Here is a 57,671-nt window from a genome sequence, read left to right on the forward strand (position 1 = left end):
CTGATTCTTTTCGAAACAATGCCATGCCAATAACTGACCACAAAACGGCTTCAAGCGGTAATCTTCGCTTACGAACGGTTGCAATCCCTGCTTGTTGAAAACCTTGTTCAATGATTTCAGGGTCAAGAATTTCTGATAATTTTTCAAAGGTATGGTATCGGCTGCTTTCTTCAAGTGTTGCTTGCAGTGCTTGTTCTATATTCACAAAAAAATCCGTAGTTAGTTTCCTAACTACGGATTTTGCATGATCGCTTGGATCGGTCAACCGGTCATTTTCTTAACTGATCGGCATTAGCCTTACGGCCCTTTGAGTTAAATAACAAAAGGGAGGTTATTAATTAAAAACGGTATTCTGCACCTACGTAGTAGTAAGCACCGTTAAATCCAAACGGAGCCGAACGACGTGAGTAGTCAAACACACCTGAGCTACTTATTACTGTGTTGCCACTAGCATCCACAATAGTACCTGAGCGAGAGTTACCTATTTCATTTTTATCTGGGTAAACATCGAACAAGTTATTTGCACCAATATTTACTGATAAATCTTCAGTAACGAAGTAGTTAACTTTAACGTCAGTTAAAATTTCTGCGCCATACGTTTGACGACCGCCATCTTCTACTGTGTATTCACCAAAACGATTAAGTGACAAGTTAACAGTCCAATCATCACGTTGATAAAGCGCACTTAAGTTAATACGGTCCTCTGGTTGCCACTCTTCTATAATAGAGATGTCTTCAGCTGAGAATATATCTTCTACTTTTACTGTCTCAAGGCTTGAGCCAGCAGGAGAGAACAACGATACAACATCTGTTTTGGTAAAGTTAGCTGCAAGTGTAAAATCAAGCGTGCCGCCTAAACCTTCGGTGTTCCACGTTGCTACAAAATCAACACCACGAGTTTCTGTATCAGCACCATTTAAGAAAAACTGCCCTACGCCAGCACCAGCACTGTTTAGTGCTGCATCAAGGCTTGTAGATAACCCTTTACCTAAGCGATCACTAATTACAATACGGTCATCAATATCAATCGAGTAGTAATCAACGGTTACATTAATATTATCGGTAACGTTATACACAATACCTAAACTACGGTTTTGTGATTTTTCTTCTTTAAGTTTTGGAATACCTAAACTTTGCGCAAGTGTTGAATCATTTCTAAATGTACCAACTTCTTCTGCAACTAAATTACCATTAGTATCAACAACAAATTGTGTGCTTACGTTATTAAAGTAAAGCTGCTGCATTGAAGGCGCTCTAAATCCTGAGCTTAATGCGCCACGTAATGAAATATCGTCGGTAATAGACCAGTTACCAGCAAGTTTAAAGTTTACTGTATCGCCAAAACCTTTGTAGTTATCGTAGCGAAGTGCACCAGATAAAATCACATCTTCAATTACATAAGATTCTGCATCTACGTAAAATGAAATTACATCACGTGACTCATCCACTGAAGACGCAGGTGATGAACCACCAAAACCTTGTGAACCACCCGATGCATCTTCAGAGCCAACACCGCCACTTAAACCGCTGTAAATACTTACACCATTTAATGTGTCGTAATCGCGGTACGCATATTCATTACCTTCTAAAATACGGTATTCATCAGTACGTATTTCAGCACCCATCGCTAACGAATAATCATCAAAGTTTTGTGTAAAATCAATATTGATTGTTTGCAGTGATAATTCCATGCCGTAAGCGTACGCTTCACGTGGAATAGTTGTACGAATATCAGCTGCACTTAAACCTTGGTCATAACGTAAAAAGTTAGCGTATGAGGCATTGATAGTGTCACTTGTAGTGTAATCAATGCTGTTCTCACCATAGGTGTAAGATAAATCAAGGCTTGCATCGTTATCAAATTCAGTTTTATAACCAAAATTGTACGAGATATCGTCGATAGTTGTGTTGATTTTTGGTAAGAAACCTAGCGGAATCGTCGCATCGTTATCTTGTAGTACTGGGTTACCACCTGCATTTGCATTATGACGGAAAAATGCAGCCGACTCATTTTCACGTGTTGAGTAAGTAATAAAGCCGTAAAGCTCGCCATCACCTAACTCGTAACCGGTATTAATTGTTAAACCAAACTGCTGAGAGTCAGCATCACCAATTCTAAAGGTATCACGATCGGCTGTCAGCTCACGCGGATCACCAGCAAGTAAAGTGCCGTCACTTAGTTCTGTACAACCATAAAACTGACAAGAGCCATGTAAACCGGCACGGTTAGTCGGTGCACGGTCACGGTAATTAATAGTTGTATTTAAATAACCGTCATCACCTAGCGCAAAGCCTTTATTAAAATCAAGGTTAATGGTTTCGCCATCGCCTTCAGAATATTGACCGTAGTTAATAGCCGCTTTGCCACCTTCGCTACCATCTTTAAGTACAATATTAATAACACCAGCAATTGCATCAGAACCATACTGAGCAGCAGCGCCATCACGTAATACTTCAATGCGTTTAATTGCAGAGGCTGGAATTGCATTCATGTCAGTACCTGCGGTACCACGCCCAACAGAGCCATTAATATGAATAATACTTGCTTGATGACGACGTTTGCCGTTAATTAACACCAATGTTTGATCGGGGCCCAAACCGCGAAGTGTCGCAGGTCTTAAAGCATCTGTACCATCACTAATTGCAGAGCTTGAAAAGTTAAATGAAGGGGCGATAGACTGTAGCATACGACCAACTTCTGTTTGGCCCGTATTTTCAAGCGCTTCTGCACTTAGGATATCTACTGGAACGGGTAAATCTTCAACTGAACGTCCTGCTACACGGCTACCGACAATAGCAATTTTTTCAATTTTTTCTTGAGCGACTTCTTCTGCTGCGTTTACACCTTGCGAATTTACTGCAAGTAAAGCTGGTAATACTGCTGCACTGACCGCTGAAAGCTTCATCATGTTGTTATCATTCCTGTTGATTTGTTTGAGTTTTATACTCAGTAAACCATTTTGATCAACAACCGCATCGAGCTCAGTCCCACCTAATAATGCCTCTAGAGCATCTAGCTGAGTGTAAAATCCATAAACTGAATTTGCGTCATACTGCTTTGCCAACTCATAAGAAAACACCACGGTTTGCTCTGTTTGTTTAGCATATTCAATTAAGGCTTTGTCTGCTCGCTGCGCTTTTATATCAAATTGCACCATTTGCCCAGTGGTTTGTGTTGCTGCTTGTACACTTAAACTAAAAATAGCCGGTGCAAGCACACTAAATCCACTCAATAAATGCGTTTGGTTACTGCGCAACTTATATAAACAGCTGACAAACAAAAATCCTCTATGGCTTTGTTTCTTTTTTTTAATGTTTTTTTTACGTTCAATCTTTATTGATGCAACTTTATCTAACATTAGTTTGATTTGCATAACGTCTACTTATGATTCTGTATGGTGTTTTAGCGTTACTACATGCTCACCTAAACGCTCATGATCAATCGAAAAATTAGTTTGTAAACTCTCAAGTAAACCTTCAACGTCACCGGCTTTAAATACTCCAGCCACTTTAATACTGGCAAGCTCAGCTGATGAAAGCTCAAAACGTGTGGCTGTATAGCGGCTTACTTCATTTAAAGCATCGCTTAGCTCTTCTCCATTAAAAATAAGCATCCCGTTTTGCCATGCCAAATCGCGTTGTACGTCGTTCATTGAAAGCTGCGTAATTGGCTTTGTAACACTTTGCTCAATAACTGCTTTTTCGCCTGAGGTAACAATATTGGCATTAATTTGACGAATTTTTTGCGTGCTATTATCTGCAAGTTGATAATCTTTAAAGTCATTTGCATCAACCGCTACACTTGGATCAGTGATCATCACTTTGCCTTCAGTAACCACCAGTTCTAAATCTGATGAAGTATTGCGTTGTACATTAAATACCGTGCCTAACGCGGTAAAACTTTTATCACCTGCCATAACACTAAATGGACGCGTGGCATCTTTTGATACATTAAAGCGCCCTTCCCCACGACTAAGTAATAACTGCCTGCGACCTTTGCTATAAGCAACTTCTAGTAAGCTATTAGTATTAAGCTGCACTATGGTGCCGTCTGGCAACACATACGTTGCTTGCTCGCCTACTTTTGTTTTGTAAATTTTAGTGTAATTAACTTTTGCAAGCTCTTGGTTGTAGCCATTTTCTAAGTTAATTAATAAGTAGCTGCATACCATTAACGCTGCAAACAAACTCGCTGCAATTGAGTAAGAAAACATCCACTTGTTTTTTGATGTTTTAGTATTGTTGCGCTGAGGAAATAAATGACTTAATTCGTTTAATACTGAAAGCTCATCCCAAAGCTGAGCAAGCTCGTATATAGAGTCTTGATGTGCGGTGCTTTGCATCATCCATAATTTAAATTGCTCTTTTTCATCATCAGTTAAACCACGATCAATCGCGCTTATCCAATCACATGACTTTTCTAAGATTAAATCTTTTGAATTAAATTGATGAACATTACTCATTCTGCGACCCTCTTAACTGATATAGGATGTGCCTGAGCTTTAGGGTTCGTTTGAGGGCTTTGCTCATGTTCACGCATGTACAACATGGTTTGTAACAATCCTTTGGCAATGTGTTTTTCAACAGTGCTTTGGCTTAACTGCATTTGGTCTGCTATCTCTTTTTGGCTCATACCGTAAACTTTTTTTAATATAAAGCATTTACGAATCGATGAGCTTAGTTGCTCAGTAGCTCTACAAAAAAGTAAAAAACGCTCTTTAGATGTGTATTCGTCTTCGAGCTTCATTGATTTGAGTAATACGGGTAATTCGTTATCATTTTCTAACGAATCATTAAATTTGTTGTCCCACTTAGCTATATGGTTGAGTGCTAGATGTTTTGCTGTTTTTAGCATATAACTGCGGGTAAACTGGATGTCTTGTTTTAAATCAGCTTCATAGCTTTTTACAAAAGTTTCTTGCACAATATCTTCTACATCGTCGGGTTGAACAATGCGCGATACAAAACGTTTGAGCTGTTTAGAAATATCAACAAATGTTGACGTGAACTTTACTTTTTTCGTCATCCTTAACATCCACCTGTTGTTATTTTTATTATTAGGGCGTGTTGGCCTTTCGTGGTTAAATTTGCAGCAGTACGTTTGGGATTTAGGCAAGGCAGAGCCTATGTAGTGTGGTTATTCCCCATAAATAGGTGATAACGCAGCATAAATGCCAAACATGCGCTGCCCGTTGGGTTCTTTCTAGGGACGATTAACTCTTTGTTGCTCGGTTTTGACTTAGCCCGCTAGGTTACAAACCTCGCGCCGCGATTAAATCGTACCTAGATTGAACAAATTTCAATCCACAAAGGTCAACACGCCCCATTAGATTACGAGTTTTTGACATAAAAACAAGCTCAAATGTTAATTCTGGGTTATTTAAATGCATAGGAAGATAAATGAGTAAATTTTTAGATTATATACGACTTAGTTTCTTTGCATTCGGTTTACTACTTGGAGTGCAAATACCTGCATTTGTAAGTGACTTTGGCCAAGCACTATCAGCCCAGTTAATTGAAGCTAATAATGCCGTTGCGCCTTTTAAAAGCGATGCAGCTAAGTATTTCAATAATGATTTAAATAAGCTAATAAAACACTATCAAAATATTGGTGATGAAATTGTGAACAAAGGGGCAAGTAATATCAGTACTCTTTACGAGCGACAGCAAGATTTACAGATAGCCGTAAATAGGTTTGAGAAATCTCCGTATATATTTACTATGATCAGTGGCATGAGCGATATAAAGCAACAAGTATGGCAACGCTTTGAAGGTCAAATCATTTTGAAAAAAGACTCTATTATAGCCGCCATTGTTGCAGCCATAATTGTTGCCTTGCTTGCAGAGCTTACTGGTTATTTGTTTTTAACTGGAGTAAAACGCTCATTTAAACACTTATTCGCAGCTCAAAAATAGTGATTTCATAAAATCATAAAATACATCAGTTTTGCGGGTTGTTAAACTATTTTGCGGACGTAAAAACCAAACCGGTGCATCATCTTGTGCCATTACCCCTGGCATAACTTCAACCAAAATACCGTTTTTAAGATCTTCATTAATCGCTATTTTTGACTTAATAGCAATACCATGACCTGCAATGGCAGCTTGTGTCATATTATCGGAGTTTGAAATAGTAAAACGAGTTTTAGCATTAAAGGTATGTATTTTTTTGTGTTCGTCAAAAAGCTTTAACTGGCGTTGCCACGGCAGGCAAACCCAATAATGCTCACTCAATTGCGTTAAATTTTCAGGCATGCCGTACTTTTCTATATAGCTAGGGGCTGCACACAGTATGCGACTATTGTTTACGATTTTACGAGAAAGTAATCCTGAGTCATTTAATTTTCCCACCCTAATTGCAACATCTTGCGCGTCATCAACCACATTTACAAAATGATCCGTTATTAAAAAATCAAGCTTTAGTTCAGGGTAAGCTTGCTCAAACTCATTGAGTTTAGGCATTACGTATTTTGAAAAAACCCAAGGCGGCATGGTCACGCGTAGTAAACCACTCACCGATGAGCTACGCGCGCCAATACTATGCTCAGCATCGTGAAGAGCTTCTATTATAGCCCCCACACGCGTATAAAATATTTCACCTGCGGGAGATAACCGTACTCGCCTGCTATCTCTAAAAACAAGTACTGTAGCAAGCTCACGCTCTAGTTTACTTAAGCGATGGCTCACCGTTGCAGGCGATAAACGCTGCTCGCGGGCAGCAGCAAGTACGCCCTTATTTTCAACTACAGCTATAAATGTTTCTAGGTCGCTTAAATTATACATAAAGATGCCATTGTGCACTTTTCAATGTTTAATATTTTCGAATGAAGCTTTCAGTATTGCAATGTTTATTTAAATATATAAAACACTATAATTGCAAATAGTCTAATTATTGAGGTTCAATCATGAGTTTAAAAGCGCAAATAGATGCCTATAACGTACAAAAAGATGCCAAATTGCCGGCTGACGTTTTGGCACTAATGAACACTACAAACGAAGAGCTAATTGCACAGCATATTAAAGACAATGCATTGCAAATTGGTCAAAAAGTAGAAAACTTTAGCTTAGCCAACCATAACGGCGAAAACATTGAGCTTGCAGATTTATTAAAAAAAGGCCCGGTAATCATTAGTTTTTACCGTGGTGGCTGGTGCCCATATTGTAATTTAGAGCTAAAAGCACTTAACGACTACTTACCACAATTTAAAACTCAAAGTGCTCAGTTAGTCGCAATATCACCACAACTACCTGATGAAACTCTCTCAACTGCACAAAAAAACGACCTTGAATTTGACGTGCTTTGCGATGTGAGCAATAAAGTAGCTGAGCAATTTGGTTTATTGTTTACACTTGATGAGCGTATTCAAGCGTTATACACACAATTTGGTATTGATTTTGAACACTACTACGGCGATAAAAGCTTTAAATTACCGCTACCGGCCACCTATGTGATAAACCAAGAAGGTGTAATTACATACGCATTTTTAAGCGAAGATTACACCCTACGCGCAGAACCTATTGATGCTATGACAGCACTTGAATCGGAGAATAATTAATGTCTATTTTAAAATCGTTAAAAACACTTACTCTTTCACTACTTGTGGGCACAAGCCTTGTATCTGGTTATGCAGTCGCTGATGGACCAAAAGAACAAGCAAAACCTAAAGTGCTTATTTTTGATGTAAACGAAACCCTACTTGATTTAACGTCAATGCGTACCTCTATTGGTAAAGCGCTAGGCGGACGTGAAGATTTATTACCACTGTGGTTTTCAACTATGCTGCACCATTCATTAGTAGATACTGTAAGCGGTAGTTATCACGACTTTGGGCAAATCGGTGTGGCGTCACTTCTTATGGTTGCTCAAAACAACAACATTGATATTACAAGTGAACAAGCTAAAACAGCTATTGTTACGCCTCTTTTAACGCTTCCTCCACACAGCGATGTTAAAGAAGGACTGGCAAAACTCAAAGCACAGGGCTATAAGTTAGTAAGCCTTACAAATTCTTCAAACAAAGGTGTAAAGGCACAGTTTGAAAGCGCTGGTTTAATGTCTTACTTTGATGCGCGTTACAGCATTGAAGATATTAAAATTTACAAACCAGACTTACGTGCGTATGAGTGGGTACTTAAAAAGCTAAACGTAGCACCAAATGAAGCAATGATGGTTGCAGCCCATGGCTGGGATGTTGCTGGTGCAAAAGAAGCTGGCTTACAAACCACTTTTATAGCACGCCCAGGTAAAGCACTTTACCCATTAGCTAAAAAACCAGATCATGTTGTGAAAGATTTACATGAATTAGCCGCTCTACTTAAATAAGTACACGCTGATGAATCAATACCCAAGCGGCCAATGTTAGGATGACATTGGCCGCTTTTTTGTAACTCCCCCTAAATATGCCTTAGTGTATTTATTTTCATAATCAGTATGTTAAAAATTGAATGTAAACAAAGCATTTAGCCCGCTACGCGTTATTTTATCTGCTAGCAATTTAGTACTCACAACGCTACTATTAAATAAATACGTGGTGGAGAATATAATGAATAGTGAAAGATTAGGTGAGTTTGAGCAGTACTTTCAAATTAATGAAAGTATAAGAGTAAATTTATTCCCCGTATCAAACGGACAAGTTCCTAAATCGCAGCTTGAGCTTGAAGACGACATTCCCCCACTATTTAGATTAGCAAATGAAGTAAGTGAGCTTGAGCAAAGCTCGTTACGCCCACTGCGTAACTTAGGCGATATAGCACAAGAGCTAGCTACTTTTTTACAAGCGCAGTCACGTAAAATAGATTTAATAATGAGCCATATTTTGGCCTCAGAACAAGCCCAAGATAACGCAATACAATGTGATAGCTACGGCGGTGGCGGTATTCGTTTTACATCACCTGAAGTACACTCAATTGGCCAAGCATTTAGAACCAAACTGTTTTTGCACCACGAGGCCTCTGCGGTTTATTGTTACACCGAAGTTGTGGCAGTAGAAAAACAAGATAGCGAACACTACCAATACACTATGCTCTTTACCGCAATTAGAACTACTGACCAAGAACTTATTGTTAGAGCGAGTTTACATGCTCAAACCCGCCAACTTAAAAAACGTCAAGAACTTGATCAAAACCAAGGCGACCTAAACAGTGATAATTAGCTGACATCTTTATGTAAAATGCTAAACTAGCGCCATCTTAATTAGTATATAAAATTCATGAACTTTAGACTTTTACCAGAATGGGCCGAGCAAGACGCTGTTATGCTTACATGGCCTCACAAAGACACCGATTGGGCCGACAACTTAGCGCGTGTAGAACCTGTATATATAGAACTTGCTAAACATATAACAACGCAGCAACAGCTTGTTATTGTGGCGCATAACAGTGCCTTAAAAGTGCATATTACAGCATTACTAAATAGTGCTAACGTCTCTCTTAATCGTGTTCATTTTGTAGTAACGCCTACTAACGATACATGGGCGCGCGATCATGGTCCGCTTACTTGCGCCGCAATTGATTCACCAGAGCAACTAAAAGTATATGATTTTACTTTTAATGGTTGGGGCAATAAGTTTGAAAGCGCATTAGACAATCAAATTAATCGTACTTTGGTAAAAGAGCTAAGTAGCACAAACAACCAATATCAAGCGCTCGATATGGTACTTGAAGGTGGCGGTATTGAAATAAACGAGCACGGTGTGTTGCTAACAACCAGCGAATGTTTGCTTAATAAAAACCGTAACCCTGATTTAAACCCAAATGATATTGAAGCACTTTTGAAAGAGCACTTAGGCGCGACGAGTTTTTTATGGGTTGAACATGGCTATTTAGCGGGCGATGACACCGACAGCCACATTGATACCTTAGTGCGTTTTGCACCAAATAATACCCTTGTATATGTGCAGTGTGACGATAAAACTGATGAGCACTTTAGCGCACTTGATGCGATGGAAAAACAACTAAAAACCTTTAAAACTGCCGATAACACCCCATATAACTTAATTGAGTTACCGTGGCCAAAAGCCGCTTATGACGATGAGCAAACACGCTTACCGGCTACCTACGCTAACTACTTAATTATTAATAATGCTGTGCTTGTGCCAACGTATAATGATGCCAATGATGAGCGTGCTCTTGCGCAAGTTCAAAAAGCATACCCACAACACACTATTATTGGCGTAAATTGCCAACCAATTATTGAACAATTTGGCAGCCTGCACTGTATTACAATGCAATTACCTCGTGGATTTCTAGCTGGAGCAGCACAATGACAAGCCCTGCAAAATTAACCGTTGCGTTAGTGCAACAAAGCAATACCGATAACGCTCAGGACAATATGGCAAAATCAATAAGTGCCATTCGTGAAGCCGCTCAAAAAGGTGCAAAACTGGTTGTACTCCAAGAGCTACACCGAAGCCTCTACTTTTGCCAAACCGAAAATGTTGACGTATTTGATTTAGCCGAAACCATTCCAGGCCCTAGCAGTAATGCCTTAGGTGAGCTTGCTAAAGAGCTAAGCATTGTTATTGTCGCGTCTTTATTTGAAAAACGCGCTACGGGCCTTTATCACAATACTGCGGTTGTATTAGAGCAAGACGGCAGTATTGCAGGTAAATACCGCAAAATGCATATTCCTGATGATCCAGGTTTTTACGAAAAATTTTACTTTACCCCAGGTGATATCGGTTTTGAGCCTATTCAAACCTCAGTAGGTAAATTAGGCGTGCTAGTATGTTGGGATCAATGGTTTCCTGAAGCTGCACGTTTAATGGCAATGGCTGGCGCTGAGGTATTAATTTACCCAACCGCTATCGGTTGGGATCCTAACGACGACATTGCTGAGCAAACTCGTCAAAAAGATGCGTGGGTTATTAGCCAGCGTGCCCATGCTGTTGCCAATGGCGTGCCGGTAATTAGCTGTAACCGCGTTGGCCATGAAAGTGACCCTAGTGCGCAAAGCGATGGTATTTCGTTTTGGGGCAATTCGTTTATTGCAGGCCCACAAGGTGAACTATTAGCAGAGGCTAATAATACTGATGAGCAAATTTTAGTAGTAGAAATTGATCAAAAACGCTCAGAAAACATAAGACGTATCTGGCCTTTCTTGCGTGATAGACGAATTGATCACTATAAAGACCTAACAAAAATATACCGAGACTAAGTAACCTTAACTCAAGATGGCTCTTACTTGCTAAGAGCCAACTATAAATGGAGTAATAAATGGCGTTTGAGCAATGGGCAGCCTTGCCTTGGGTAAAATCTCATAAAGATAAAATTCAATGGGGCCAGCTAAGCGGAAGTGGTTTAAGTATTGCTATTGCTGAAGGCGTTAAACAACAAGATAACTTAGTCTTAATTGTTACGCCTGATACACCAAGTGCACTGCGCCTTGAAACAGAGTTAGAATATTTATTACCCGATAACCCAGTCATGGTATTTCCTGATTGGGAAACTCTGCCATACGATCATTTTTCTCCCCATCAAGATATTATTTCAGCCCGTTTGGCCACTTTAAACACCTTAAAAAAAGAACAACAAAGTGTGTTAATTGTGCCTGTATCTACTTTAATGTTGCGCACAGCCCCGGCCTCATTTATTTACGGTTCAACAATAAACTTTAAAGTAGGCGACAAACTAGACACTCATAACTTTCGTGACAATTTAGAGCAAGCCGGTTATTTAAATGTTCAACAAGTAATGGAGCACGGCGAATATGCTATACGCGGCTCAATCGTTGACTTATACCCAATGGGTAGCCCACACCCATTTAGACTCGACTTTTTTGATGACGAACTCGATACCATTCGCTTATTTGATGTAGAAACACAGCGCTCTGATGAAAAAGTAGATAAAATTGAGCTACTTCCAGCGCATGAGTTTCCTACTAACGACGCTGATATTGAACGCTTTAGAATAAGCTACCGTGAAAAATTTGGCGCAAGCTCGCAGCAAGACTCTGTATACATGCAAGTAAGCAAAGGTAACTGGCCTGCAGGTATTGAATACTACATGCCATTATTTTTTGAAAAGCTCGCGACTATTTTTGACTACCTGCCAGATACAACAACCGTTATGCAGCTGGGTGATTTAGAGCACGCGGCAGATAACTTTTGGCACGATGTAAATGTACGCTATGAAAACCGCAGAGTTGACCCACTTCGTCCATTACTTGAACCTAATGCGCTTTATCAGCCAATTGAAGAGCTGTTTTCTAATTTAGGCAATTTTGCACGTATTAGATTATCCCTTGCAAAGCTTGGCACTAAAGCAGGTAATAAAAACTTAAGCGTTAGCGAGCTGCCGGCCATTCGTATTGATCATAAACAGCATGAACCTTATGGCGCGTTTATAAATTATGTAGCAGAGCAAAAAAAGAAAAAAGGCCGCATATTACTCAGTGTTGAATCGGACGGTCGTCGCGAATCATTGCTGAGCATTTTAAAACCAAGCGGTTTAAAATTTAAAGAATTTGAAACACTCGAACAATTTATAAAAAGTGCAAGTGATGTAGGCTTAGTAGTAAGCCCGCTCGAGCAAAGTGTAGTACTTGGCACTAAACCAAGCCTTTCTATTATTACCGAGCAAGAACTACTTGGCATAAAAGTATCTCAGCGCAGACGCCGCAAGCACAAGTACGAAGCCAGCCAAGATGCGCTAATTCGTAATTTAGCCGAGCTTAAAGAAGGTCAACCTGTTGTGCATCTTGATCATGGTGTTGGCCGTTACCAAGGTTTGCAAACAATTGATGCTGCAGGTGTAGTTACTGAGTTTGTTACGATTACTTACGCAAGTGAAGCTAAATTGTACGTGCCAGTATCTGCACTGCATATGCTTAGTCGTTACTCTGGTGGTGAAGAAGCCAGCGCCCCACTGCATAAGCTTGGCTCAGATGCATGGGAAAAAGCAAAAAAACGTGCTGCTGAAAAAGTTCGCGATGTCGCCGCTGAATTACTCGACATTTATGCTCAGCGCCAAGCAAAGCCTGGTAATAAATTTACTCTAGATGCCCCCGCATATCGTCAATTTAGCGATAGCTTTCCGTTTGAAGAAACTGACGATCAGCGTAACGCCATAGAAGCCGTATTAGGCGATATGCAATCAAAACAAGCGATGGATCGTTTAGTGTGTGGTGACGTAGGCTTTGGTAAAACAGAAGTGGCCATGCGCGCTGCTTTTGTAGCAGTTAACGATGATAAACAAGTGGCAATTTTAGTGCCTACCACCTTGCTGGCTCAGCAGCACTTTGAAAACTTTAAAGACCGTTTTGCTGACTTTCCTATTGAAGTAGGTGTGCTTTCGCGCTTTAACTCCACTAAAGAGCAAAAAGACACACTTGAAAAAATGGCCAATGGTAAGCTCGATATAGTTATTGGTACGCATAAACTTATTCAACAAGACATTAAATTTAACGATTTAGGCTTGTTAATTGTTGATGAAGAACATCGCTTTGGTGTTCGTCAAAAAGAGAAAATTAAAGCACTGCGCGCCGATGTAGACATACTCACACTGACTGCAACACCAATACCTCGTACACTCAACATGGCCATGAGCGGCATGCGCGATTTATCGATAATCGCAACGCCACCGGCGAAACGTTTAGCGGTAAAAACCTTTGTACGCCAACGCGATGTAGAACTTATACGCGAAGCAGTACTGCGAGAAATTAAACGCGGTGGCCAAGTTTACTTTTTACATAACAACGTAGAAACTATTGAGCGTGTTGCACAAGAAATTAGTGAATGGGTACCTGAAGCCAGTGTGACTACAGCCCATGGCCAAATGCGCGAGCAAGAGCTTGAGCAAATAATGACTGACTTTTACCATCAAAAATACAACGTGCTGGTATGTACCACGATTATCGAAACCGGTATTGATGTGCCTACGGCTAATACCATTATCATGGACAGAGCAGATAAACTCGGCCTTGCCCAGTTACACCAATTACGTGGACGAGTTGGGCGAAGCCACCATCAAGCGTATGCCTACTTACTAACAGGTGATCCTAAAGCGCTTTCTAAAGATGCGAGTAAACGCTTACAAGCAATTGAATCATTAGAGGATTTAGGTGCAGGCTTTGCCCTCGCTACACACGATTTAGAAATTCGTGGTGCGGGTGAGCTACTTGGCGATGATCAATCAGGCCAAATGCAAACCATCGGCTTTAGTTTGTATATGGAAATGCTCGAACAAGCCGTAAATGCGCTGCGCGAGGGTAAAGAGCCAACGCTTGAAAACCTACTTCAAAAACAAACCGAAGTAGATTTAAAGCTAGCTGCATTACTACCTGATGACTACATACACGATGTTAATGCACGCTTGGGTATGTATAAGCGAATTGCAAGTTGTGCTAACCTTGATGATATGGATGAACTACAGGTGGAACTAATAGACCGCTTTGGTTTACTACCTGATGCTGCTAAAAACCTATTTAGCCTACAATTATTAAAAATGAAAGCTAGTAGTTTAGGTATAACTAAAATTGAGGCAAACCCAAAAGGTGGTTACTTTGAGTTTAGCCAAGATACCAAGGTTAACCCTAGCTTCATCATTGGCTTGATACAAAGTGCACCTAAGGTGTACAAAATGGATGGCGCAAATAAACTGCGCTTTGCAATTAGTGAGGCAAATGCCCGCGAACGCTTAAAAATGGTCACTGCAATGATTGCAGATTTCGAAAAAAAGGTTAGCCATTAATGTTGCTAAAAAAATCGCTTATTGTTTTATGCTGCTTATTTAGCAGCACTGCATTTGCAGAACGCTGGTTTGAGGTTGAGGTGCTTGTATTTAAACAGCGCCCTGCCCCGTATTTACAAGAAGACTTTAGCCTTAAGCACAAAGCTATTGAAGATAAAAATACGCTAGACTTACTGACCCCTCTTTACACTGAACAAGCAATGCAGGCCTGCATAGATGGCGATGAGCGTTTTCAAAAACGCACTTTTACTGATTCATTAGTTAATTCAAACCCGCAATCGGGTGTATGTGACAACAGTATTGACTACCTACAAAGCTACGATGAGCTACCTGTAACGCCTTTAGCACCCGCTAAAGATGATATGCAGCAAATTTATTTATTAGCGCCGCAACAGCTGCAATTTAAAGCGCAATATAGGCAACTAGACCGCAAAGGCTTAACACCTATTCTACATACTGGCTGGCGCTTTGAAGGCGCAAGCAAGTCACGCGCCCCAAGCATGCATTTAATAGCGGGTAAGCATCTTAAAAATGAACCCAATGTAACACCTAGCTATTCAAACCCTGATTTTGTAAGTTTATTGAATTCACAACCGGCGCTATTTAACGACCCAGAACAACCAAAAGCAGAGTGGGAACTAGACGGTTTATTTAAAATACATTTACGACATTATTTATACATTACAGCTAATTTTGATATTAGCCAAAAGCTAGAAAACGGCGATATAGAGTCTGCCCGTTTCTCTCAGTTTAGACGTGTAATTAGTAGTGAAGTACATTACTTTGACCATCCACGAATGGGCATGATTGTTCAGATCAGAAAATTCAAACATTAATATTAAGTAGGATATAACAATGAAAAAACTCCTTATCATCGCAGCTACATTAAGCCTTGCGGCTTGTTCTAAGGTAAGTCTTGAAAATTATGAAAAAATTAAAGTAGGCATGGATAAGACTGAAGTTGAAACTATTTTAGGCAGTGCTGATAACTGTGTTGAAAAAACACTGCATACTAACTGTATATGGGGCGATGAAGCAAAAAATATCGAGATCACACTAGTATCAGACAAAGTAACTTTATATAGCAAACATGGCTTAGCTAATAAATAAAGTGACCAAATATTAGGGGCTGATTGTATCAGCCCCTTTTAAAATTAATTAAACTCATTTTTTGGAGTAGATAAGCTCAATATTAACGATTTTACTGCGATTTAACGTTATTTTATAGCGTTGATAAAGTGTTTTATCTTCCTCAGTTAGAACAAGTACCATGTTTAATTGATAACGCCTTTCTACAGCCTGCTTAGAAATTTTATTACTGTCTAAATGATATAGCTTCCCTTCACCACGTTTTAAATAACGTGCAAATGGTGCAAGATTAAATTGTAGTGTGTGCTGTAGTGTATCGTAGCCGGGCAAAAATTCTTTCGCACTAACACGTGTCTCACTTGCAAAGTGTAACCACTGCGCAGCTTGTTTATTTTGTTGACGACGTTTTGAAAAAATAGATTTCACTTCTTTAGGTATTTTCTTAAAGCGCATGTATTCAAGCCAAATTAGCTGACTCGCTACTTTGTCTTTGGTAATACTATTTTTAAAACTAAATCGCCACTTAGGTCGCCCTTGTACAATGGCTCGCCAAATCATACGTGTAATATCTTCTTTAAATATTTCACGTAGCCCGTAAATAACCCCTAAAATTAAAATAAGCGTCGCGGTGACTTCCGTAAACGTTGAGCGAGCATTGAGTATTACAACCATCACAAATGCCATGATAACGGCTGTAACAGTGCCTTTAACTAATCGCTTAAGGTAGCTGTTAAGAAACCGCGTTTGACGCTGTAATATTACGCCGTGCTCAATTAAGCGTTGTAACAAGCGCATTTTATTTGTTATTCGATTTGCGTCTTGCATGGTTGTTTCAGAGTTGTAGCTTTTTTCTGCTCGATACGTATTTTCGCTTTTACAAAACTGCAGTAAATCGTTACGCTCTTTTGCATAATCGCTACTACGTGGGCCTTCATCTAAAAGCTTTAAAAAAGATTGCTCAACATGCCAACTTAAATAGTTATCAGCATTGGTAAAAAATGGCAGTAGTTTTTCGTCATCTGGTGTGTAGCGACGCAGCTTTTTTAAAAGCCCTTCGCTTTGCTCATATACCTCGTTAGCACGTTTATAAAAATCTTCTGCCTCATCAATTTTTAACGCGTCTTTTATATCGGCATCAAGGGCTAAACGTACTTGATAACAAAATAAATTAAGATTTTGCCGGTAATCTTGTTGCTCACCTTTGTTTTTACTAACAAAACGGCTTCGCACTAAAGGCAAGTGTATATTGTTAGCGTTATACGCTAAATGTGATTTAAAGTGGTTATTAAAGTAAGATTCTTCGGTAAGTGTTTGCGGATTAATCCCCATTTCATTGGGAATAGAAAAATACAGATCTATGCGCTGTTCAGAACGAGGAGTTAGTTCTGGTTCAATGACAAAAGATAAGTTTTCATCTTGTTTTAACAATCAGTTCTCCTTCTAAAATATCGTTTTAGTGTACTTGTCTCCTTTATTTTGTTCAATAAAAAAGGCTCAGTAAATACTGAGCCTTAATAAGATTAATGTGCTAGTTAAAATTTAACGTTTACACCAGCAAATACACGACGGCCAAGTACATCATATGTGTACGGGTCAGTATTAGAATCGTTGTTACCTGAGTAGTATGGTGGTTGCTTATCGAATAAGTTATTTACACCTGCAGTTAACGAAACCATGTCACTGATAAAGTAAGAACCGCTCACATCATGGTAAACAACAGATGGTGTTGTTGGTGCATAACATGTAGATTCTTTACCTAAACAGCTGTAGCTATCCATTCCTGCAATGTAACGTGCTTTGTAGTTAGCAGACCAAGCATCACCTTTAACATCTAGCTCAAAGTTTGCTTTTACGTCAGCATAACCACCTATACCAGAAGTAATTAAACCAGCGTAATCAATGCTTGATTCAATAACATCAACAGTGTACTCGTCAAGGTAAGTAACATCTAGTGATGTATTCCAAGCAAGGCCAGCTAAATCAAATTTGTAATTTAAGTTTAAGTCATAACCTTTTGTTTGCTCATAACCTACGTTTTGTAGTTGGTTATTAAACGCGATACGACCTGTGCTTTGGTTAAAATCGATATTTGCTGAACTACAAAGTGCTGTTGATTGATTCGCTAAAGAGCCATCTGTTGCAAGACATGAATCAACAATGTATTGGTTGTTTACTGTAGCAATAGCGTTTTCGATTTCAATGTCGTAGTAATCTAACGTCATTGAGAAACCTTCAAACCATTCTGGTTCGTAAACTACACCAACGGTAACTGTATCAGCTAATTCAGGTGTTAATTGGTCATTACCACCAACGGTTACTTCAGCCTGATCTTGTGCACCGGTGAAGCTAACTTGCTCATAAGATGGAGAATCACCTGAGTATAGCTCAGCAACTGTAGGAGCACGGAAAGCTGTAGAACGAACACCACGAAGCATTAATTCGTCGTTTACACGCCAAGTTAAACCAAGTTTCCACGTTTCATCAGAACCAAATGTACTGTAATCAAAAGCACGGATCGCAGCGCTTAATTCTACATTTTGTGCAAGATAAGCATCTGCAACTAAAGGAATAGCCAGCTCAAGGTATGCTTCGTTTACATCAAAACGACCGCTTGTTGGATCAACGCGTGGGTCATTCGCAAGACCCTGTGAAGTGATCGAATCTGGTGTGTACCACGCTTTTTCTTCACGGCGTTCAAGACCTGCAGCAAAACCTACAAAGCCCGCAGGTACTTCCATTAACTCACCAGAAAGCGCAGCTGTAATCATAAATAATTGACTGCCGCCTGAGTTTTGCTCAGTATAAACATAGTCACTAAAGCTACTGCTTGACCATGAAGCTTGTGAAAGTGGGTTAAAGTTGCCAGCTTCAATTTCGCTTTGAATTGAACCCATATTGTGAAGGTTGCTTAAGCGATCTACTGAATCATTACGACCAAAAATAACTGATGTATCCCACTCTAAACCGTTATCTAAATAACCTGCAGCACCGATAACAGAACGAACTGTATCAACTACTTGAGATGAATCACGTGTACCAGTGTCAGCCATACGGCGGCCATATGAAATTTCATCACCGTAATTAATATTTTGGTCGATTAAAGAATCACCCATCCACTCAGCGTAGTCAAAGTCGAACCATACTGGTTGAGGTGCTAATTGCTGCTCTGACCAACGTTTTGAGTATGTAAACTCAGAGTATAAACGCGTCTCATCAGTTAAATCAAAGCTACCAATACCTGTAAGGTTTAAACGGCGCATTGGCGTATATAAGTAACTAGATTGCGAATAGTTGTAAGCATCACTAGTACCATAGTCGTGCCAGCCATTATCAGCTTGACCTTGCAAAGATTCATCACCTGACCAAACACGGCCATTAGGGGTATAAGGAGAACCAGAGCAGTAAGGAGCACTTCCATCGCCATCTTCAGTTAATGGACAATCAGAAAAGCTACGATCAGCCTGAGAAGCATCGCCACGGTCAGTGTACTGTAAACCGATTACAACGTTACCACGACCGAAGTTACCACCCATTGTAATATCAAAAGACGTTTCATCAGCATCACCTTCAGTAGTGATTGCTGATTTAACATTAAGGTCTAGGCCTTCAAAGTTATCTTTTAAGATAATATTTACAACACCCGCAACAGCATCAGTACCATAAACAGCAGATGCGCCATCTTTAAGCACTTCAATATGCTTGATCATAGATACTGGGATAGTATTTAAATCAACTGTAGAAGCTGCGCCTGTACCTGAGTTGATCATACGGCGGCCATTTACAAGTACTAAAGTACGTTGTGAACCTAAACCACGTAAATCAATTGATGCATTACCACCAGAACCATTATTGATACCTGGGTTTGTCATTGCGCCGCCTGTAGCGGTCATTTTTTGTAGTACAGAATCTACTGATACTGCGCCTGAAGCAGCAATATCGTCAGCACCGATAATAGTAACTGGGCTAGCGGTTTCCATATCTGCGCGCTTAATGCGAGAACCCGTTACTTGAATTTTTTCGATTGCTTGTGCTGAGTCTTCAGCAGCAAGAACTTGCACACTTGAGAACATTGGAAATGCTGCGATTACAGCTAAACCAAGAGTTGATTTTTTCATGAAAGAACCCTACTTGTTGGAAATTTACCTTTATTGGTAATGCTCACTTTTTATTAGAATAGTGAGTCAGGTGGGCAACTTAGGCGCCTTTAACTGAACGAAAACTTAACGACAGCTCAATTTATATCAAGAAATAAAATAGAATAACTATAGTAGGTACATAGGTTACATTATGTTTCAGTGTTAATTAATAAATACACTTTAAAAACAGTACATTGAAAAAACAAAGAAACATTAGAAACACACCTGAAACCAAAGTGATTCACTTTGTAATCAAATGTAATTAACTGAGCTACGTACCAAAAACAGACAAATTAACAACTTAATCACAGCACATTATTAAAACCGCAAACCTAAATGTTAATTAATAACCATATTTATGCATACTTGGTGCTTAAATAGTCTTATTTAGCCCCTTTGGAAGGTTTTTTGATTAGATTTTTTATTCAGTCGTAATTAAAGTTGAACTTTTTGAGAGCACTTATTCACTATTGAAGTTTTGTCAGTATTAAAACCTAAAAAAGCAATTTTATTGATCTTGTCACTCAAATAATCGTATGTATAAGAAAACGAACTCACATCAAAAATGTAAGCTGTATACAAGAGTTTGTAGTCGCGACTTTAATACGTTACGTAAAAAGAGTAATTGAGTGTTTGTATTACAGAGGTGGCATTATCTTTAACGGTTAGTTCTAAATTCCAGAGCATATTTTGCTCAGAACAAATGCCAACCATTGTATTACTTTGCCACAGGCCATCGTGTTGTTTAAATTGTTGGGGAATGTACCCCATATACATAGTGATGCCTTTAAGCTTGGCATCTTCAATTGTAATTCTTGCAGGTAAATCACTAAAAATAGTAAATGGGGTTTCGGGGGAAAGGGTTTTCTCGCTTAACCATACTTTAACACCATTTGAAAAAGTGCAAGGTAAATTAGCTACACATGTAGTGCTTTTAAGAAATTTTTCATCTGTATTTTTAGAGAAATCACACGCTGTTAATAAAAAAAACACCGCCGTAAATAAACTTAATCTATATATAAACATAACAATTTCGCACTAAAGAAAAGCAAATACTAATAATCGTGACTGTAAATAACAAGTGCGAGTGTTACTATTAGGCCAAATTAGGCACAAACTGTATCAAAAAATAAACAACAAGCTCACAAAGTTTGATTGATGTCATAATTTTATGTAATTGACCTATCTTTTTTAGGCCAAAAAATTTATCATTTCACCCGCAAAAAAATAAGGGTTTCTCAAGTTTTTTTTCTGAAGTTTTCATGTATTGAAAGTTTTAGATAACACGCTTGGGGAAAATAGTAGGCCCCACTTTTAAAGGTGGGTAATTCATTTCTAAACGCATTTATTGCAGCGGAAGCCAGAAAATGAGCCAAACAGTAGCATCACAAACTGAGTATAACTATAAGGTTGTACGCCAATTCGCTATTATGACAGTGATTTGGGGCATCGTTGGCATGAGTATTGGGGTTCTGATTGCTGCCCAATTAGCTTGGCCAGCACTTAACTTTGATACACCATGGTTAACTTACTCTCGACTACGTCCGTTACACACGAACGCAGTAATTTTCGCATTTGGTACTAGTGCACTGTTTGCGACGTCTTATTACGTCGTACAACGTACTTGTCAAACGCGTCTTTTCTCAGACAAACTCGCCGCCTTTTCATTTTGGGGCTGGCAGCTAGTTATTGTATTAGCAGTAATTACATTACCACTTGGTATTACTAGCTCAAAAGAATACGCAGAACTTGAATGGCCAATCGATATTTTAATCGCTGTGGTTTGGATTGTTTACGCTATTGTATTCTTTGGTACTTTAATCAAGCGTAAAGTGTCGCACATTTATGTTGCTAACTGGTTCTATGCTGGCTTTATTATTACTGTTGCAGTACTACACATTGTAAACAGCATGGCAGTGCCTGTGTCGTTAACTAAATCATACTCAATCTACGCAGGTGCGGTAGATGCTATGGTTCAGTGGTGGTACGGTCATAACGCTGTAGGTTTCCTATTAACTGCTGGTTTCTTAGGTATGATGTATTACTTTGTACCAAAACAAGCAGGTCGCCCAGTTTACTCATACCGTTTATCGGTAGTTCACTTTTGGGCATTAATTTCATTATACATCTGGGCAGGTCCTCACCACCTTCACTACACTGCGCTTCCTGATTGGACGCAAAGTTTAGGTATGGTTATGTCTATTATCCTATTCGTACCGTCTTGGGGTGGTATGATTAACGGTATTATGACCCTATCAGGCGCATGGCATAAACTGCGTACTGATCCAGTACTACGCTTCTTAGTTGTTTCATTGTCTTTCTACGGTATGTCTACGTTCGAAGGCCCTATGATGGCAATTAAATCTGTAAATGCGTTATCTCACTACACAGATTGGACAATCGGCCACGTACACTCAGGTGCACTAGGTTGGGTTGCTATGATCTCAATTGGTGCTATTTACCACCTTATCCCTGCGTTATTTGCACAAGGTCGTATGTACAGCGTTAAATTGGTTAACACCCATTTTTGGTTACACACTGTTGGCGTTGTTTTATACATTGTTGCAATGTGGATCTCTGGTGTAATGCAAGGTCTAATGTGGCGTGCAGTAAATGCCGACGGTACATTAATGTACAGCTTTGTGCAGTCTTTAGAAGCGTCGCATCCTTTCTACATCATGCGTTTTGTAGGCGGTGTATTCATCGTAGCAGGCATGTTAGTTATGGCTTATAACGTTTTCCGTACAATTTCAGCTGAGAAAGAATCGCTGAAGTTAGACGCGCAAGCACAATTAGCATAACGGAGTGAGATGATGAGCAATAAAAATTCACAAAATAAACATGAGATAGTAGAAAAGAACGTTGGCCTTATGGCTATTCTGACTGTTTTCGCTATCAGCTTTGGTGCATTAGTTGAGATTACTCCGCTAATGTTCCAAGACGACACAACTAAACCAGTAGAAGGCTTACGCCCTCTTAATGCTTTAGAAATGGAAGGCCGCGACCTTTACGTGCGTGAAGGCTGTTCTAACTGTCATTCACAAATGGTCCGCCCTTTCCGTGATGAAGTTGAGCGTTACGGTCATTACTCTGTAGCAGGTGAGTCGGTATGGGATCACCCATTTTTATGGGGTTCTAAACGTACTGGTCCTGATTTAGCCCGTGTTGGTAAGCGCTACTCTGACGATTGGCACTATGCGCACTTAGTAGATCCGCGTGCTGTGGTTCCTGAGTCGAATATGCCAGGTTTTCCTTGGTTAGCAGAGAATACGGTTGATACCAGCCTTACTCTGAAAAAACTACAAATTTTCCGTGATACTTTTGCTATCAACCCAGAAAACCCAAAACACCCGGGCCTAGGTTATGGCAGCGACGAAGAACTTAAAGCTGATGTTGAAAAAGTTAACGCTATGAATAACGGCGAAGGCGCAACAGAGATGCAAGCTCTAATCGCGTATTTACAGCAACTTGGTACCCACTTGAAGTAACTATTATGGATTACGGAACATACAGAGGCATTTTAACTCTGGTAATTTTAGTATTGTTTATTGTGATTGTTGTATGGGCATATAGCAAACGTAGCAAAAATCGTTTTGACAGCGCTGCTAATGCCATTTTTGAAGATGAAAAAAAACATAACAACACACTCTCTAACGAGGAAAAGGAGTCTGAGAAATGACTAGCTTTTGGAGTATTTGGGTTATTGTATTAACCCTATCATGTTTGTTCATTTTGTTTGGTTTACTCGTGTGGAATTTAAAAAACTACGCTGGTGTACCTGAAGGTGAAAGCTGCGGACATGAATATGATGGCATTGAAGAGCTAAATAATCCACTACCAAAGTGGTGGACTTACATGTTTTTCGCAACTTTTATTTGGTCAGTATATTACCTTGCAGCTTACCCAGGTTTAGGTAACTGGGAAGGTTTAGGTAAATGGACTAGTTCTAATCAAGGCATTACTACTTTAGCAGAATCTAAAGAAGCGATAATTAAAGCAAAAGAAGAAGGTCGCTTTGTAAAACTTGATAAAGAGTACGAAGCTGCACAAGAACGCTTTGGTCCTATTTTTAATCGACTTGCACAAGTGCCGGTTTTAGATTTAGTTAATTCTAAGTTTGAAGGTGACGCAGCGCAGCAAGTTGCTCTTGAAAATGGTGACAAACATGAACAAACAGATGGTCAATTAGCCATCGAAATTGGTCAGCGTTTATTCTCACAAAACTGTACGCAATGTCACGGCTCTGATGCACGTGGTGGAACAGGCTTCCCTAACCTAACTGATAAAGATTGGTTATATGGCGGTACACCAGACAAAATTAGAGAAACTCTGCTTAATGGTCGTATAGCAGCTATGCCACCTTGGGGCGCAGCATTAGGTGAACAAGGCGTTAAAGAAATGACAGCACACGTGCTAAGCCTTTCTGGTCGTACTGTTAATCAAAAAGATGCAGCTGCAGGTAAAGCTAAGTTTGCTATGTGCGCCGCATGTCATGGTGCTGACGGTAAAGGGTCAGTTGCACATAACCTACCATTTGGCGCACCAAACTTGACCGATAACATTTGGTTATACGGTGGCTCTCAACGTGCTGTTGAAGAAACACTTAACCACGGTCGTGCCGGTGTAATGCCTGCTTGGAAAGACATTTTAGGTGAAGATAAAATTCACTTATTAACAGCTTATGTTTACAGTTTATCGCAAGATAAATAAGCACGCGGTTAATAAAATGTTTATAAATTAATTTATTTAATTCAATAGATTAATCCAGATCAAAAAAGCCTCCAGTGTGAGGCTTTTTTTTAGTCTTTTACGTATAATTCCTATAAAATAACGCTTCCTAAACTAATTTTAGAGACACTATGCAACCTACTCCGTGGTATAAAAATTTTTGGCCTTGGTTTTTAATCTTTTTTCCGTTAGTTGCCATTATTGGCTGTATTAGCTTATTTATTACGGCAATAGGTAACGGCCCAGATATGGTTGTTGACGACTACTACAAAAAAGGCAAAGCAATAAACTTAGAACTGACTAAGTTTGAAAAAGCAAAAGCACTTTACTTACATGGCGAATTAAATGTAACCAACGAGCGTGTAAGCTTTAAGTTTACAAAAGGTGACAGTAGCAACGTGCATGTTTTAAAACTATCGTTTTACCACCGTACTATTAAAGCGCATGACTTTGAGGCCACACTTACACCTAATGCCAATCAAGAATTTACTGCATTACTTGATAAGTATACGCCAGGTGCATATTCTGTATTTATTGAGCCAATTGATGGCAGCTGGAAACTAAAAGAAAACATTGTTCTACCGACGGCTGAAACCGTTTTAGTTACTCCTAACTATAAGTAATCATTACTATGTCTCACTCTTGCTTTCATTGCCTTGAAAGTGTGCCAAACGGATTTAGCGCAAACGTTATAATTGACGATATAGCCCAGCCAATGTGTTGCATTGGCTGCCAAGCAGTTGCGCAAAATATTGTTGATCAAGGTATGACTGATTATTATAAATACCGAACTGTTCGCGCAGGCAAAGTTGAGCAACTGGTACCTGAGCAACTCGCATTTATAAAAAGTTATGACAACGAAGACATTCAAGACGAATTTATAGCTACTAACGATAATATCTCAGAGGTATTGTTGAGTGTTGAAGGTATAACCTGCGCAGCGTGTGCGTGGCTTATCGAAAAACAACTCTTAAACTTAAAGACTGTAAAACGGGTTGATGTAAATACTTCCACCAACCGCGCGATGATCCAATGGGATAAAACCAGCACCCCATTGAGTGAAATTATTACTTCCTTAGCCAAAATTGGTTATAAAGCCTACCCATTTCAATCAGATATTGAAGCTCAACAAAAGCAACAAACTGCCAAAGCCTATATTCGCCGCTTAGGTGTTGCAGGCTTAATGACCATGCAAGTTATGATGTTTGCGTTTGCCATGTACTTTGGCATGTTTTCAGGTATGGACAGCAATTTTGAGCAGTATTTTAGATGGATCAGCTTAGTACTTGCCTCTCCGGTTATTTTATATAGCGCACTGCCCTTTTTAACCAACGCCATAAATGGCTTAAAAGCAAAACAGCTCAATATGGATTTACCCGTATCGCTGGCTATTTTTGGTGCGTTTGGCGCAAGTTGTTACGCCACATTTATGCAAGTCGGCGAAGTATATTTTGAATCTGTATGCATGTTTACCTTTTTACTTTTATTAGGTAAGTATCTTGAATTTAGAGCGCGTTTAAAAGCGAGCGAATTTACTGCTAACTTACAAAAATTATTGCCATTAACAGCCCGCACCATTAACGACAGTGGTGAAGAACTTATAATTGCAGCCAAAAAACTAAAACTTAATGACGTAGTACTCATTAAAGCGGGTGAAACAATTCCTGCCGACGGCGAGCTTATAAAGGGTAAAACTACGGTTGATGAATCAATGATGACGGGCGAACACCAACCCGTTACAAAATTTATCGGCCACAATGTCTACGCCGGTTGCGTTAACCACGACGGCGTTATTGAAATAAAAATTAATAAAATTGGCCAAAATACCCTTTTAAATCAAATTATCCGCTTGCAACACAACGCATTAACTAAACGCCCTAAACTGGTTGAAATTACAGATAAAGTTGCGCAATGGTTTATAGCGTGCCTGCTTATATTTGCTTCACTTACAGCTATTGGCTGGTACCAAATTGACCCTGAACACGCATTTTGGATCACCATTTCGGTTTTAGTTGCTACCTGCCCATGTGCCCTGAGTTTAGCCATACCAACCGCACTTACATGCGCGGTTGCAACCTTGACCCGTAAAGGCGTATTAATAAAACAAGCGCATGTGCTCGAAACACTCTCACAAATTACGTTATTTGCGTTTGATAAAACAGGCACACTTACTCAAGGTAAATTTAGCCTAGATGAAGTAGATATACTCGATAAGCAATACACAAAAGCGCAAGTGCTAGATATAGCAGCTATGTTAGAGCGTTATTCTGAACACCCTATAGCCAGCGCATTTGATGAAATTACTCCTGCTCACCACACTCTTGATAACGTTGAAGTGCATCCAGGTCTGGGAATTAGCGCACAAGATGCAAACAATCATTATGCGATTGGTAAAAGTGGTTGGTTTGATAGCAAAAAATCAAATGCACAAGCAAGCTTGTATATAAATAAGCAGGTTGTTGCACGTTTTTACTTTATTGATAAAGTAAAAAACGATGCTAAAAAGCTTATAGACTCACTTCAATCGCAAAATTTAACGTGTCATATGTTAACTGGTGACGCATCAGATGCAGGGCAAAAAGTAGCTAAACAGCTCAACCTTGGAAGTGTGCAATCTGGATGTTCGCCACAAGATAAACAAACAGCCGTTGAACAATGGGCGTCACAAAACGAAGTAGTTGCAATGGTGGGCGATGGCGTAAATGACAGTCCTGTATTTGCCAGTGCACATTTATCTATTGCTATGGAAACCGGTGCTGACATATCAAAAAATAGCGCCGATGTAGTGCTCCTTAATAGCGATTTAGCTTCAATTGATCATTTACTCAATGTGGCAAAACAAACCAGACGAATTATTAAGCAAAACCTTGCGCTGTCTTTATTGTATAATGCGTCCATATTACCATTGGCAGCGCTGGGCTTAGTCGCTCCGTGGATGGCTGTTATTGGCATGTCTGCCAGCTCAATTATTGTGATTAGTAATTCACTAAGGCTATTAAAGTTATGAGCATAATTTACATTTTGATCCCCATTGCCATTTTGTTTGTCATTATTGCTATAGGCGTTTTCTTTTGGGCCGTAAAAAGTGAGCAGTTTTCTGATTTAAATAAGCAAGGTCATAGTATTTTGTTTGAAGACGACAAAGAGCAACATAACAAAAGTAATGATTGACCCTCTTTATACCAGCGCATTTTTAATGGGGCTAATAGGTAGCGGTCATTGCATTGCCATGTGCGGCGGTATTGCAAGCTCATTACAACTGGCAAGTGATAAACGCAAAACATTTACCTATTCATTTGCCTATAATACCGGGCGTGCACTGAGCTACATGGCAGCAGGTGCACTTGTTGCTGGTATTAGCAGCCAATTTGCTAGGCAAAACACATCTTTTTCTTTAGCACTTTCATTCATTGCAGCTATTTTTATGCTCCTAGTCGGCGTGTATATAATGCGCCTGGGTCCTACGTTGCAATGGTTAGAAAAAATTGGTAAAACCTTAGTGTGGCAACACATTGTTAAGCTAAATAAATACTTAATGCCTATTAACTCCCCTTTTAAAGCTCTAGGTTACGGTGCTTTGTGGGGATGGCTTCCATGTGGACTTGTTTACTCAGCACTTACATGGGCGATGACTAGCCCAAGTGCCCTAGACGGTGCTTTAGTGATGCTTTGTTTTGCTTTGGGTACTTTCCCCGCAATGATCACGTTAGGCGTTACCGCACAAAAACTAAATAGTATTATTAACCACCCTTGGACCCGAATTGTATTGGGCAGTGTTATAATCTGGTATGGTATCTACTTATTGATAATTGCAACTGACAAGCTGATACAGTAACCTATTCGCAGTATTAACCTTTTATGGTTATTTTGCAGTCGTGTGTATAAAAATTTAAACGGATTAAATTATGGATTTCTCTCAAAGTCGCGCTAAAGGTAATTGTGCTATTAGCTGTAATAACTGCAGTATTAGTCAATTGTGCTTGCCATTTTCTCTCAATGGCCAAGAAATGGATAAGCTAGACGAAATTATTGAGCGAAAAAAACCACTCCATAAAGGCGACTACTTATTTGAATCAGGCGCCCCTTTACAAGCTATTTATGCAGTACGTTCAGGTTCATTTAAATCGTACACATTATCAGAGCAAGGTGATGAGCAAATAACCGGGTTTCATTTAGCGGGTGACTTAGTAGGCTTTGACGCGATAAGCAAAATGGCGCACCAGAGTTTTTCGCAAGCACTCGAAACGTCAATGGTGTGCGAAATACCATTCGATACCCTTGACGAACTTGCTGGTAAATTACCAAAACTTCGTCAACAAATAATGCGCTTGATGAGCAGCGAAATTACATACGATCAAGAAATGCTGTTATTACTCAATAAAAAATCAGCAGAAGAACGCTTAGCTAGTTTTATTTATAACTTATCAGAGCGTTTTGGTGAACGTGGTTTTTCGCGTAAAGAATTTAGATTTACCATGACTCGTGGTGAAATAGGTAACTACTTAGGCCTTACCGTAGAGACCATTAGCCGTTTATTAAGCCGTTTTCAAAAAGCGGACTTAATAAAAGTAGAAGGTAAATTTATTACTATTTTAGATAACGATGCCTTAGCTAAAACGGCAGCAATCGTTAAGCCTCGCTAAATTAAATAGTTTGATTTAGAACAACAATTTATATGCTACCCCTTTAACTGTTTTATATTTGCGTTACACTAATTGTACACCCGTTAGGCAAATGGAGTAGCATATGAACACTATTAAACGCATTATTGCGGTTATTGACCCTACCAAAGACGATCAACACGGTTTATCACGTTCAATAGACTTAGCCAAAAAATCTGGCGCAAGTATTACCGCCTTTATGACGGTTTACGACTTCTCTTATGAAATGACAACGATGCTATCTGGCGATGAACGCGAAGCAATGCGTGATGCCGTACTAAAAGATCGCCAGCTATGGCTTAACGATTTGGTTTCACCTTACAAAGATATAGATATTGACACCCAAGTGGTTTGGCATAACCGTCCTTATGAAGCCATAATCGATACTGTAATTGATCAAAAGTACGATTTAGTAATTAAAGGCACACATCAACATGGTGCACTTAAATCCGTTATTTTCACCCCTACCGACTGGCATTTAGTACGAAAATGCCCTGCCCCGGTGTTGTTTGTTAAAGAAATGGCATGGCCAGAAAACGGTAATATTTTAGCTGCTGTGAATGCGGTTAGTGAAAACGAAGAACATGTAGCACTTAATAAACGGGTAATTAAAGACGCACAATTTTTATGTGAACTTGCCAACGCAAAACTTAATTTAGTTAATGCTTATCCTGCAACGCCCATAAATATAGCAATTGAAATTCCTGAGTTTAACCCTGGACTTTATAACGAATCAGTAAAAAAGCACCACATTGAATCAACCAATGCACTTGCTGCTGAGTTTAATTTAAGCCAAGAGCAATGTTTTATTGAAGAAGGCCTACCAGAGGATGTAATCCCTGATGTAGCTAAGCGGTTAAATAGCGAATTAGTTGTTATTGGTACCGTTGGTCGTACAGGCTTAAGTGCCGCTTTAGTAGGTAATACAGCAGAGCATGTAATTGATAGCCTTGACTGCGATGTACTGGCACTCAAGCCCGATGGTTACGTAAGCCCGATGGCAAAGAAACTAGATTAATTAAAAATTTAGCAAGTAACATCCAGTTTGTTACTTGCTAAAAATACCGTGTTTAATTACATCCTAAACTCGCATATTCAGGTGGTTTGGGTATAATACGCCCCTTTATTTTTAGCAAATAACTTTGCTGTATTGTTTTACTAGGGGGCGTAATTGTCACACTCAGATCAAGCTAAAGCTCAATTTAACTTAAATAAGCTACAAAAGCGTTTACGTCGCCAAACTGGTCAAGCCGTTATGGACTTCAATATGATTGAAGAAGGTGACCGTATAATGGTGTGTTTATCAGGTGGCAAAGACAGCTACACAATGCTTGAAATGCTTCAACATTTAAAACGTGTAGCACCTATAAAGTTTGATCTCGTTGTTGTAAACCTAGATCAAAAACAACCAGGGTTTCCTGAGCACGTTTTACCCCAGTATCTTGATAAATTAAATGTAGAATACAAAATTGTAGAAGAAGATACCTACAGCATTGTTACTGACATTATTCCTGAAGGTAAAACAACCTGTTCACTTTGCTCACGACTGCGTCGTGGTATTTTATACCGCACAGCAAATGAGTTAGGCGCAACTAAAATAGCCCTTGGCCACCATCGTGACGACATGATTGAAACGTTGTTTTTAAATATGTTTTACGGTGGAAAACTAAAAAGTATGCCGGCTAAATTAATGAGTGATAACGGCGAGCATATGGTTATTCGCCCACTTGCATACTGTAAAGAAAGCGATATAAGCCAATACGCATTTGCACAAGGTTATCCAATTATTCCGTGTAACCTATGTGGTTCGCAAGAAAACCTACAGCGTAAACATACAAAAGCAATGCTCGCTAAATGGGATGCTGAGCATCCAGGTCGTATTGAGAGTATTTTTACAGCAATGCAAAACGTCGTGCCTTCACACTTAGCTGATGCTGATTTGTTTGATTTTAAAAACTTACAAACCGGTGAAGTCATTGATGGTGGCGATATAGCTCTTGATAAGCCAGACATTCCTAAAGTGCCTGTTACTAATGAGCTTGATGAACAAGAAGCGCCAAGTGTAGTTACTATAAATCTAAGCTAACATATCTAGGCTAACAAATTTAAGGGGGTTGTATTTATGTACAACCCCCTTAAATTTACCAATTCAGCCTTGCGTTCTATTTTTAACTCTCAGCTAGGCCTTGTAAAAACTCTAAACTTAACTTTTCTTGTGCATTAGTCTGATACGGCAACTGCTGTAAACTGTCGTACGAGAAATCGTTTATATCAAAATGGCTTATTTCACTATTCCCAAAGCTGTTACGCTCACCTGGGCTTGGCGACATTCTTTCTATTATAAAGTCACTTAAGCGCATATCGGTAACGCCCTTAGGTAATACTGACCAATGAGCTTTTAAGTCTACGGTTTGGCTCCCTTGTGTTAAGCGTTCCTTAGATACCAAATGGGCAAGTGGTGTATCACCACTATATAAATTCGCCCTAACACGATACAAACCACTTTTTATCACCGTTAAATTAGCTGGCATAACCATGTTTTCATTTTGAGCATAAGCAATTTCAAAACCTGTTAAAGTAGCACTTGATGGCATATATTGAATTTGCGCAACTACGGGTACTTTTTTACCGTCAACATCGCCCTGAACATACACTTGCAAACTACGAGGGTAATCTTCATCTTCTTCAAATGTAATAATTGCCTCACCGTCACGCGCATTGCCCGTATGGGTATTTAATACTTCCTTTGTATCAGTATTTGCAAGTTCAACGACCACTTTACCAAGCCCTTGAGCGCTTACCTTTATTGTTATTTCTTCTGGATATACAAAACGATATTGTTTGAGACTTACCGTTAAAGCATCGCCGCTTTCACCTATGGGGCTCGACACAGGATAAAATTGATTTGGCTTTAATCGATCTTCATCTAAAGGACTTAGAGGTTGAGAATAAGGAGGAAACTTAAGTGCACTTTCGTATTGCATCACCACTTGCTGCGCTGCTTTTGTTAGGTCTTCATTAAACGCAATTTGCTTTTTTGATTGTGGTTTTTTAGCTTTAGGCACATCTATAGGGATCACTTTTACAGGCGATAAGTCAGGTGCGTTCGCGCTGTGTTTAATCTGTGGTTTTATTGGCTCAGCAACTTTATGAGCATCATTTTTACCAGTCAACCATAGCGAGAATAAAATAGTGCTAATAATTAAAGCAACGACATAAAATTTTTTCATTTTTATATTTCAATCTTTTATAAGGCGTATAGTTTTTAATACCAACCTGCTTTATTTAACGTTAAGAAAATTACGCTAGAACTAGGCTAAAATTTTTGTATCTAGTTGTTCTCGGCAATTGCTCCCTGCATTGCTCTACCTCCTGCATCCATGCAGTCGTAAATAAAAAAATTTTAACGACGTTATAGTGGAATTTAATTCGTTAAATTGATCAAAGATTTATGCAGATTGGTATAACTACACGCCTTCTATGTTATGGAATCACATTATAAATAAGTGCTGATGCACTTAAATTATTTGAATCCTTAATATAACGATATTGTTTTTTCCAAAACCAACTACCTGTAGTTTTATCAAACGTATTAAACCCTACGTTATTACCTTCAACATTTACGTTATTCATGGCTATTGTGACATTACCTTTACGCTGCGCGTTATGTATTTCGTTATGGCTATAACTGTCACTCATCATCATTGGATAATGATTTGGCATAAAGCTACTAACAGCATCACCTTGCGATTTTAAATGGCCATCTGTATCAATACTGCTGCTACAACTTCCAAACGAGCCAGCCGAACTTGCACCACATGAAGAGTGCGATGCTACAACCGAATCATCATTACCTTTTAAAAATCCACCTGTTAAACCTAAATACGCATTACCATCTGCCACAAAGCGTAAACGAGGTGTACGTGCATCAGGAAATGGCGATATTTTACGGGCATTATTCACTTTTAAATCGTGTAATACACCAACAGCTTCGGTTACATCGCTCCCTAGCCACCATTTGAGTGCTGCATCGACCGCAAAGTTCCATGATGCACCAGTTAAAGCACTAACTGCTACATCTGCAAGCTCACTTCCACCACCCGCGCCTGCTAAATCAAACGTCGCAACAATATTAAGCGGCTGTAAGCCTGCGTTTTCTAACCAGTTTTCTTGGTTATCAATAATATGGCGTGCAACTAAGTCGCCTGTTGAATGTGTTACAAATACACAGCCATCACTGCATAAATTAGAGCGTGAAATTTGCTTTAACTTTGGCCACACCCAATCGGTAGCAATTTTATCTTCAATTCGCTCATAAGCAGGCCAATCAATTCGCTCATCTGCACGATTATTCCAGTACGATTGCCAATATGTTTCACCGTCATTAATTACATCACTACCCGACTTATTGGTTATTTGCGAAGTTTGTAACCCGTGAATTAATATAATTTTGTAGTCTTTACTCGCAGCAGAAAAGCTCATTAGCATAGCAAGCCCAGCACCAATTAGGTGACTTGGTTTAATTAATGTGTGTGTGCGCTTAGTGTTGTTCATACAATTCCTTAATGTTGTGTGCGTAATATTTTATTATCATTTAAGGTATTCATACTAGGGCTTGTCAGCCTTGGCGTTCATCAGTATTAGGAACAAAGAACAAAAATGCAACAATTTATTATCATTTATAGGAATGAAGAAACTTATTACTTGTTATTTAATGGGTTAATAAAGAATAGTTGTTAAATTTAAAATTATCAGGGGTGTTTCGAGAGTAATATTGAGGGGGGTTAGGTTGAGCGGGTACCGGTAAAGGTGCCCGCTTTAGAATAAGGACGTAACTAATCTAGCCGTTAGCTTTGAGTTCACTGGTAAATTGCCCAATCGCATTCACAACTTCTTGTGCGCCTTGCTGAATTTCCTGCATCACATCACCCGACTCTTTAGATAGTGCTAAACCTTGCTCTGCTTTTTCTTTACCTTTTTCTATTACAGCCACCGTATTTTGGGTTTGTGATTGGTTACGCTGTACTACTTCTACTATTTCTTCTGTTGCTTTTGATGTACGCGATGCAAGCAGTCGAACCTCGTCTGCAACCACAGCAAAGCCTCGACCTTGCTCGCCAGCTCTAGCCGCTTCAATTGCGGCATTTAATGCTAACAAATTGGTTTGCTCTGCAATACTACTAATACTTTGTACAATACTCGATATTTGTTGCGACTGCTGATCAAGCGCTGAAATTTCACTTGCAGCTTGCTCCATGTTAATAGCAAGCTCGGTCATTACTGTAACCGTATCTTGTATAACGCTCGCGCCTTGCTCTGCTTTTTTATCAGTTTGGGTTGAGGTGCTATAAGCAATTTCGGCAGCCTGAGATATCGCAATTTCTTGATTTACTTGCTCTGTAATAACTGTTGCAAACTTCATTACTTTATAAAGCTCATTCACGTCATTTGAGATTGGGTTATATGACGCTTCTAACCATACAACATTGCCGTATTTATCAACACGCTTAAAGCGCTCCGCTATAAACTGTCCTTCTCTTAATTTAGCCCAAAACTGTTGATACTCTTGGGAATTATACTCTGAAGCTTCACAAAATGTGCGATGGTGTTTTCCTATTAATTCACTTTCTTGATAACCCATTGCTGATAAAAACTGCTCATTTGCTTTTAAAACATGGCCTTCTAAATCAAATTCAATTACTGCCATAGAGCGATATATCGCTTTGATAGTGTCGCTTTGCTCGCGGGAAGCCGTAATTGTTTTTGTAAGCACACTCCCGAATATAGAAAAATAGAGCAACTGATCTTGCTCCCCTTTTACAGGATGTACTATTAAACGTAACCATTCAGCTTTACCATCACCGCGCGCAATTTGTAATGCACCGCCCCAATGTCCTTCTTTTTTTATAGCTTGCTGTAGGCTTTTAAATTCTGAAGATTGACGAGATGACTCAGTAATAAAATCATCAAAAGAGTTATTAGTAAGATCGTCTTCGTTGTAGCCTAAGTTTTCTAAAAACCTATCATTGGCGTGCGAAATTCTGCCATCATAGAGAATGTTCAGTACTAACATCTCTCGGTAAAGCCCTTCCCATACTTGTTGTAATGGGTAAAGTTCAGCTTTTAGAGAAGCTATTTCGTTTTGTTTATTTTTAGAAAAAAACATTAATATCCTTACTTGGGCGTGTTGACCTTTGTGGATTGAAATTTGTTCAATCTAGGGGCGATTAAATCACGGCGCGAGGTTTGTAACCTAGTGGGCTAAGTAAAAACCGAGCAAAGCTTCCGCGTCCTGCTCGCGCCCCTTACCTACATCCATGTAGGCAACAAAGAATTAATCGTCCCTAGAAAGAACCCAAAGGGCAGCGTATGTTTGGTATTTATACTACGTTATCGCCTATTTATGGGGAATAACCACACTACATAGGCTCTGCCTTGCCTAAAAACCAAACACACTGCTGCAAATTCAGCCACCAAAAATCAACACGCCCAAATACATTCAATATAAAATTAACTTTAGTATAGAAGACATTTATAATAACGCGATAAATAACAAGCAGTTTGAAGCTAAATTATTAATAAAAAATTCAAACTAAGCTTAAACTTGTAACCTTTCATACAAACCAGATGCTCTTGATACGCTTTTATTCATTGCTAGTTGCAGTACTTTTTTGTCTGCCACCAGCTCAAAGGTATTTTTAGCACGGGTTATTCCCGTATACACTAATTGCCTGTTAATACCCATGCGCGCTTGTTTTAGCGGTGGCAGTACCATAGCGGTGTAACTAAACTCTGAACCTTGTGATTTATGAATAGTCATTACGTATACTTTATCGTGTGCAGGGAGTCGTGCTGGCGAAAATGCTCGTTGATTACCTTGCTCGTCAATAAATATGGCTTTGAGCTGATTACTTTCATCGGGCATTAAAATACCAATATCGCCGTTAAATAACTTAAGCTGGTAATCGTTTTGGCTCACCATAATAGGCATGCCTGTATAATGATGAGTATTAGGGCTTACGGTAATTAAACCTTGCTGTTGCAATACGCGCTCTATTCGCTGATTTAAGCTATGCACGCCGTAATCGCCCTCTCGTACCGCAGCTAAAAGCTGATAACTAGCAAAAGCAGTATGCACCTGTGCAACATCTGCACCTTGGGCAATTAAGTTAAGGTATTTTGCATAATGACTTGCTGCACTTTTAACAAGCTTTTCAATTGGTTTTGCTACAAAGTCGTAATCTAAAATTACATCGTTAAAACGCCCTTCAGTACTTTCTTGCTCTACGTAATTTAAAATACCGGTGTTATTGGTATTTACCGCAAGTGCGAGTTGACCAATGCCGCTTTGTACATCAAATCGATAACTGTGCTGTAAAAAAGCAACGCAATCTGCGAGTTTAAATTCACTCGTACTTTGCGCTACGAGCTTAGGCTCATTATTAAAACATAAGCTATTTAGCTCATCACAACGTGCTTGCGAGTAGCGTGGCGTTTGCCCAAGTGTTAAACCTTGGCATAAATCACTCATCACGCTACCGGTATCTACCGAGGCAAGCTGATCTTTATCACCTAGGAGTATTAATCTCGCATGCGTAGGCAGTGCTTCTATTAATTTAGCCATCAGCGATAAATCGACCATACTGGCTTCGTCAATAATCAGCACATCTAAATGCAGCGGATTGCTTTTGTTATGTCTGAATTTATTAGTAAACGGTTTTACGCCCAATAAGCGATGAATAGTTTGAGCGCTTTGCGGTATCAGCGTTTTTATATCATCAGGAATCGTTGTGAGCTTATTTTTAGCGCCCAAAATAGACTCACTTAAACGTGCAGCGGCTTTACCTGTAGGGGCCACCAGCTTAATACTAAGTGGTGCGGTTTTATAAAGCGACTGTAAAATAGCCAGTAACTTAGTCACTGTGGTGGTTTTACCGGTACCTGGACCACCCGTGATCACGCTAAAGCCTTTGGTGGCGGCAATCGCACATGCCACTCTTTGCCAATCAGTTTCAATTGCAGAATCTGCAGGAAAATAGGTATTTAAAAGTTCAGCCAATACTTCGTTGTTAATATTGAGCTTTCGCTCGCTCATACTTAGTAATCTATCTGCGAGTGTTTGCTCATAACCGGCAAGCCGCGCAAAATAAAGTCGCTCGTTAAATAGTTGCAGTGGTTTATTTTCGCCTACGCTTTCATGGCTTTGTAAATAACTAAGCGCTGTGTGTACGTTAAAGTCATCACCAAACGGGCTTAGCGTATTGGGTACATTGCCATCGAGTTTATTAAAGTCACTATTGCGTAAGTTAAAAGGATTATTCCAATCAACCTCATTTAAAGTTAGGCAGCTATGCTGGCTTTGCTGCGATAAGCACAGTAATAAAATAATATAAAACAGTTCATTATGAGGTTGCTCAATGTCATTAGCACACAGTAATTCTGCGAGTTTAACATCAACTACACGTAGTCGATTTTGCGCTAATAAATACTCAAGTAACGGTACTTCGATAATCGTATTATTTAACACAATGTCCTCTAATGGGGCATCTTGTGCTACATTTTTTGAAGTAAGAGGCTCTGCTGCTTCATTATTAAGTGTCTCGTCTATATCGTCAAACAAGCCAGGTTGTTCATTTAAATCGCTCATAGCATGGCTCCTTGGCTAAATAAGCCATCTAAAATAATCACTTGTTCTTCAGTTAGCTTTTTAAAGTACACGCCTTGCCCTGCCGGCATCCCACGTAAAAAAGTATAATACACACCGCCTAAATGGGTTTCTACCGAGTAATCAGCTATACGTTGTTTTAATAAACGATGCAGCGCTACCGTGTAGATTAAATACTGTAAATGATACTGATGACTGCTCATCGCTTGCTCAAGCATGTCGCTCTCGTAATCAGCTGGCGTGCTACCTAAATAATTAGACTTATAATCTAAAATATAATATTTGCCTTGGTAGCAAAATATTAAATCGACAAAGCCTTTTAACAGGCCTTTTACTTGTGAAAATTCAAGCTTACTTTGCGTAAAGCCAAAATGTTTCACCAGCATTTCGTTTAGCTTAGGTGCACTTAAGCTCTCAAGGGGTAAATTAAACTCCATTTCGACTAGGCAATCATTGGGGGCAAGCACACCCAATGAAAGAAGGCTGTTTTTTAAAGAGCTGTTATCTAGGGGACACGCAAGAACATCAAGTACCCACTTTTCAGCCACTTCTCGCCATTGCTCACCTATGTGGTATTTTTCAAGGCTGCGCTTAACTACCTCAGATAAGTTTTGCTCGGTATTAGTTGGGTGAACTATTGGGCTAGTAAAATCTATTTGTTCAAATATTTCGTGTAAACAGCTACCCGGCTTTGCCCCTTTAGGAAAACTATAAGGTGATGGTAGTTCGTCCTCTTGCACTGCAAACTCGTCTTTTTCGTGATCTTCATCACTTCGCCCTGGGGCTAATTGGTCGCTGTGTTTTTTAAAGCTCAATGCACTAAAGCTAGTTGCTCGCCAGTTACGCTCAATATTTGCCGTTACTTTATTAACACTTAACGTTTGCTGCGCACTTTCACTGTTATTAAAACAAAGTGTTCCCTGCTCTAATAACGTTTGTGAGGTAAATTGCTGATAGCTCATCGCGCTGTTAGCGTCGCAAAACTCACTTAAATGCGTGCGCCATGTTTGGCTACTGGCAAGTTCAAGCCCTGCAAATAAAACATGTCCAAGTGCACTACTTTGCATTGCTAAACGGCTACTTTGCCCTTGCCCTATGTTATAAACACCCAGCGCACAAAAATGCACAGCGCGAGTAAGTGCTACATAAAGCAGGCGTAAATCTTCAGCTAGGCGCTCTTGTTCTGCTTTTTGAAGGGCATCTTCGTCTTTACTTAAATCGTAAACTAGCTTGCCATTATTATGATAAAGCGCTTCTTTTGTTTCGCGATAGCCACTGGCAAACGGCATAAATACCAAAGGGTATTCAAGCCCTTTTGAGGCATGCATAGTGACAATTTTAACTAAGTTGGCGTCACTTTCTAGGCGTACTTGTACTGTTTCACCGTCTTGTTGGCTTACCTTTTGTGCAAACCATCGCAGTAAGCGCAGCGTGCCTTCAAGCTCTATTTGTTTTTGCTGAAGTATTTCGCCCAAGTGCCTAAAGTCTGTCAGCCAACGCTCAACGTTATATCCTAACCCTTGCCATTTAGCACTAAGCTGGTTATGGCTCATTAAGCGCTCAAGCATTGCCATAGCGCCTTGCTTGTTCCAAATGTGGCTAAGTTGTGCAAAAAAGTTTAAGTAGTCTTGCCATTTATTTTCATCATCAGCGAGTGCGTATATTTCGTTATAACTTAAACAAAATAGCGGACCTGCTAAAACACCGCGAAGCAATGACTCGTCATATTGACCATGCAGCGCTGTTAAAAAGTTAAGTAGGTGATGGCTAAGCTCTTGGCTAAAAACGCTCTCGCGCGATAAATACACACTGGCTATTTTGGCATCACCTAGTGCTTTTTTCATTATTTGTGCTTCAACACGGTCGCGCACTAATATACAAATATCGGCAGCGCTAACAGGGTTACTGCCAATACACGCATCCCCTTGTTTTGCTTTTTCAAGCAGGGTCACTATTTTATTAGCAAAGTGAGTGGCTAAATGTGCTTGCCCTACACCTTTGTTGGTTGGTTTGTTTTTTTCATCGGCGGCTTCATCTACAAATACATTAAATTCGAATGCGGTCGCGGGTTTGCCATCAATTAAAAAAGAGTCATCCGCTGTTTTGCCTTTAGCAGCTACTGCGTTAAACGGTATGGCGTCGTTATAAATAAAGCTGTTAGCGTGTTTGCCAAATAAACTATTAACGCTATTTACTATATCGGTGCTTGAGCGAAAGTTAGTACCCAGCGTAAATTGCTGATCAGCCTGTACAGCTTCTTTTGCGCCAATATATGTAAAAATATCCGCGCCCCTAAAGCCATAAATAGCCTGCTTGGGGTCGCCTATCATGGCAAGCGTGGTATTTTGTTGCCCATAAATTTTACTAAAAATACCGTACTGAATCGGATCGGTATCTTGGAATTCATCAATCATGGCAACCGGAAATAACTGCGCAATTTTTTGCGCTAGTACGTCGCCTTGCTCGTTATTAAGCGCACTGTGTAAATTGGTCAATAAGTCATCTGGGGTGATCACGCTTTGCTCTTGCTTGCGCTTAACTATTGCGGCTTTTACCCAGCGTGCTGCATGTTGTACAACCGCTATTTTGAGCCCTTGGTTTATGGTGTTATTAAGTGCGGCAAGCTCGTCAAACTGACTCAGTAATGGATGCACAAATAATGGCTGATTTTTTTTATAATTACCTGCATCGCTTAGGTTTTCTGTACTCCACACTTCAAACGAATACTTGTTAGTGCCAAATTCAAAAAACAAATCGCCGCCTAAACAAAATGCCTCAAGCGCACTAAGGCTGCCTTTTCGTGCTGGCGTTTTAGACCCGCTTAAACCCGAGCCTTTAATAGCACCGATAAACTCTTGCTCTAACACCGCTTTTTTAAATGCAGGTACACGTGTTATGTACTCGTCACGGGCTTTCCACACATCATCTAATTTTATTTGTGGCGTAATGTGCGCATTAGCTTTATTTAAAATGCTCGCCACTTGAGCGAATAAAGCCTCTGGTGCGGCAAATACATCTAAAATAGCATCGGTGCGTTCTTTGTTAAGTGGGTATACAAACGCACGCCAAAAATCTTTAATGGTTTCAAGTAATATATCGCGCTCATCTAAAATAAATTCGAGATTAAACGCCACTCCCGACTCAAACGCATGTTGTTTTAGCATCCGCTGACAAAAGCCATGAATAGTAAAAATAGCGGCTTCGTCCATTGATTTAGCAGCTGCATCGAGCAAATCAAACGCGCGGTGCTTATCATCAATTTTGGCAATTACGCCTTCAATGAGTTCGTCGTTTGGGTCTTGCCCAAGCAATGCGTCGCGCGCAGCAATAATTCGGCTGCGTACGCGGTCTTTAATTTCTTGGGTGGCGGCGTCGGTAAAGGTTACAACCAAAATTTGCTCAACACTGAGCGGCGTACTTAACTTACCTTCTATTTGCATACCTAGTAAGTAACGTAAATACAGCCCCGTAATGGTATAAGTTTTACCAGTACCCGCACTGGCTTCTATTAAACTTTGACCAATGAGCGGCATAGTAAGAGGATTAAGCGCTTGCATGGTCACTCTCCTTTGCGTGTTCAAATAAAGGCGTGAGCAATTTATCACTCCATTTTATAAATTCTTCTTGGCAGTCGTTTAGCGATTGCACCGTTAAGCGAATATACGGGTTTTCGCCCTCGCCTCGCCCTATGTATTGCGGGCTAAATTTGCTCATTGCTTTTGTTATATCGCCGCGGCTTTTAACGTATTCATAACCACTTACCGGAAAAAACGGCACAGGCTCTGCGCGCAGCGCTTTGTATAACTCAAACCAATCGGCTAATAGTGCATCCGCATCGGCTTTGTTTATGGGCGCAAAGGTAATTTGCTTATCAAGCCCAAGTAGCAACGTTTCTACTTGTTGATCCATACTTTGCGCTGCGAGGTGATAAATAAAGCCTTTAATTAAATCTTTCGCTTTAATACTTGCACTGCGGTAAAACACTTGTTTTTGCAAATACACATGATTGAGCCAGCCCTCTATTTTGGTGCCTTCAATGGTAAGCAAAACTTCTATCGGCTCACTTTTTCCGCCTTTAATGTGCTCTTTGACTTGCCCTGCAAGCGCGTCAACTCGGTGCTCCATACTCTCAAATATGAGGCTGCCTACATTGGCTTGAGGTAACTCACCCCGCTGCAGTATTTGCTCGGTACTTAGGGGTTGCTCGTTTATATTGGCTTTAAGTATTTCATCAAGGTAAAAATAACGGCGCAGCGCATCTAGGCTAAAGGGTTCTTCGTCTTTTGCTACTTCGTTAAATTGTGGCAGGCGTAAGCCCAATGTTTGTTGATAAAAGCTCTCTTGTGCGCTGCACACACTTTTAATAAACACATCGAGATCTAGCTGCTCTGGCACAACAACATCAAGCGCAATAACCGGCTGTGGTTTAATTGACTCACTTGGCAGCCAAATTGGATTGTAACTGTGGTTACTCAGCACAGTATTGGCTTGCTCATCGGCTAAATAATAATGACTATTAAAGGGCTGTAAATGCTGCTGATTAATTAGACATGCGGGCAGTGTTTTTTCGCTTTTATCGCTTAATACAAAGCTACGCCCAATATATTCTAACAGCTCGCTTACAAGGGTTGATGGCATACGCGGTTGGTTATCAAAACACGAACGACCAATGTAACTCATGTATAAGTTGTCGCGGGCACTCAGTAGTGCTTCTAAAAATAAGTAGCGGTCATCTAATTTACGTGATCGGTCACCTTTTTGCTTTTTAGAATAAGGCACTAAGTCAAAACCAATGGGTTGTACGTTACGTGGGTAGTCGGCATCGTTTAAGCCCAGCATACACACCACTTTAAATGGCACGGCGCGCATGGGCATAAGCGTACAAAAGTTTACTTGGCCGACCAAAAATCGCTGCCCTACGCCTTTTTCTTGAATGCCTTGTTTAATTAAGTAACTAACAATACGCTGCGAAACCGCTTTACTGTAATCGCCGTTGTCGTGGTGTTTTTGTAACTCTTCGAGCACATTTTGCAGCACTAATAAATCCCAGCTGTCGTCGCTTTCACTTTCGTATATAGCGTTTAATAGCTCACTTAAAATATGCGCTTTATTAGTGAGCGTATCGTCGGGCGTTAGCTGCTCTTTAAAGCTTTGCAGTACATCAATAAAGTGCACGAGCTTATTGAGAGTATCAAGTGCCATGCCTTCTACTTCGTCAGCGCTATAAATGCCGTTAAACGGGCATTGCTCGTCGCGCATGGCAATGCCAAGCAATAAACGGTTGAGCCCATGTTGCCAGGTATTTAAGTCGATAGCGGGTAAATCAAAGCTGCTTTTATGCGCTGCGTTTATACCCCATTTCACGCCTACACGTTCAAGCCAGTATTGAATTTGCTCGTACTCGTGTGCTTCAAGCCCAAATTTTGCGGCTATTTGCGTCACTTGTAATAAATCGAGAATATCCGACACACCAAAGCGCGAAAACGGTAAGTTAGCTAAACTCGCAAATGAGCTAAGCACGGGCTTTTCTTGCTCTATGGCTAAATCGGCCAATGCGTAAGGAATAAAGCGGCTGCCTTGTGCTCCGCCAAATACGGCTTCAATGTAGGGGCTGTAAGTGCCTACATCGGGCATCATGACAATTATGTCTTTGGGGGTAAGCGTTGGGTTTTGATTAAATAAGTTAAGTAAGTAGTCGTGCAAGCGCTCAACTTCTCTGAGCGGTGTATGGCAATCGCTGAGCGTAATGCTGGTGTCGGTTGCGCTGATTGGTAATTTACCTTCGTCGTTTATAAACCACTCTTTGTTATCGGTCAGCGATTCACCTTTAAACGCAAGCTGATAAATCTCGCTTTGTACTTGCCCTAGTAAGGTGTCGTCAAACACATCAATAAAACCGTCAATCCAACGGGCATCTAACTGTACGAGTTGTTCAAAGTAGTCGCGGCCTAATTTACCCCACGACGATAACAACGGATTACCAATAAAGTAGTATTCTTCATCTGGATTGGTTTGTTTTTTTTGTTGTGCTTCCACCAGCGGCATTTTAGCGTATTTAGCGCTTATTTTAGCCGCTGTTTTTTCATCTATAATATCGCCCCAGTAATGCTCACTCGGGTTGAAAAAGAATAATATAACCTCGGTTTTTTTACTCAGTGCTTCAAATACGTCTAGCTGGGAGCTGGCAATCGCCGATATACCAAATAAGCTAATGCGTTGTGGCAGTAAGCTATTATCCATAGTTTCAAGTGCTGCAAGTAATTGCCCTTGCATGTTAGCGCGATGAAATTGGCTTTGCCCAAGTTCTTGGCTTAGCTTTACAATGCGTCGCCATAAATCAGGTTGCCATGGGGCAATGGCTACATCTACGTCATCAAGCTCATCTTTGCCGCTATCCCATGTGGCTATCCAATGCGGTCGGTACATTAAATATTGGTCGTACACATCGGCTATTTTTTCGCATAGCGCAAAGGTTTTTTGCCCGTCAATATCGCCCTCTAAATAGGTTTTTAGCGGCAAATATAGCGGCTCATCAATACAGGTTGGTAAAATTGTAAACAGTTTCCAAGCAAGGTTGGGCTTATTAAATGCTGACTCTTTAGGGACATTTGGCAGTAATTGCTGATACAACTGCCAAATAAAGCTCGACGGCAGCGGAAAATCTACCTGCGCTGCGACCCCTAAGTTTTCGCTCAAACCTATTTTTAACCACTGCGACATACCCGGCGATTGCACTAGCACCACTTCTTTGTCGAACGGGCTTTGCAATGGGTTTATTTTTAACAGCTGGTGGAACTGCGCTTGCAGGGCTTCCATGCGGTTTGATTGAATAATATTTAGCATATAACACTGACCTTGCTTGAGATAAAACCAGTGTAAGATATTTTCAATATTAGGGGTAGCGCAAACGGGTAATTGGCTTTAATAAATCAGAGAGTTAAGAACTAATTTACAGATTTTTATACGCACAGCATCTATTTTATATACTGTGCGTAGTAGTGAGTTTATTTATAAGGGCTAATACTTGATAAACTAAAGTCACTTTGCATTATTACTTGGCCATCAATGCCTTTTAATTTAAGTGAAATAGTGGGATCAGTTTGCTGCCAGTCTATGCTTAAATCACCGTAATTTACGTTATGAGTATAATTCCCTACTCGGTGCTTGTTAGGGCTTACGTCTTTCCATTTTTCAGTTAAGCCTGAGCTGGTCATCTCAATTAATGGGTAATCAAGGTTTTGCTGATACTTTGATATTTCACCCCAGTGCGTATCGCCGCTGATGATCACGACCCCATTTACCTTATGCTTTTTAATCAATGCAAATAAACGGTTTCTATCTTCAGGAAAGTTTGCCCATGACTCCCAACCTGTAAAATCGGGTAAAAGCTGTAAGCTTGAGGCAATCAATTTTATTGCAGCAGGCTTTTTAAGCTCTTGTTCAAGCCATTGCCACTGGGCTTCACCTAGCATTGATGCGCCCTTCACTTCACTGGGACTATACGGGCCTTGGTTATTAAGTTTGCGCTTAGTGTAGTATTCAAGCTCACCTACATGGTTTAGCGCATCACGATTCCAACGTAAATCAGGCATTATTACTTGTATGGTTTGCTCATTTTCACCATACATGTACGAGGTATAAATTCCATCAGGGCGAGTGCGACGCGCTGAGTTCGCAGGTTCATCCCAAAAATTAAGCATAATTTGGCGTGATTGCTCTTTATGCGGATACTCTTTACCGGCATCGTTTTGGCCATAATCGTGGTCATCCCATATAGCAATAATAGGCGTTTGCGCTTTTAACGTTTTAAAACCAGGCTTTGCCCCTAAACGTTGGTACTTATCGCCAAGTACATCCATATCGTTGGTATCGCCGTAAATATTGTCACCCAAAAATATAAACAAATCCCCTTGCTCTTTATTAATTGTATTAAATATGGGTATGTTTTTATCTTGATGCCCACACGAACCAAATAGGATTTTAGATGGCGCGGCAGTAATACTTGCGCTAATAACCGAACTCAACGCCAAGGCAGTTAGGGTTAATGGTTTTAATAGGTTCTTCATTTTAAAATCTCGCTAATAGCAGGCGCCATATTTGAATTTATTTCATTTGGATTCTGCCCAAGCGCCTTTAAAACGGTCGCCGCTATTTGCGCTTGTTTAAGCTCATTTTTAGTTTTAATTAAGCCACTACCTTTTATTGCGGGGCCAATGGCTGCAAGCCAAATATGTTCAGAGCCGACAATTCCTTCTGGGTAGGTATTTTCACCTAACTCTAGCTCAGCAAGTGCACGTTTAGAGCTGTGATGTTGCCAATCGTTGGCATTATTGCCACGGCCGTGATCAGTAGTAATTAGTGTGGTGTTATTTTTATAACCTGCTGTAGTTTGAATGGTTGCCCATAAGTCTTTATAAACGCGTCACTTTGCCTTGCCGATTTAAGGTATTGATCGTAATGTCCATCATGCGCAAAGTCATCGGTTTCGCCTAAACTTATCACTAACAACTTAGGCTTTTTAGCCAACATATACGCTTTAGCAAAGCGATATGTAAAACTGTCTAGTCGTACGTTATACCAAGGACTGGGGATTTCATTTTGTAACGCATTTAATAATGGCGCATCTGTGAATAAATTCTCTTCAATTGACATAAAACCTGCATTTACATACACGTTACTGCGCTTAGTATTTACAATGTATGGGAATACATCCCAACTACCAAATAAGGCTGTGCTACCTTTAAACTCAGGTAAATTATCTAAACGCTCTAAAATAGTTTTATTTGGGTTGAGCACTTTGTTATTACTATTTATATTTTCGTCAACTTCACCCGTGAGTATTTCGTTATAACCAGGGTATGAAAAATACCACGGGTTACTTACCGACATAGTAGAGCCGTTAGCTCTATCACCAATTATAATGCCTTTTTTAGCCACTACTTGCGTTAAAAAAGGCATTAGTAATTGCTGGCGCTCATTCGCTGTTTTTGCCCAAAACTGGGTCTTTAATTGCTCTGGCTTTTTAACAAAATCAGTATTATTCATTAAGCTATTATCAGCCCATTAAATACTTCTTGCCAGCGTACTCCATCAAGCGTTACCAGCACTACATTTTGCGCTGCTGTTGCAAAGTTACTCGCTAATACACTTAAGCTAAATAGTGTTACTTTTATAATTGTTTTCATCGCGTTTTGCGCCCTTTGATATAATAAAGCCCATCAATGATGGGCTTTATTTTAATTCAATTACTAAAACTTAATTAAAAGTCAGCGGTAAATGTAACTGCTGCGGTGCGTGGCGCGCCAATGTAATAAGTAGCGCCGTTACCAGTACCACCTGCTAAGTAGCTTTTGTCAGTAACGTTATAAACAACAAAGAATACGTCAATGGCTTTAAACGGACCTGCATCTACGTAAGTTGAATAACCTGCATTAAAATCAAGTACGGTGTAGCCGTCTACTTTATTACGCGTGCGAGTGTCTTCGTCTTGCCATGCACCTAAGCGCTCACCGGTGTATTTAGCCGATAAACCAACACGAAAGCCATCGCTAAAGTAATCGGTAGATACCACAAATAAATCTTCTGATGAATCTATTATACTGTCGCCTTTTCTAAAGCTCGGTGCTACCTCGTTACCACTTTCATCTCTTAATATTACCCCCTGTGAATCGTATGCATTTGGATCATCGGATGAATACTCAGAACTGCTATTAGTATACGACGAGTACACGCTCCAGCTTGGTGTTAACATATAGCTTGCTGCAAGCTCGAGCCCATTTGAGTCAATGCCTCCTACATTTACGTACGAGCCATTTGTACCAATCGTGTAATCAATCCCGTCTGTGCCGCTACCAGGGGCAATAAAGGTAATGCGGTTATCAAACTTAACACTGTAAGCCGTTGCTGTAAGGGTTAATCTGTCGGCTTGGTAACGTACACCAAAGTCGATGTTGTCGGCAGTTTCTGGCTCTATGTTTGTAAGTGTTGAGCTATCTCGCTCAAGTACACCGTCTTTTATTGCTGAAAAATTCTCGCTGTAGCTGGCAAATAATTCTGTACTGTTATTTAGCTGATACAATACACCACCGCTAAATAACACGTCTGAGTCGCTATCTACTTTATCTGAACTTTCGTTAGCAAAGTGGTCGTACTTTTGTAGTTCAACTAAATACTGTTTTGCACCAATATTTAATGTTAAGTCACCAAAATTAATCGAGTCTTGTAGGTACCATTTGAATGTATCGGTATCAAAAGTGTTTTTGTATTGTGTCCAGTAAGGCGTGCTATCAAAGTGATGATAAATACGCGCATCAATTACTTTGTGCCAATCACGCGATTCATCACGCTCGCTTTGCTCATACCAAAAGCCCGCTTCGATATCGTGATCACCAAATGTAGCTTGGTAATTTGCCGTTACACCTAAACGATCTTTGTTGTAATGCGTATGGCGGTAAGACATAACAGGCGTTGCTGTTGCATTGTAACACGCAGGATTTAAACCAGGACCCGACTCCCATGGCCAGCTCAAACTTTGCGTACAATCGGCATTGGGTGCAAGCGGGTTGCCTTCACTATCAGCAAAACCATAAGAGCCTGCATTAGTGCCACCCTCGGTTGTTGGGTTGCCAGTTTCATCAACCGGCGTTGTTAAATAAGGTGGGATCCAATCGCCGCGACCTGAATTTTTATGATAATAAGGGCTAACAGTTAATAATGAAGTTGGCGAAATAGCGTATTCAAATTTTAAATAGCCTAAGGTATTTTCACGAAGCGTTCCCCAACCTTCTGCAAACATTTGGTCAAAATGCGGAACTCCTATCCAATTCCATGTTAGCTGATCCCAATCGGGTGTTTGTTCAAACTGCTCAAGGCTTACGCTGTTATAGTTTGTCTCGCTTACATCATCGTAAGATAAACGACCAGTAAGTGTTAAATCGTCAAAATTAGATACAAACTTAAGCTCTGCGTGTTGGTTGTCTTTGCCCCCATTACTGCCTGAACCAATCCAGCGGCTTGTATCGGTTTGCGAGTAACTTACGTACGCTTGTGTGTTATTAAAAACAGTGCCTGTTTCGTGTTTAATATAATAACGCGTGGCATCGTGACTGCCTGAGGTATAAGCAAAGGTAGTGCCTTTTTCAAGGCTTGGGTCTTTACTTACAAAGTTAAATGTCCCGCCTAGTGCTTCAAGTGAAGCCGACTTAATATCAGACGTACCTTGACCTACTTCTACCGTTGCTAAATTTTCACTCTCCAAGTAACGGTTAGCTTTAGCACCACCGCCGTAATTAGAGCCACCATTGGGAATGCCATCAACGGTCATACCTAATTGTTGTTGGTTTCCATCAATACTAAAACCACGCATAGTGATTGTAGTAGACCAATCGTCGCCACCAAATGCATCACCTTCGTTTATGCTAATCCCTGGTAAGTTATCAATAACCGATAATATGCTCGATACCGAACTTTGCTGCTCAAGCATTGCAGGCTCAATAACATTGTTAGCGTAGCTCGTTGGTTTAGCTACAACGGTTACTTCTTCTATGGTGTTGTCGTTAGCATAAGTAGATGTTGATACCGCCATGGCAATAGCCATGCTCAATAGCGATTTGTTTTTTAAAGCGTACATTGTTGTCCCGTTTAGTTTTAATTATGAAATATGAAAACGAGCACAGTATGAATTTTAAATATGACAACGAGGATGAACTTTATTTACATAAAGGTTAAACAAATATGGAAGATTTATGGCGGGAATATGTACAAAAAAAGACACTCAAAGGTTTAGCTTAAGGTGCCTTAATAACTAAATATAATATTTAGCTGTTACTTCAATTCAGCTAGCATTTCATCGCTGTAAGGTACTAACTCTTCACCGTTTGCAATTTTGCTAATGTAATCTGGGTTTGCGATAAGTGGGCGACCAATAGCGATTAAATCAAACTTAGCATCGTTAATTGCCTCTTTTGCTGACTCAAAACTATAGCTGCCTACGCCTACTAATGTACCTTTGTAGCCTGCACGTAAAAATTCAGACGTCGTTTTACCTTCCAGCGAATCAAACGTTGTACTGTCGTCAAAAATACCGCCGTGTAAATATGCTAAATCTCTCTTCTCAAGCTCTGGTAATAAGTAATCAAATACCGTTTTATCACGGTTATCTTCGCTCATATTAAAATAAGCACCCGGTGTAACACGTAAAGCAGTACGCTCATTACCTACAGCAGCGATAACTGCATCGGTTACTTCTAGTGCAAAACGCGACATATTTTCAGGCGTTTGACCGTATTCGTCGCTGCGTGTATTTGCAGCGTAATGTAAAAACTGGTCAATCAAATACCCGTTAGCACCGTGAATTTCTACCCCGTCAAAACCCGCTTCAATCGCATTTTCTGCCGCTTTTGCGTAATCAGCTACTAGGCCCTTAATGTCATCTATAGTCGCTGCTTTTGGTGTGATATATGTAAGCTCACGCATACGAGGTACAGAGCCTTCAACGCCAATTGCTGATGGTGCCAGTACATCGCCATCAAAAAAGTGAGGATGTGCAACACGGCCAACATGCCAAAGCTGTGCAAACATTTTGCCGCCATTAGCGTGCACTGCGTCTGTTACTTTTTTCCAACCTTGAATTTGCTCACTGGTAAATAAACCTGGTGTATTTGGGTAACCTTGCGCGTCTGGACGAATAATAGTTCCTTCGCTAATAATTAAACCGGTTTCGGCACGGCGAGCATAATATTCAACCATATCTTGTGTTGGCACTAAGTTATCGTCAGCCATACAACGCGTTAATGGCGCCATAAGTACGCGGTTTTTAAGCTCAATCGTATTATTTAGTTTAAACGGAGCAAGTAAATCAGTAGTCATTTTTCAATCCTTCATTAAGTATATGCTTACTACAATGTGGCCTTTTTACAAACATTCAAGCTTATTTTGAATGATCGCTCAAATTAGTTGTGACTTATACTGCTCAATATACAAATTAGATCTGCATTGCTGAAATTAAATAGCAACTTTTCAACACTCTGTCATATAACTCGATATACTTGTGTGCATATAATTTAGATATAGTAATTAAGAGTGAGCTAATTATGACAACGCCAAATTTAAGCGAAGAACAAGCAGTAATTTTAGGGCTTGGAGCAAAAAAACGCCTAGCCTATATGTTCGAAACCGTACAACAATTTAAACAAGTATGGATTTTAAACGATGATGATGGCTGCGTTATGCTTGCCAACGAAGATGACGACTGTGTGCCAGTTTGGCCAACTCGCGAATTTGCAGAAGCATGGGCAACTGGCGAATGGGCTGGCTGCAGCGCTAAAGCAATTCCACTTGCTGACTGGTTTAGTCGCTGGACACCAGGCCTTGAAGAAGATGACTTACTTATTGCAGCCTTCCCTACAGAGGAAGACGACGGCACGATATTGTTTTCAGACGAGTTTGAAAAGCAATTAAAAGCACCAAAGAAAAAATATTAAGGTTCAAAGCCTAAATGCTCAGAGTTATTAATTTATAAACGCGGCACTTAATTTAGTGCCGCATTTTTATTGGCAATTTCTAAAATCCAAATAAGCCTGCGTAATAGCATCTGGACTTTCTACTTGCGGATAATGCTCAAGCTCTACAAACTCTTGTACGCGCGCATTCGGAATAAGCTTTTTATAATGTTCAATCATGTGCTTACCAGAGATGGGATCTTCTGCGCCTGCTATAAACGTAAGTGGTATATTGCTATTTATGATGGCACCAACCCAACGTTCTCGGTTTTGCTGCCTCTGCTTTATATAACTAATGAGTTTAGGCATAACGGCTAAACCATCTTTATAAATTAGCAACTCCCAAAGTGTGTCTACCACTTGTTTTGAAGGCGGTGTACTTTTACTAAAAATAGTCACTAAATTATTGGCAAATTTTTGTTTATTCATTAATTTTGGCACTATCCAACCTAGCTTTGAAAGTAAAAGCTTTTGTATAAATAATGGTTTATGCACCTCAGGAAATAACCCACCATTTAAAAAACACACGCTGTTTATTTTAAAGTCACTTTGGCTAACCACTTGCCTTGCTAATAACTCTTGAGCCACTGTATCGCCATAGTCATGAGCTAAAATATGTACGTCATTAATATTTAACGTTTTTAAAAATTGGGTATATAAGTCGGCTTGTTCGGTAATTTTATAAGTAGCGTTTATTGGTTTATCTGACAAACCAAAACCTAGCATATCGAGCGTAATTACAAAATAATGTTCACTAAGCGTTTGCCACATACCTTCCCAATCCCAGCTAGCACTTGGAAAGCCATGTATTAAAAGCAGCGCAGGCTTAGTTATATCACCAGCTATTTTTGTAAATATTTGATGGCCAGAAATATGAGTGAATTGGCCCTGCGATTGCCACTGTTGAAGAGAAAACATATATTAGCTTTATTTTTATTATCTATTTGTTAGTTTTATCATAGTGGTAATTAATAAAGGAAATAAAACCAATGTATAAATTTGCATTGGCTTATTAAACGTTATTTTAAAATTTAATAGTGTAATCTACATAAACTCGGTGGTCGGCTCTGTCGCCTTTAACACCATCAACGCTGCCTGATTTTTCGGTTGTATAATCTACAAATAACCAGCGCAAACTTAAGCCTTTTATTTTCTCAACTTTATAGCGCGTATCTACAGCCCAATATTTTTCATCAGCTGTGCCAGCTAACTTACCCAGCGCAGAGTTTTCAGCATCGCTACCGCTTGTGTAGTAAAACTTTGTTGTTAAACCTGGCGATACTGCTTTTAAATCAATGCCAAAACGTGCCTGCCACGTTGCCTCGTTTTGATTTGTTAAATCGGCACCAATCAATGAGCGAGTTGGAAATGGGTTTGTACCATGATCGCCACTAAAGTTATCTTCAATCCAAGCATCACTTATCTAAGTAAAGTTATGAGCAGCTGATTTCTTCTAAAAATCAATAAGCACAAAAACCAGCACCTTTTGCTACTACTTTTGTTGGTATCTATAAAGTGATGCAAAATTTATAAATTATTATATTTATATGCACTTTAATTTTATCTTGAGGCTTAAAATCAACTTTTTAGACTCCCCCTACTCTAAACCTCTATAAAATATATACATTCCAATTAATAACAAAGTTGTGTCTTGAATAATAGGTGCTATATTTATCACGTTATTAAAATAGAAACACACTTACTGCGGCTCATGAAAAAGGATTAATTAATGATTCAAGCACGACCGGTTAATAAAGGGTTATTAATCTCACTGCTTCCTCACGTCATTTTATTAGTTGCGGGCATTATACTTACCTACTTTGCTCATATTAAACACCAAGAAGCCATAAAAAATAAAATAAACAATGCGCTTGATAACCGCCTATCCTGGCTTTCTACAGGTATTAACAGTAGGCTCGATTTGTATCAATATGGGCTATTTGGTTTAAAGGGCTTTGTACATGGGATAGGTGCAAATAACTTAAACTATCAAGCCATAACTAACTACTCTGGGAGCCGTAACTACGCTAAAGAATTTCCTGGAGCTAATGGTATTGGCTATATAAAAAAAGTTGGCATTGAGCAATTAAATAAATTTTTGAATGATGCAAAAAACGATAGACCCGATCAGACATTTAATTTGAATACACTCGTAGCGACTAGTGATGAGCATTTTATAATTCAATATATTTTTCCTGAGCAAAAAAACTTACAAGCAATTGGATTAGATATTGGATCTGAGAGCATGCGCAAACAGGCAGCACTGAATGCTGCCATAAATAATACAACCCAATTAACGGCGCCACTGACTTTAGTACAAGCGAATAAACTCTCGCAACAAGGCTTTTTAATATTAGTGCCAATATATAAAACCATTACTATTTCTGATAATAAAAAACAGCGCCTTAATGAGCTTTTAGGTTGGGCATATTCGCCGTTGTTAATTGATAAAATTTTAGACTCACTTTCACACTTTGACGAAAATCAACTAACGATAAGTGATATCAATAACAATACTGAGACTGATTTTTTTAGTTATGGCATAAAAAGCAAAACTAACGATTATCAATTAACTAAAATTATAAAATTAATGGGTAGAACGTGGAAAATTACCATTGATGCCTCAGACGCCTTTATTTATAACCTTCATCTTCCTAGTCGGTATCAAGCCATTGTTAATGGCTCTTTCGCCACTATTGGCTGTATGTTTGTAGTTTTTTTAATTCAATTGTTTATTTTTAGAAGAAACCAAAGAATTAAGAGAAAAACACTTCAGGCTAAAAAAATAAACTCGCATTGCAGCAAGCAAATTTAAAACTAGAAAGCGAAGTTAAACAACGTACTCAAGAAATAGCCGATATGAACATGCTCCAACAAAGTATTTTAAACAGTGCTAGTTATTCAATTATTGCGACCGACACAAACGGCTTAATCACTCTATTTAATCCCGCTTCTGAAAAGTTATTAGGCTACAAAGCGCAAGATGTTATTGGCATTAAAAACCCTGGCATATTTCATTTAAAAGAAGAAATTATAAAAAAAGCTAAACTACTTAGTGCTGAATTAAATAAACCTGTACCCCCTGGTTTTGAAGTATTTATCCTAAAAGCAACAGCAACAGAGCCAGATATTAATCAATGGACATACATTTCTTCTACAGGCGAGAAAATACAAGTTAATTTAAGTGTCACTTCGTTGTTAAATAACGAAGGAGACACCGTTGGCTACTTAGGTATTGCTTACGATTTAACAGAACAAATTGACCACGAGCAAGCCCTTGGTCACTCAAAAGAACTTGCTGAGCAAGCATCGCAAGCAAAGTCTGAATTTTTAGCAAATATGAGCCACGAAATACGAACCCCGATGAACGGTATACTTGGCACATTACAACTATTACAAGAACAACCGCTTAATGAAAAATCAAAAGAGTATTTAAAAAAATCACTGTATTCAACTCGAGCTCTCACCACCATTATTAACGATATTCTTGATTTTTCTAAAATAGAGGCCGGCAAGCTTTCATTAGAGCATAAGCCTTTTGATTTTTTTGAACTTATTCATCACTTTGAGTCAGACTTAGGTGTGCAAGCAACAGATAAAAACATTTACCTTAAATTTGTGATTGATATTGAGCACAAGCATTGGGTGGGCGACCCAGTTAGACTCAGACAGGTATTTTTAAACTTAATATCTAACGCGATTAAGTTTACATCTCAAGGTGGCGTTACAGTAACGTTTAGGCTAACCGACGAAAAAAAATATGTTGTTGTATATCAGACACCGGAATTGGAATTTCTGAGCAAGCAATTGATCGATTGTTTGAGCGCTTTGAACAAGCTGAGCAATCAACCACGCGTGAATATGGTGGTACGGGCCTCGGCTTACCCATCACTAAATCATTAATAGGCCTGATGAATGGCGAAATTAAAGTAACAAGCCAGTTAGGTTCAGGGAGTCAGTTTTATGTGTACTTACCATTAAAACAAGCGCAGGTGGATGACAGCACATTAACAACCAAAAATATTGAGCTTCCTGACCTATCTGGAAAAATTATTTTATTAGCTGAAGATAATAAAATAAATCAGCTTGTTGCAGCTGCGATGCTTGAACCAACTAAAGCCACCATTATTATTGCCAACAATGGTTTAGAAGCGATTTCATTATACGAGTTACACAAACCAGACATTATTTTTATGGACATTCAAATGCCAAAAATGGATGGTCTTCAGGCATGTAAAAAAATTAAGGCGCTTAATAGCGAACAAATTGTTATTGCATTAACTGCTAATGTTTTTACAGAACAAAAAGAAATATACAGGCAGTTATTTGATGGTTACGTTTCAAAACCAATCGAAAAACATGAACTTGTCGGCATGTTATCGACACTTTGCTTAGTAAATAACTAGTCATTCTGAAGGCATTAAAAAACCCAGTTATTGTTACCTTTCGATATTAATAACTGGGCTCTAAGAATAATGGTGGAGGGAGAGGGATTCGAACCCTCGTTAGGGATAAACCTAAACACACTTTCCAGGCGTGCGCCTTCAGCCACTCAGCCATCCCTCCACGGTGCTGCAATTGTGTAACGCAACAGCGCGCTATAGTATGAAATAGACCCTTAAGGTGCAAGGCATTTTTAAATTTGGGCCTTTAAATGCTTACTAATCAAGCAACACTTACCTATAGGCACAAAAAAACGGCTAAATCTAAGACTTAACCGTTTTTAATTTATACTTTAAAAGTTACTTAGCCATGCTCGCAGTAAACTCAAGCATGCGATTTAAGGATTTAAGAGCGCCTTCGCGTAAATCCATATCAACGAATACTTCTTTGCCTTTAGGACTTATGAGGGCTTCTTCAATCGCTTTTAAGCCATTCATTGCCATCCAAGGGCAATGTGCGCAACTTTTACATGAAGCGCCCTCACCTGCCGTAGGAGCCGCAAAAAACTCTTTATCTGGACATAGTTGCTGCATTTTATAAAAGATGCCGCGATCAGTTGCTACAATAAACTTTTTATTGTCCATTGTTTGCGCTGCTTTGATTAATTGGCTCGTAGATCCAACCGAATCGGCAAGAGCAACTATTTCTGCTGGTGACTCAGGATGAACTAAAACGCCTGCATCTGGGTGTAGCGCTTTCATGTCTTTAAGTGCTTTTGTTTTAAACTCGTCATGTACAATACATGCGCCATTCCACATAAGCATATCAGCACCGGTATTTTTTTGAATATAACTACCAAGGTGCTTATCTGGGCCCCAAATGATTTTTTCGCCTTGCTCATCGAGGTGCTCTACTATTTCAAGTGCACAGGATGAAGTTACAATCCAATCTGCACGTGCTTTAACAGCCGTAGAGGTGTTTGCATATACAACTACTTTACGATCAGGGTGCTGATCGCAAAACGCAGAGAACTCGTCTATCGGGCAACCAATATCTAACGAACATGTTGCTTCAAGCGTTGGCATAACAACCGTTTTATTTGGCGTTAAAATTTTGGCTGTTTCGCCCATAAATTTTACGCCCGCAACAATAATCATATCTGCATCGTGACGTGCGCCAAAACGCGCCATTTCTAGCGAGTCGGCAACGCAGCCGCCGGTTTCTTCAGCAAGTGCTTGAATTTCAGGATCGGTATAATAATGGGCAACAAGTACTGCATTTTTATCTTTTAGTAATTGTTTTATACGCGCTTTATATTCGCCTTGCTCGTCTTGTGTTAACGGTGCTGGCTTAGGGGGAAAAATATAACCTTCAGGCATAATAGTTTGAGCTAGACTCATCTTCTCGACCACTTATCTACAGTGCATTAATTAGGGCGAATTATACGAGAATATGAAAGCAAATAACAGCAAACTAGTAAGGCTGTTTATAAAAAATAAAGTGGGAAATTAAAAAAGAATATAAAGGAAAGTATTAGAGAGTGGTGGGTCATGATGGATTTGAACCATCGACCAATTGATTAAAAGTCAACTGCTCTACCAACTGAGCTAATGACCCGCTCTAATATAAATCTGCTTTGTAAAAGCTTGCGTAAATCCGCCGATTAATACTTTCATAGAATGGTGGGTTATGATGGATTTGAACCATCGACCAATTGATTAAAAGTCAACTGCTCTACCAACTGAGCTAATAACCCAATCTATGCGCTTATTCAATTATGAATGAAGCTTACGTATATCCGCCGATTGATGCCAAACACTAT

The 57,671-nt window shown here is 39.6% G+C and carries 44 protein-coding genes, 3 tRNA genes and 1 pseudogene; 24 read left to right on the plus strand and 24 right to left on the minus strand.

The window, feature by feature from the left end; all coding sequences use genetic code 11:
• From GQR53_RS04790 to GQR53_RS04805, 4 genes are all read right to left on the minus strand, one after another.
• Positions 1-205: transposase domain-containing protein (locus GQR53_RS04790; RefSeq protein WP_346774385.1), on the minus strand; the 205-nt coding region annotated here is incomplete at its 3' end.
• A gap of 133 nt (positions 206-338) precedes the next feature.
• The gene (locus tag GQR53_RS04795) at positions 339-3,374 is read right to left on the minus strand and encodes a TonB-dependent receptor (protein WP_165743031.1); all 3,036 of its coding nucleotides are present in this window, start codon (positions 3,372-3,374) and stop codon (positions 339-341) included.
• Positions 3,375-3,383: 9 nt separating this feature from the next.
• Complete coding sequence (locus tag GQR53_RS04800) at positions 3,384-4,463, minus strand: FecR domain-containing protein (RefSeq protein ID WP_165743032.1); 1,080 nt, start codon at positions 4,461-4,463, stop codon at positions 3,384-3,386.
• Complete coding sequence (locus GQR53_RS04805) at positions 4,460-5,026, minus strand: RNA polymerase sigma factor (protein WP_002961494.1); 567 nt, start codon at positions 5,024-5,026, stop codon at positions 4,460-4,462. The genes GQR53_RS04800 and GQR53_RS04805 overlap by 4 nt, the downstream gene beginning before the upstream one ends.
• Before the next feature lie 374 nt (positions 5,027-5,400).
• On the opposite strand from GQR53_RS04805, the gene GQR53_RS04810 reads away from it, so the two are divergent.
• Positions 5,401-5,916 (plus strand): DUF2937 family protein, encoded by a 516-nt coding sequence (locus GQR53_RS04810; RefSeq protein ID WP_165743033.1) that lies wholly within the window; start codon positions 5,401-5,403, stop codon positions 5,914-5,916.
• On the opposite strand, the gene GQR53_RS04815 is transcribed toward GQR53_RS04810, so the two are convergent.
• Positions 5,896-6,783, minus strand: coding sequence for a LysR family transcriptional regulator (locus GQR53_RS04815; RefSeq protein ID WP_002961497.1), 888 nt, complete (start codon positions 6,781-6,783; stop codon positions 5,896-5,898). The genes GQR53_RS04810 and GQR53_RS04815 overlap by 21 nt on opposite strands.
• A gap of 122 nt (positions 6,784-6,905) precedes the next feature.
• Between GQR53_RS04815 and GQR53_RS04820 the strand changes: the two genes are divergently transcribed.
• The 8 genes from GQR53_RS04820 to GQR53_RS04855 all read left to right on the plus strand — a co-directional run bounded on the left by GQR53_RS04820 (position 6,906) and on the right by GQR53_RS04855 (position 15,798).
• Entirely contained in the window at positions 6,906-7,556 is a 651-nt protein-coding gene (locus GQR53_RS04820) for a peroxiredoxin-like family protein (protein WP_165743034.1), read from the plus strand.
• The gene (locus GQR53_RS04825; protein WP_039490075.1) at positions 7,556-8,323 is read left to right on the plus strand and encodes a haloacid dehalogenase type II; all 768 of its coding nucleotides are present in this window, start codon (positions 7,556-7,558) and stop codon (positions 8,321-8,323) included. The genes GQR53_RS04820 and GQR53_RS04825 overlap by 1 nt, the downstream gene beginning before the upstream one ends.
• A gap of 220 nt (positions 8,324-8,543) precedes the next feature.
• Positions 8,544-9,152 carry a PilZ domain-containing protein gene (locus tag GQR53_RS04830; protein ID WP_002961502.1) on the plus strand — a complete coding sequence of 203 codons (609 nt, stop codon included), beginning with the start codon at positions 8,544-8,546 and terminating at the stop codon, positions 9,150-9,152.
• Between the two features lie 57 nt (positions 9,153-9,209).
• Positions 9,210-10,265: an agmatine deiminase family protein gene (locus GQR53_RS04835; protein WP_002961505.1), complete on the plus strand. Its 1,056-nt coding sequence runs from the start codon at positions 9,210-9,212 to the stop codon at positions 10,263-10,265.
• Entirely contained in the window at positions 10,262-11,155 is an 894-nt protein-coding gene (locus tag GQR53_RS04840; protein ID WP_165743035.1) for a carbon-nitrogen hydrolase, read from the plus strand. The genes GQR53_RS04835 and GQR53_RS04840 overlap by 4 nt, the downstream gene beginning before the upstream one ends.
• 59 nt (positions 11,156-11,214) lie before the next feature.
• Positions 11,215-14,688: a transcription-repair coupling factor gene (gene mfd / locus GQR53_RS04845; protein ID WP_165743036.1), complete on the plus strand. Its 3,474-nt coding sequence runs from the start codon at positions 11,215-11,217 to the stop codon at positions 14,686-14,688.
• The gene (locus GQR53_RS04850; RefSeq protein ID WP_165743037.1) at positions 14,688-15,524 is read left to right on the plus strand and encodes a peptidoglycan binding protein CsiV; all 837 of its coding nucleotides are present in this window, start codon (positions 14,688-14,690) and stop codon (positions 15,522-15,524) included. The genes mfd and GQR53_RS04850 overlap by 1 nt, the downstream gene beginning before the upstream one ends.
• Positions 15,525-15,543: 19 nt before the next feature.
• On the plus strand, positions 15,544-15,798 hold the full coding sequence (locus GQR53_RS04855; RefSeq protein ID WP_002961511.1) for a hypothetical protein: 255 nt from the start codon (positions 15,544-15,546) through the stop codon (positions 15,796-15,798).
• A gap of 54 nt (positions 15,799-15,852) precedes the next feature.
• Here GQR53_RS04855 and GQR53_RS04860 read toward each other — a convergent pair whose 3' ends face one another.
• The 3 genes from GQR53_RS04860 to GQR53_RS04870 all read right to left on the minus strand — a co-directional run bounded on the left by GQR53_RS04860 (position 15,853) and on the right by GQR53_RS04870 (position 20,939).
• Positions 15,853-17,205, minus strand: a complete 1,353-nt coding sequence (locus GQR53_RS04860; protein WP_024597376.1) for a hypothetical protein — start codon at positions 17,203-17,205, stop codon at positions 15,853-15,855.
• Between the two features lie 104 nt (positions 17,206-17,309).
• A complete protein-coding gene (locus GQR53_RS04865) occupies positions 17,310-19,892 on the minus strand; it encodes a TonB-dependent receptor (RefSeq protein WP_165743038.1) in 2,583 nt (860 codons plus the stop codon).
• Positions 19,893-20,513: 621 nt separating this feature from the next.
• Positions 20,514-20,939, minus strand: a complete 426-nt coding sequence (locus GQR53_RS04870) for a hypothetical protein (protein ID WP_165743039.1) — start codon at positions 20,937-20,939, stop codon at positions 20,514-20,516.
• A gap of 341 nt (positions 20,940-21,280) precedes the next feature.
• On the opposite strand from GQR53_RS04870, the gene ccoN reads away from it, so the two are divergent.
• The 11 genes from ccoN (at position 21,281) to ttcA (ending at position 31,388) form a co-directional block, all read left to right on the plus strand.
• Positions 21,281-22,714 (plus strand): cytochrome-c oxidase, cbb3-type subunit I, encoded by a 1,434-nt coding sequence (ccoN, locus tag GQR53_RS04875; RefSeq protein ID WP_165743040.1) that lies wholly within the window; start codon positions 21,281-21,283, stop codon positions 22,712-22,714.
• Positions 22,715-22,726: 12 nt separating this feature from the next.
• Entirely contained in the window at positions 22,727-23,401 is a 675-nt protein-coding gene (gene ccoO / locus GQR53_RS04880) for a cytochrome-c oxidase, cbb3-type subunit II (protein ID WP_165743090.1), read from the plus strand.
• A gap of 5 nt (positions 23,402-23,406) precedes the next feature.
• Positions 23,407-23,592, plus strand: a complete 186-nt coding sequence (locus GQR53_RS04885; protein ID WP_024597380.1) for a CcoQ/FixQ family Cbb3-type cytochrome c oxidase assembly chaperone — start codon at positions 23,407-23,409, stop codon at positions 23,590-23,592.
• Positions 23,589-24,623, plus strand: a complete 1,035-nt coding sequence (gene ccoP, locus GQR53_RS04890; protein ID WP_165743041.1) for a cytochrome-c oxidase, cbb3-type subunit III — start codon at positions 23,589-23,591, stop codon at positions 24,621-24,623. Before GQR53_RS04885 ends, ccoP begins: the two co-directional genes overlap by 4 nt.
• A gap of 149 nt (positions 24,624-24,772) precedes the next feature.
• A complete protein-coding gene (locus GQR53_RS04895; RefSeq protein ID WP_002963075.1) occupies positions 24,773-25,264 on the plus strand; it encodes a FixH family protein in 492 nt (163 codons plus the stop codon).
• A gap of 8 nt (positions 25,265-25,272) precedes the next feature.
• On the plus strand, positions 25,273-27,648 hold the full coding sequence (locus tag GQR53_RS04900) for a heavy metal translocating P-type ATPase (protein WP_165743042.1): 2,376 nt from the start codon (positions 25,273-25,275) through the stop codon (positions 27,646-27,648).
• A complete protein-coding gene (ccoS, locus tag GQR53_RS04905; RefSeq protein ID WP_002963071.1) occupies positions 27,645-27,812 on the plus strand; it encodes a cbb3-type cytochrome oxidase assembly protein CcoS in 168 nt (55 codons plus the stop codon). The genes GQR53_RS04900 and ccoS overlap by 4 nt, the downstream gene beginning before the upstream one ends.
• On the plus strand, positions 27,805-28,476 hold the full coding sequence (locus GQR53_RS04910; RefSeq protein ID WP_039490095.1) for a sulfite exporter TauE/SafE family protein: 672 nt from the start codon (positions 27,805-27,807) through the stop codon (positions 28,474-28,476). Before ccoS ends, GQR53_RS04910 begins: the two co-directional genes overlap by 8 nt.
• Before the next feature lie 70 nt (positions 28,477-28,546).
• Complete coding sequence (locus tag GQR53_RS04915) at positions 28,547-29,284, plus strand: FNR family transcription factor (protein WP_002963069.1); 738 nt, start codon at positions 28,547-28,549, stop codon at positions 29,282-29,284.
• Between the two features lie 103 nt (positions 29,285-29,387).
• On the plus strand, positions 29,388-30,320 hold the full coding sequence (gene uspE / locus GQR53_RS04920; protein WP_165743043.1) for a universal stress protein UspE: 933 nt from the start codon (positions 29,388-29,390) through the stop codon (positions 30,318-30,320).
• 153 nt (positions 30,321-30,473) lie between these two features.
• Positions 30,474-31,388, plus strand: a complete 915-nt coding sequence (ttcA, locus tag GQR53_RS04925; protein ID WP_002963067.1) for a tRNA 2-thiocytidine(32) synthetase TtcA — start codon at positions 30,474-30,476, stop codon at positions 31,386-31,388.
• Positions 31,389-31,470: 82 nt separating this feature from the next.
• On the opposite strand, the gene GQR53_RS04930 is transcribed toward ttcA, so the two are convergent.
• From GQR53_RS04930 to GQR53_RS04975, 10 genes and pseudogenes are all read right to left on the minus strand, one after another.
• The gene (locus GQR53_RS04930) at positions 31,471-32,532 is read right to left on the minus strand and encodes a hypothetical protein (protein WP_165743044.1); all 1,062 of its coding nucleotides are present in this window, start codon (positions 32,530-32,532) and stop codon (positions 31,471-31,473) included.
• Between the two features lie 253 nt (positions 32,533-32,785).
• Positions 32,786-33,856, minus strand: a complete 1,071-nt coding sequence (locus GQR53_RS04935; protein WP_002963298.1) for a hypothetical protein — start codon at positions 33,854-33,856, stop codon at positions 32,786-32,788.
• 286 nt (positions 33,857-34,142) lie between these two features.
• Positions 34,143-35,468: a PAS domain-containing methyl-accepting chemotaxis protein gene (locus GQR53_RS04940; protein ID WP_165743045.1), complete on the minus strand. Its 1,326-nt coding sequence runs from the start codon at positions 35,466-35,468 to the stop codon at positions 34,143-34,145.
• Positions 35,469-35,900: 432 nt separating this feature from the next.
• Complete coding sequence (gene recD, locus GQR53_RS04945; RefSeq protein ID WP_165743046.1) at positions 35,901-37,949, minus strand: exodeoxyribonuclease V subunit alpha; 2,049 nt, start codon at positions 37,947-37,949, stop codon at positions 35,901-35,903.
• On the minus strand, positions 37,946-41,524 hold the full coding sequence (recB, locus tag GQR53_RS04950) for an exodeoxyribonuclease V subunit beta (protein WP_165743047.1): 3,579 nt from the start codon (positions 41,522-41,524) through the stop codon (positions 37,946-37,948). Before recB ends, recD begins: the two co-directional genes overlap by 4 nt.
• Positions 41,511-44,810 (minus strand): exodeoxyribonuclease V subunit gamma, encoded by a 3,300-nt coding sequence (recC, locus tag GQR53_RS04955; RefSeq protein ID WP_165743048.1) that lies wholly within the window; start codon positions 44,808-44,810, stop codon positions 41,511-41,513. Before recC ends, recB begins: the two co-directional genes overlap by 14 nt.
• Positions 44,811-44,971: 161 nt before the next feature.
• Positions 44,972-46,033, minus strand: a complete 1,062-nt coding sequence (locus GQR53_RS04960; protein WP_165743049.1) for an alkaline phosphatase D family protein — start codon at positions 46,031-46,033, stop codon at positions 44,972-44,974.
• Positions 46,030-47,152: pseudogene (locus tag GQR53_RS04965) on the minus strand (phosphoglyceromutase). The gene GQR53_RS04960 and the pseudogene GQR53_RS04965 overlap by 4 nt, the downstream one beginning before the upstream one ends.
• Positions 47,153-47,226: 74 nt before the next feature.
• Positions 47,227-49,596: a TonB-dependent receptor gene (locus GQR53_RS04970; RefSeq protein WP_165743050.1), complete on the minus strand. Its 2,370-nt coding sequence runs from the start codon at positions 49,594-49,596 to the stop codon at positions 47,227-47,229.
• A 194-nt stretch (positions 49,597-49,790) separates the two neighbouring features.
• Positions 49,791-50,834 carry an alkene reductase gene (locus GQR53_RS04975; protein ID WP_165743051.1) on the minus strand — a complete coding sequence of 348 codons (1,044 nt, stop codon included), beginning with the start codon at positions 50,832-50,834 and terminating at the stop codon, positions 49,791-49,793.
• 224 nt (positions 50,835-51,058) lie between these two features.
• Between GQR53_RS04975 and GQR53_RS04980 the strand changes: the two genes are divergently transcribed.
• Positions 51,059-51,448, plus strand: coding sequence for a DUF2750 domain-containing protein (locus GQR53_RS04980; protein ID WP_002962412.1), 390 nt, complete (start codon positions 51,059-51,061; stop codon positions 51,446-51,448).
• A 66-nt stretch (positions 51,449-51,514) separates the two neighbouring features.
• On the opposite strand, the gene GQR53_RS04985 is transcribed toward GQR53_RS04980, so the two are convergent.
• Together GQR53_RS04985 and GQR53_RS04990 are read right to left on the minus strand one after the other, a co-directional pair.
• The gene (locus GQR53_RS04985) at positions 51,515-52,384 is read right to left on the minus strand and encodes an alpha/beta hydrolase (RefSeq protein ID WP_165743052.1); all 870 of its coding nucleotides are present in this window, start codon (positions 52,382-52,384) and stop codon (positions 51,515-51,517) included.
• A gap of 106 nt (positions 52,385-52,490) precedes the next feature.
• Complete coding sequence (locus GQR53_RS04990; RefSeq protein ID WP_346774386.1) at positions 52,491-52,889, minus strand: OprD family outer membrane porin; 399 nt, start codon at positions 52,887-52,889, stop codon at positions 52,491-52,493.
• Between the two features lie 306 nt (positions 52,890-53,195).
• Between GQR53_RS04990 and GQR53_RS20805 the strand changes: the two genes are divergently transcribed.
• From GQR53_RS20805 to GQR53_RS20815, 3 genes are read left to right on the plus strand one after another with little or no spacing between them, the layout of a single operon-like run.
• Positions 53,196-54,281 carry a CHASE domain-containing protein gene (locus GQR53_RS20805; RefSeq protein WP_240917449.1) on the plus strand — a complete coding sequence of 362 codons (1,086 nt, stop codon included), beginning with the start codon at positions 53,196-53,198 and terminating at the stop codon, positions 54,279-54,281.
• The gene (locus GQR53_RS20810; protein ID WP_240917450.1) at positions 54,263-55,369 is read left to right on the plus strand and encodes a histidine kinase dimerization/phospho-acceptor domain-containing protein; all 1,107 of its coding nucleotides are present in this window, start codon (positions 54,263-54,265) and stop codon (positions 55,367-55,369) included. Before GQR53_RS20805 ends, GQR53_RS20810 begins: the two co-directional genes overlap by 19 nt.
• The gene (locus tag GQR53_RS20815; RefSeq protein WP_240917451.1) at positions 55,282-55,872 is read left to right on the plus strand and encodes a response regulator; all 591 of its coding nucleotides are present in this window, start codon (positions 55,282-55,284) and stop codon (positions 55,870-55,872) included. The genes GQR53_RS20810 and GQR53_RS20815 overlap by 88 nt, the downstream gene beginning before the upstream one ends.
• A gap of 70 nt (positions 55,873-55,942) precedes the next feature.
• Here the strand turns inward: GQR53_RS20815 and GQR53_RS05000 are convergent.
• From GQR53_RS05000 to GQR53_RS05015, 4 genes are all read right to left on the minus strand, one after another.
• Positions 55,943-56,032 (minus strand) — tRNA-Ser (locus GQR53_RS05000).
• Positions 56,033-56,208: 176 nt separating this feature from the next.
• Entirely contained in the window at positions 56,209-57,249 is a 1,041-nt protein-coding gene (gene nadA / locus GQR53_RS05005) for a quinolinate synthase NadA (protein WP_002962419.1), read from the minus strand.
• 141 nt (positions 57,250-57,390) lie between these two features.
• Positions 57,391-57,466: transfer RNA gene (locus GQR53_RS05010), tRNA-Lys, on the minus strand.
• A gap of 63 nt (positions 57,467-57,529) precedes the next feature.
• Positions 57,530-57,605 (minus strand) — tRNA-Lys (locus tag GQR53_RS05015).
• Positions 57,606-57,671 lie beyond the last annotated feature (66 nt).

Origin of the sequence: Pseudoalteromonas sp. Z9A6 (assembly GCF_011378805.1) — a bacterium.
Classification (GTDB): domain Bacteria; phylum Pseudomonadota; class Gammaproteobacteria; order Enterobacterales; family Alteromonadaceae; genus Pseudoalteromonas; species Pseudoalteromonas distincta.

Bases quoted from the DNA above. Each gene is read 5' to 3' on its own strand.
- GQR53_RS04795 (WP_165743031.1), bottom strand. From the start codon at position 3,374: ATGCAAATCAAACTAATGTTAGATAAAGTTGCATCAATAAAGATTGAA.
- GQR53_RS04800 (WP_165743032.1), bottom strand. From the start codon at position 4,463: ATGAGTAATGTTCATCAATTTAATTCAAAAGATTTAATCTTAGAAAAG.
- GQR53_RS04805 (WP_002961494.1), bottom strand. From the start codon at position 5,026: ATGACGAAAAAAGTAAAGTTCACGTCAACATTTGTTGATATTTCTAAA.
- GQR53_RS04810 (WP_165743033.1), top strand. From the start codon at position 5,401: ATGAGTAAATTTTTAGATTATATACGACTTAGTTTCTTTGCATTCGGT.
- GQR53_RS04815 (WP_002961497.1), bottom strand. From the start codon at position 6,783: ATGTATAATTTAAGCGACCTAGAAACATTTATAGCTGTAGTTGAAAAT.
- GQR53_RS04820 (WP_165743034.1), top strand. From the start codon at position 6,906: ATGAGTTTAAAAGCGCAAATAGATGCCTATAACGTACAAAAAGATGCC.
- GQR53_RS04825 (WP_039490075.1), top strand. From the start codon at position 7,556: ATGTCTATTTTAAAATCGTTAAAAACACTTACTCTTTCACTACTTGTG.
- GQR53_RS04830 (WP_002961502.1), top strand. From the start codon at position 8,544: ATGAATAGTGAAAGATTAGGTGAGTTTGAGCAGTACTTTCAAATTAAT.
- GQR53_RS04835 (WP_002961505.1), top strand. From the start codon at position 9,210: ATGAACTTTAGACTTTTACCAGAATGGGCCGAGCAAGACGCTGTTATG.
- GQR53_RS04840 (WP_165743035.1), top strand. From the start codon at position 10,262: ATGACAAGCCCTGCAAAATTAACCGTTGCGTTAGTGCAACAAAGCAAT.
- mfd (WP_165743036.1), top strand. From the start codon at position 11,215: ATGGCGTTTGAGCAATGGGCAGCCTTGCCTTGGGTAAAATCTCATAAA.
- GQR53_RS04850 (WP_165743037.1), top strand. From the start codon at position 14,688: ATGTTGCTAAAAAAATCGCTTATTGTTTTATGCTGCTTATTTAGCAGC.
- GQR53_RS04855 (WP_002961511.1), top strand. From the start codon at position 15,544: ATGAAAAAACTCCTTATCATCGCAGCTACATTAAGCCTTGCGGCTTGT.
- GQR53_RS04865 (WP_165743038.1), bottom strand. From the start codon at position 19,892: ATGAAAAAATCAACTCTTGGTTTAGCTGTAATCGCAGCATTTCCAATG.
- GQR53_RS04870 (WP_165743039.1), bottom strand. From the start codon at position 20,939: ATGTTTATATATAGATTAAGTTTATTTACGGCGGTGTTTTTTTTATTA.
- ccoN (WP_165743040.1), top strand. From the start codon at position 21,281: ATGAGCCAAACAGTAGCATCACAAACTGAGTATAACTATAAGGTTGTA.
- ccoO (WP_165743090.1), top strand. From the start codon at position 22,727: ATGAGCAATAAAAATTCACAAAATAAACATGAGATAGTAGAAAAGAAC.
- GQR53_RS04885 (WP_024597380.1), top strand. From the start codon at position 23,407: ATGGATTACGGAACATACAGAGGCATTTTAACTCTGGTAATTTTAGTA.
- ccoP (WP_165743041.1), top strand. From the start codon at position 23,589: ATGACTAGCTTTTGGAGTATTTGGGTTATTGTATTAACCCTATCATGT.
- GQR53_RS04895 (WP_002963075.1), top strand. From the start codon at position 24,773: ATGCAACCTACTCCGTGGTATAAAAATTTTTGGCCTTGGTTTTTAATC.
- GQR53_RS04900 (WP_165743042.1), top strand. From the start codon at position 25,273: ATGTCTCACTCTTGCTTTCATTGCCTTGAAAGTGTGCCAAACGGATTT.
- ccoS (WP_002963071.1), top strand. From the start codon at position 27,645: ATGAGCATAATTTACATTTTGATCCCCATTGCCATTTTGTTTGTCATT.
- GQR53_RS04910 (WP_039490095.1), top strand. From the start codon at position 27,805: ATGATTGACCCTCTTTATACCAGCGCATTTTTAATGGGGCTAATAGGT.
- GQR53_RS04915 (WP_002963069.1), top strand. From the start codon at position 28,547: ATGGATTTCTCTCAAAGTCGCGCTAAAGGTAATTGTGCTATTAGCTGT.
- uspE (WP_165743043.1), top strand. From the start codon at position 29,388: ATGAACACTATTAAACGCATTATTGCGGTTATTGACCCTACCAAAGAC.
- GQR53_RS04930 (WP_165743044.1), bottom strand. From the start codon at position 32,532: ATGAAAAAATTTTATGTCGTTGCTTTAATTATTAGCACTATTTTATTC.
- GQR53_RS04935 (WP_002963298.1), bottom strand. From the start codon at position 33,856: ATGAACAACACTAAGCGCACACACACATTAATTAAACCAAGTCACCTA.
- GQR53_RS04940 (WP_165743045.1), bottom strand. From the start codon at position 35,468: ATGTTTTTTTCTAAAAATAAACAAAACGAAATAGCTTCTCTAAAAGCT.
- recD (WP_165743046.1), bottom strand. From the start codon at position 37,949: ATGAGCGATTTAAATGAACAACCTGGCTTGTTTGACGATATAGACGAG.
- recB (WP_165743047.1), bottom strand. From the start codon at position 41,524: ATGCAAGCGCTTAATCCTCTTACTATGCCGCTCATTGGTCAAAGTTTA.
- recC (WP_165743048.1), bottom strand. From the start codon at position 44,810: ATGCTAAATATTATTCAATCAAACCGCATGGAAGCCCTGCAAGCGCAG.
- GQR53_RS04960 (WP_165743049.1), bottom strand. From the start codon at position 46,033: ATGAAGAACCTATTAAAACCATTAACCCTAACTGCCTTGGCGTTGAGT.
- GQR53_RS04970 (WP_165743050.1), bottom strand. From the start codon at position 49,596: ATGTACGCTTTAAAAAACAAATCGCTATTGAGCATGGCTATTGCCATG.
- GQR53_RS04975 (WP_165743051.1), bottom strand. From the start codon at position 50,834: ATGACTACTGATTTACTTGCTCCGTTTAAACTAAATAATACGATTGAG.
- GQR53_RS04980 (WP_002962412.1), top strand. From the start codon at position 51,059: ATGACAACGCCAAATTTAAGCGAAGAACAAGCAGTAATTTTAGGGCTT.
- GQR53_RS04985 (WP_165743052.1), bottom strand. From the start codon at position 52,384: ATGTTTTCTCTTCAACAGTGGCAATCGCAGGGCCAATTCACTCATATT.
- GQR53_RS20805 (WP_240917449.1), top strand. From the start codon at position 53,196: ATGATTCAAGCACGACCGGTTAATAAAGGGTTATTAATCTCACTGCTT.
- nadA (WP_002962419.1), bottom strand. From the start codon at position 57,249: ATGAGTCTAGCTCAAACTATTATGCCTGAAGGTTATATTTTTCCCCCT.